Genomic DNA, 57,671 nt, shown 5'->3' on the forward strand with positions numbered 1-57,671 from the left:
GGGGGGGGGGGGGGGGGGGGGGGGGGGGGGGAGGGGGGGGTGGGGGGGGGGGGGGTGGGTTTTTTTTTTTTGTCCTTGTCCCCCCCCCGCCCCAGGGCCCTCCACGCGTTCCACAGAGAGGTGCAATGACAGCAGACGATTCGTACGGCCGTCTCGACGACGACAACTACCCCGCCTACACCATGGGACGGGCCGCCGAACTGCTCGGCACCACCCAGGGCTTCCTCCGCGCCATCGGCGACGCCCGCCTCATCACCCCGCTGCGCTCCACGGGCGGACACCGCCGCTACTCCCGCTACCAGCTACGCATCGCCGCCCGCGCCCGCGAACTCGTCGACCAGGGCACCCCCATCGAGGCCGCCTGCCGCATCATCATCCTCGAAGACCAGCTCGAAGAAGCCCAGCGCATCAACGCCGAATACCGCCGCACCGCATCACTACACACAGCCGACACCTGACCCGCGGTCCACGGCGATGGGCCGGGCCGTAATTCCCCCGCCGAACCCAGAACATCGCGCGGAGTGGGACAGCACCGCGTACGCGGATGGTGATCGAGGCGCACCACCACCGCCACCCGCGTGCGGGGCCGGGCGTACGACGTCGTCGCGCACCAGCAGGAGGCGATGCCCGAGCAGCTGCTCGCGCCGCGGCCGCCGCCCCCGAGGGCGACGACCAGAAGCCGGAGGCCGGACCCCCGGAGGCGATCGACCTGACGGCGCTGCGAGTCCCGCGGGATACCGCACGGACGTGGAAGCCCTCGATCTCACGGCCGATCGGCTGCGCCACCTCCAGGACGTGTTGGCGGCCGACGGCTCCCGCACCCGCGCGACCCACTACGCCGAACAGGACGATGCCGACGCAGTGCGCCCGGTGCGCCAAGACGATCAGCAGGCGCACCGCCCGCAGGAGCTCGGACCGCACCGCGGCCGGGAGACCGGCCACTGAGTGCACCCGATGTCGCGCACCCGATTGCCGTGGTGCGCACCGACGATGTCCGGACTCCACTCCACCGAGTGGAGTCCACCGGCCGGGGGTGGACGACACCGTGCTCAGCGTCCACTCCACCGAGTGGGGCCCACTGGTGAAGTGGACGACGTGAGGAAGTGGGCGACATCGACGGGGCGATGCGCCGCCTCCACCCGGCCCCCTCCGCCGCACGCAGGGCGCTGATCCGGTTCTCGACACCGGCCGCTCCGGTTCCGTCCAGGACGAACAGGAGGCGCGGGAAGAGCGGGTAGCGCCGCCGCCACTCCTCAACCGCCGGTTCCTGAAGGGTCGGCCGGCGCCCCAGTACCGCGGGCACGTAGCGGTGGAGGCACTCGTACGCGGGGAGCTTGGCGGCGAGGCGTTCAGGGCCCATGGTCGCCCGGTCGACTTCCACGAACGCCCGCAGCATCGCCCCGCCTTCGCCGCCTGTGGGGCTGCACCGGTAGTACAGGAGGGCATCGGCGATGACGGCCTCGCCGCTCCCGATCGGGTGGTGGACCTCGGGGATCCAGTCCAGCGGCTGGCACACATTGCCGCGGCGGCGGGCGTCCTCGAGGAAGGCGAGCGCGGTCTCGGTCACGGTCAGCGTGTGGCCGGCCTTCAGCCGCACCGCGGTCGGATCGGACACGGTCCTGGAGGGCCGACGCCCGCGCAGTTCGGGCCACTCGCAGGCGAGCTGCACGCCGTACAGGGTGGGGAACCACACCCGCGTCCGTCCGGCCTGCGGCAGGGTGATGCGGTCGACCAGTCCCTCGGTGCGCAGTCGGGCCAGTCGCCGCCGGGTCTGCTCGATGCGCACCTGTGGGGCGATCACCCGGTGTACTTGCTCGGTGGTGGCCATCCGGTACTGCGCCAGCACTGCCAGCGCCAGCCGGTCCCCGCCGCCCGCGTCCACGCCGATCATCACGGATCCGCTCGCTTCCCGTCCGGTGCGCTGCCGGCCTGCCCGGCACCGCGCGTACCGGTCACAGCAGCAGCCGGCCCCTACCAGAGGCCCCACCACGAAGGCCCGACCACGGTCACGAAGCGACAACACTGCCGTGGACCAGGCCCACATCCCCTCCGACAACCCGTCCCACAACCGTCCGCACCCGCTGCCGCGCCTGTCTGCGAACCCGCAGGTCACCACGCTGGTCCGGCCGTGGTCGGCAGGCCGACATCCCCTCTACGCCCCCGAGTCCACGCCCCACAGCAGGAAGAAGGAGAAGTGGGTGGGTGGGACAGGTCCCGAACGGCGGGCGAGGGGATCAGGTGCGCCGGTGTTCCTCGCGCGCGACGGCGGGGCCGCGCGCGCCGCCCGGTGTCAGTGGTGCGCCCTAAGCTCATAAGTTCATCAACTGAGCAAGGGTGCGGTCAGCCTCAGTACGGCCTGTCACCGTTTGGGTGACTTCTAGCTCCTGTGCTTCCCCAGCGGGTACGTCTCTACCTGTCCTCATCGCGCACTCGTGCATCAACAGGGAGAAGCAACCATGGCTCAGGGCACTGTGAAGTCGTTCGACGGAGAGAAGGGGTTCGGGTTCATCACGCCCGACGGTGGAGGCGCTGAGCTGTTCGTGCATTACAGCGCGATCCAGGGCACGGGATTCCGAAACCTGGAGGCGGACCAGCGGGTCGAATTCGAGCTCGTCCAAGGCCAGAGGGGCCCCCAGGCGGACAACGTCGTCGTCCTTCCTTAGTGGTCCGATCTGGAAGTCCTTCGAGGGTTGCTCATGTTGTCGGGGCGGCGGACTGTTCCTGGTGATCGGTGGTGTGCCGGTCGAGCCTGGCCAGCAGATCGTCGAGGTCGGAGGTGGTGAACTTCCACTGGAACGGCTGTGCTGTGGCGTTGTAGTGGTCTTCGAATGCTCGGAGTCGGTCCCCCAACTCGGTGAGGTCGGTGAAGTCGTTGGGCGAGACAACCTTGCGCTGCACGACGGAGAAGTAGATCTCCACCTGGTTGAGCCAGGAAGCGTGAATGGGCGTGTGGATCAGTATCGCGTTCGGGAAAGCGGCGGTGAGACGGTCGGCGGCTTTCTGGCCACGGTGCGAGGAGCCGTTGTCGACAATCCAGAACACGCGCTTGGCGCTGGCGTAGGGTTCCTGGCTCATGACCTGGGTGACCAGGGCCATGAAGGGGTTGATGCCGGTGCGCGCTTCGCACCGGCCGAACACCTTGGCCTGGTGGACGTCGTAGGCAGCGAGGTAGGCCAGGGCGCCTCCGCGGCCGTAGGTGTGGTTGACGCGCATCGCGCGGGCTTGTCCGGGGGCAAGCGTAGGGTGGCAGCGGCATCGGGCCTGGATGGAGGTCTTCTCGTCCGCGCTGATGACGTACTCGTCCGCGCCGAGCGTGTCACCTTCGAAGGTGCGGGCGTACAGGTCCAGGACGCGCTCGGCCCTGGTACGGAAGCCGGGGTCGGTGGTGAAGAGCCAAGAACGGTACTGCCAGGGCTTGAGTGCGTCCTCGGCCAGCCAGCGGCGCACGGTGGAGGCTGACACGAACGTGGCGATGCCACGCTGGATGGCCTCGCAGGCCAGCTCCGGGCACGACCACCGGGACAGCGGTATGCCGCTCTCGACGGGCGGTTGGCAGGCCAGGGCCTTGACCTGGGCGGTCTGCAGTGCGGTGAACACGCGCGGGCGGCCCGGGCGCTTGCGGTCGGCCAAACCCGGCAGGCCCTGCCCGGCGAACCGGCCCCGCCAGCGGCGCACGGTATCCACGTGCAGCCCCGTCTGGCGGGCGATCGCTGCGTTGGAGCGGCCTCTGGCCGCGTGCAGGACGACCTGCGCACGCAGGCGCGTCCGGTACTCGCTCTTGTGAGCGCAGGCCATCTTCTTCAGCTGCTTGCGCTCGGCGGCGGTCACTGTGATGGGACGGGCCGGGGTTACGGGCATGTCGTCGAGCGGGCCGATCGGGAGAAACGGATGCCGGTCTGCCGCGTCCGGTGGCAACTGCCTGGTCCGCGGCGGTGCTGCAGGCACTGCGGGCCAGCTGGACCCTTGCGGCGCGAGGCGCGAGCCGGCCCACGGCGGTCTCGGCCGCACCATGGAGACGGTGGCCGCGGCCGCGACGGGTCAGAGGCCGAGGTAGGGGGCGAGGGTCGCGGCTGTGGTCGCGGACTTCAGGTAATTCTCGGCGTGGTGGAAGCGGTAGTGGGGGCTGATGACGGTGGTGTGGTCCAGGGTGATCCCGTCGAAGCGACTGCCCAGTTGAGGTGGGACGGCCACCGGGTCGCCGGGGTCAGCGATGTTGACCCACCGCGTCTGTCCGGGCAGGCGCACCCCCTGGACGGCGGGTCCGGCCGAGCGTGGTGCGGGGATGAGCCGTTCGAAGACCACGCGGGGCAGCGCGAGCGGCGAGCCCAGGGTGAGGAACAGATCGGGCTGGAGTCCCGGGTGGGCGTGCAGGGCCTCATAGGCGACGACCGATCCCAGCGAGTGGGCGACGACGACCCGCGGCCGGTGCCGGGCGATCCGCGCGGCGACCTCCTCACGCGCCGCAACGCGTTCCTCAGCGTCCTCGGCACGCATGTACACAGCAACCTCGCGGAACAGCAACCGCAGGAACACCCGAAGCGGCCCCTCCGCCAGATCGAACCTACGCGCCACCCACGACGACAACGCCCGAAGCGGCACCGTGGCATGGCCCTGCGACACCTCGTCGGGAACACCGAGTTCGCGCGCCCATGCGTCGAGCATCTTCTGTGCCAGCGGGTCATCCAGGAAGTCGCCGTTCGGCTCGCCCTGGGCTGGCGGGCCGGTGTGGAGCTTGTTGGCATAGTAGGCGAAATCGAGGTCGATACGCTCCGGCGGGACGCCGAGGCCGATGCCCAACTGCCGTGCCCAGGCGGCAGACTTCAGAGCACGGAGCTCTTCCAGGCGGGTGCCGGAGAGACCGGCGCCGAAGTTGTTGTTGACGCCGTGGACAGCGACGACCCGCAGCGGCTGAATGTCAGGAATGCTCAACGAAGCCTGCCTTTCAGGGGCTCAAGACTCAAGGCGACCACCTCGTGTTCGAATCCGACCACCACGGTGGTGTTATCGGTGACAGCAAGAGCCTGTGCGGGCGCGGGAAGGTGAAATGTGGTCAGGCACATGCCAGTAGATAGGTCCGACAGCCGCAACCGACTCTCGTCGCCGTCTCCGGTGACGACGTAGGAACGGCCCTCCAGCATCACTACCGCCAGCGCGGGCGCCAGGGCGCTGGGGAGGGGGAGCTCACGGGTCTGGGTGCCGGTGGTCAGGTCCCATACCTGCAGCTTCCGCCAATGCGTGGTGATGGCGTGGGGGCGGCCCTCCACCAACGCGAGCGCCAGCCCTTTCACATCGTCCGTGTATGCGATTTTGTGGGTCTGGAAGCCGGTGAGCAGGTCCCACAGCCGCAACCGGCTCTCGTCTTGGGTGACGGCGTGGGGGCGGCCGTCCAGCATTGCCACCGCCACGTTCTTCACCACGCCCTTGTGCCTGGTGAGCTGGTGGATCTCGGTGCCGGCGGCAAGGTTCCACACCTTCACCGTCTTGCTCAACCCGCTGGCGGTGACGGCGTAGGGGAGGCCTTCCATCACCGCCACCGATGGCCTGCCCATGAGATAGGGTAACTCCGCCTCGGTGCCGGTGGTCAGGTCCCACAGTCGCCACTGGTTCTCGTCTTTGGTGATGGCGTGGGGGCGGCCCTTCCGCATCACCGTTGCCACCATTTCCACGTGGCTGTTGTAGTGGCCGGGGAACTCACGGGTCTTGGTGCCGGTGGTCAGGTCCCACACTCGCACCACCTCGTCGGAGTGGCCGGTAACTGCGTGGAGGCGGCCCTTCAGCGTCACCGCCGCCACCCTTTTGACCGGGCCGGAGTGGCCGGTTTGCTTGTGGGTCTGGGCGCTGGTGGTCAGGTCCCACACCCGCACCGTCCTGCGATCGCTGGTGATGGCGTGGGGGCGGCCCTCCACCACCGCCACCGCCGCCGTGTCTACCTCATGGGAGTGGCCGGTGAGTTCACGGGTCTTGGTGCCGGTGGTCAGGTCCCACACCCGCACCACACCGTCGGAGTGGCCGGTAACTGCGTGGAGGCGGTCCTCCAGCGTCACCGCCGCGACCGACTTCACGCCGCCTGTGAGTCCGGTGAGCCGGTGGGTCTGGGTGCCGGTGGTCAGGTCCCACGCCCGCAGCGTCCCGCTCTTCTCGGTCTTTTCCGAGCCGGCGATGATGGCGTGGGGGCGGTCCTCCAGCATCACCACGGCGGCCCCGACCGTTGCCCATCCGATGGCGGTCGTCCTTCGGGCCTCGGTGCCGGTGGTCAGGTCCCATACCCGCAGCATCTTCTTGCCAGATTTAGCGGTGATGGCGTGGGGGCGGCCCTCTAACGTCACCACCGCCACTGGATCGGCCCAATGGGAAAAGAAGGTCAGTCCCCCGCTGGTCATTCTCTGGGTCTGGGTGCCGGTGGTCAGGTCCCACACCCGCAGCGTCCCGCCATCGCTGGTGACTGCGTGGGGGCGGCCTTCCAGCATCACCACCGCCACCGTGTTTACCGCGTCCTTGTGTCCGGTGAGCCGGTGGGTCTGGGTGCCGGTGGTCAGATCCCACACCTGCACCACCCCGTCCGAGTTGCCGGTGACTGCGTGGGGGCGGCCCTCCACCACCGCCACCGCCGCTGATTGCACCCAGCCGGTGTTGAGCTGGTGGGTCTGGGTGCCGGTGGTCAGGTCCCACACCCGCACCGTCTTGTCATCGCTGGTGATGGCGTGGGGGCGGCCTTCCAGTATCACCGCCGCCACCTTGCACACCCAGTCGGCGTGGACGGTGACGCTTCGGACGAGTGCTGTCGATACCTGGTTTCCTGTTGCCCAGAGCACTTGACAGTTCCCATCGCCGGGCAACTCAGCTTGTAGTGGTGCGTTGCGGAAGCGAGCGGCGTCCACGGCCAGGAGCTGACGGCGGGCCGTAGGCGGCAGCGCGTGGTGAGTGCCGAAGGATGCCCGGTAGACCGCGGCGTTGAGCCGGGCCTGCTTGGAGTGGGTGTAGGGGAGGGAGGCGGCGAGGGCATGGGGTTCGGCGTGCTGGAGATAGCCGCTGTCGTTGAGGAGTTCGTCCAAGCGCCCGACATCGGTGGCGTGCTGGGCGATGTGCCGCAGCAGGTAGGGGACGGCCAGGCGCCAGTGTCTGCGGCCCGCGGCATTGCGGGGCACCATGCCGAGCAGTCGCTCGTGCAGGCGCTCAGCCGGATCGAACGCGGGTACTTTTTCGGAGGGTGCGTGCCGACTAGACGGCCGGCTGCTTGGCTCGCACAGCCAGTCAGCGAGTCCTTCGTGGAACAGGCGGTAGAGGGTGGTGCCGTCCTCGTCGATATCGCGACGCAGGTAGAAGCGTGCTTCGCCGTCCAACAGCGCGTACAGGTCTCGAAGCGGCACGGGGCGCGTGCCATCGTCGGGAATGGTGAAGGCGGTCGCGGCGTGAGCCAGGACGGATTCGGGCATGCCCCGACCCTGGGCGAAGGCGAGGGCGGTCAGTACCGGGCGCAGCAGGGGCTGGTCGGTGTGGCGTTGGAGGTCGAGTTCAAGGAGTTCGGGCAGGCTGCGGGGCACGGCCCGGCCCAGTCGGGCGGCCTCCCCGGGGGAAGCAGGGGGTTGTGCGGAGTTGAGGAGGTGGTGCGCGTAGAGTCCCGCGGTCAGGAACTCGCCCCACTCCAGGGTCCGGGTGTCGGTAGCCGGGCCGTCGGGTTGGTCTGGTGTGGTGAGTGTTGCGGCGATCGCGCCGGCCAGGGCCTCCCGAACCGGCTGCAGGTTCCCGGCGGCGTAGGGGCCGTCGGCTGTGAGGATGCGTATGACGTAGGCGGTGACGTCCCGGCGGATTTCGTGCAGGGGGATCGTGCTCAGGTTCATGCAGCCGTCGTTTTCCCGTGCCAGGGTCAGCAGGCTGTGAAACCGGTCGTCGTCACGGGTACCGACCAGCAGACGCAGCTGGCCGCCCGGCGCCTGTGCCTGCCGGGCGAGCGGGAGAAGGAGGGCTGTGGTGATGTCGGCGGGGCGCTGGGCCTCGTCGAGGGCGTCGATGACCACGGTGACCGGCCGCCTGTTATCGGGCAGCAGGCCCAGCAGGTAGTCGGTCGGATCCCCCACCGGCTGCTCACCCGCCTCGCCCGGGCCGGATACGGCGGCCGGGGTGTCGGCGTTGCGCAGTTGGCGGGCGAGGGAGGCGACGATCTCGCCCAGAGTCAGGCGGCGCGCGTGCACGACCACGATCCGCTCGTTTTGTCTCGGAGCCAGGTCGTCCAGCCTCGCCCACAACGACCTGGTTCTCTGGCGCAGTAGCGGATGTGCGGCGCAGACGAGGATGCCCAGCAGCGCCGACTTCCCCACACCTGGCTTACCGGTGACCACCCGCACCCCAGGTGCGGCCGTCTCATCGTCGAGCCAGGCGGCGAGAGTGGCCAGCTGCGCGCTCCGGCCGCTGAAGTAACCCTGTTCCCAAGCGCGGTGGACCGGTTCCGCACCGCCAGCGCGCCGAATGAAGTGTTCCGGGTCTGCGGCCCAGTCCGCCAGGCGGGTGATTTCCGCTGGTAGGCCCGAGTCCGCAGGGGTGGAACCCCCGCTGCCAGGAGCGTAGGAGGGATTGAGGAAGAACGGCAGGTGGGACAGATCGATGTGAGGGGATACCTGGCTGATCAGGATCTTCTGCGCCAGGCCGCCATCCTGTGCGGTCAGATCGTTGACAGCGCGCTCGACGTCCTGCCAGACCTTGACCGCTGGAATGTACTGCAGGGACGAATCGAAGCGGGGCTTCAGATCGCGGTATTCCTTCAGCACCTGCACCAGGGCCCGGCTCAGCCGGTAGCCGAACGCCTTGTCCCTTGGTCCCGTCGCCGCAAGCACCCAGGATCGCCGCCGGCCTGGATCCATCAGCGAATGCCAGGCGTTCGCCGCGGCCTCTCCTGCATGGCAGACGTCAAGCACGAACAGAGTCAACGGCCGATGCTGCTGGGGGTGGTCCTCGATCAAGTCGATCCACCCGCCCACCGGTCGACGCAGACGCCGGCCATCACCGCCCAGCACATACAGCTTCTCGCTGCTGCCTTCGGCCAGCTCACCGTGCCCGACGACGTGCACGATCAGCACATCGACGTCCTCATCCACTACCGCCGCCTCGACCAGCTCTCCGTACCCCGCCCGGTCATCCGTCAGCGTGGCCCGGTACGGCACGTACCGAAACTCCTGAAGGATCTTCGAAGCACTCTCGGCATGAACCGGAGCATCCTCCAGCACATCCAGACCATCCCGGGGAGAGTCACCGTCCTCGGTACGCGTCAGCGCGATCCCCAACGACAACACCGCGTACCGGCCCTCTCGGCCCGGCCCTCCCGCCAGCTGCCACCCCTGGCTCACGTAACGTCCTCCGCCCTGCCCAACACCCGTCCCGGACTGTGACCCAGAACAGGACGATAGACAGCTCAAGCCGTCGCGGTGGCCGAATCGGCAGAAGCAGCGCACGAACGACTACATCACCCCCGAAGGACTTCCGAACGGGACCACTTAGCCACTGCTCCGTTGTTCCCCGATGCCTGTATCTGATGCAATTAGGCCTGTTTTCGGGATCCCGGTACGACGGCAGCCCCACTAGTGGCTTCGTTGATGTCTTCGGACAGCACTTATTGATGGGTACGGGTGGCATTTAGTGATCTTGAAACGCGGAGATGTCGTTGAGTTTTGATGGCGCCTGGAGTCGGCAGAAAGTGGCTGTGTCGGCGGCGTGGCGGTCCAGTCGGGTTTTCTGCTGGTAGCTAACTGGTCATCGGGGAGCTGTTTCCCGGGCCTGTGCTCCGTCAGAGTGGTCGCCATGACTGTGGGGTTCAGTGGTGACGTTGCCGAGTACTATGCAGAGTTTCGGCGTGGATATCCGCCTCAGGCTCTAGATGCGCTGCAAAGGGCCTTCGTGCTGACTACGGATGACATTGTGCTCGATTTGGGGTGCGGGACCGGTCAGCTGGCCATCCCTCTCGCCTCTCGAGTCGGCTCGGTCATCGGCATGGATCCCGAGCCGGACATGCTGCGGCTCGCCAGGGACACAGCCGCGAGACATAACGTGCGCAATGCAACGTGGGTCCTCGGTGCCGACAGCGACGTCCCTGCGCTCGGCGAGCTGGTAGGGCAGCGGTCGCTGGCGATGGCGGTCATCGGACAGGCACTCCACTGGATGGACCATCAGGAGCTCTTCCGTGCGCTGTCACCGGTGGTCCGCCCTGGGGGAGGTATCGCCGTGGTCGCCAACGGGACGCCGCTGTGGTTGCAGGACAGTGATTGGTCCCGCTCCCTCCGAGCCTGCCTGGAAGACTATTTCGGCACGAAGCTGGAGGCTTCCTGCGGTACTGGTGCGTCAGACCGGTTTCGCTATGGGCAAGCACTGGAAGAGGCCGGCTTCGAAGATGTGCGGGAGAACGTGATCGAATACAGCGATGAGTTGAGCTTCGATCAGCTCATCGGCGGCGTCTACTCCGCCATCCCCGCCGATGAGCTTCCCGGACCGGACGCCCGGCCGGCCTTCGCGGAGCACATCCGCCAGTCACTTCCGCAGGACCAGTACTTCACCGAGGATGTCGCAGTCTCGGTGCTTGTGGGCCGGATGAGGTAGTCAGCCCACCGTAGCTTCGGCCCGTGCTCGCGTCGTGGCGAGGCGGTAGGAGTCGGTGCCGGTCTCGATGATGGTGCCGTTGAAGGTGAGACGATCCACGATGGCCGCGCAGAGGCGGGGGTCGGTGAAGGTCTTGGTCCAGCCGCCGAAGGACTCGTTCGAGGCGATGGCGACGCTGTTCTTCTCCTCGCGTTCCGTCAGAACCTGGAAGAGGAGCTCGGCGCCGCGACGGTCCAGTTCCATGTAGCCGAGCTCATCAATACAGAGGAGATCGACGCGGCCGTAGCGGGCGATGGTCTTGTTCAGCTGCTTCTCATCGGCAGCCTCGACCAGCTCGTTCACCAGCTTCGTGGCGAGCGTGTAGCGGACGCGGTAGCCCTTCATGGCGGCTTCGGTACCCAGGGCGATGAGCATGTGGGACTTGCCGGTGCCGGAGTCCCCGATCAGGCAGAGAGGCTGGCTCTTCTTGATCCACTCACAGCTGGCGAGGGTGTGGATGGTGGCGGCGTCGATGTTGGGGTTCGCGTGGAAGTCGAACGCCCGCAGGGACTTCTCCCGCGGGAATCCGGCCGCCTTGATCCGCCTCTCCGAACGGCGACGGGACCGGTCGTCGCACTCAGTCATCAGCAGCTCAGCGAGGAAGCCCCGGTAGGTCATCTGGTCCTTCATCGCCCGGTCGGCGATGTCGGAGAACTCGTTGCGGATCGACGGCAGTCGCAGGAGCCGGCAGGCGCTGTCGATGGCGGCGTCGGCGGCTTGCTCGGTCAAGCCTCGCTGGCGGGGCAGGGTCACTGTGCTTCTCCCTCACGGTGGTCGCCACCGCTGGTGCGACGGCGTCGGAGCAATTGGTCATAGGGGGCCACCGAGGGCAGCGGTCTGGTGTCCGTAGGAAGGTGCGCGAGCCGCCACTCATGCAGGGACGTCACCGTCGCCGACAGCTCGCCGGGAACCAGCCGGTCCGCTGCGGGGGCGGGCTCGGTCTCCGCCTGGGCGGCCTTGCGGGCTTCCAGAGCGACAGCGTCCGCGGTCATCGCCCCGGCCCGCAGGGCCGCAGCCAGGCCGGCGACGACATGCTCATGGAGCAGATGACGCCCCAGCAGGAGCACCTCGATCAGGGCCCGGGTGCCGTCCCGCTCACCATGCATCTTGCGGGCCTGGTCCCACCAGGCGTCGTGGACCGGGGTGAACCTGCCTGCCGAGCGGGCCTGTTCGAGTGCTGTGGAGCCAGGGAAGGCGCCGGGCTTGCGGACCAGGACTTCCAGATAGTGGTCCAGGTCCAGGCGGACGGCTCCCTTCGCGATCAGCCGTTCATGCCGGGCGACTTCCACGTTCTGGTCGTAAACCACCAGGTGAGAGGCGTGCAGTACGACGCGCACGCGTTTTCCGATCAGTCGGATGGGGACCGAGTAGCGGTTGGTGCGGACCGGGATCTGGCCGTAGCGGTCGACCCGCGGAGTGAACAGTCGGCCCGTCTCGAACGGCTCCTCGGGCAGCGGTATCAACAGCGGCTGTTCGAGTGCGAAGTACTCCGCGACCGTCTTGGGCCTGGCCCCGATGCGGCGTGCGTCGTCCTGCCGGTCCCACTGCTCGACCATCTCGTTCAGCTCGGCGAGCGAGGACACCTCGGGGACGGGAACGAAGTGGTTGCGGCGGAAGTAGCCGATCATCCCTTCGACTCCGCCCTTCTCGTGGGCGCCTTCGATGCCGGGCTTGCAGTAGAAGCTCTCGATGCCGAAGTGCGAGCGGAAGGCAATCCACCGGTCAGCCTCCACTCTTCCCCGGCTCTGCCCCAGCACCCGAGCGACGGCGGCCTTCAGGTTGTCGTAGCGGACCTTCGTCCTCGGCACCCCGCCCAGCGTCCGCAGTGCGTGGACGTGGCCTTCAAAAAACGCTTCCTGGCCGCAGGAGGCGAACACGCGGTGAATGGCCTTGCCCGAATACGACAACCGGAAGGAGAACAGATAGCAGGTGACCAGCTCGCCACCCAGGCGCACAGTCACGTCACCGAAGTCGACCTCCGCTTCATTACCTGGCAGATGGGTCTGCGGGACGAACGCCTCCAGCGGCGCTTTGCCGGACTCGACCAGGACCTCGGGCTTCCGGCCGGCGACGTAGTAGCGCACCACCCCGTAGGAGACATCCGCCCCGTGCTCCTCGACCAGCCGGTGAAAGATCCGGGTGACCGTGTGCCGCTGCTTGCGCGGCGCGTCCAGATCCGCCCGCAGGATCTCGTCGATCACCGGCTTGTACGGGTCCAGCGTGGTGGCTCGGGGAGGCAACTTCTTACGAGGCTCCGGCCAGGACGAGTCCAGCGCCTTCCGGACCGTCCGCCAGGTCACGCCGTGCTTGCGCTCAAGCTCCCGCATCGACATGCCGCCACGGTGATCACGCCGGATCGCCGCGTACAGCTCGACCTTCGACATTTGCGGCATGACCAGGACCTTTCACCAGGAGCATCCCGATGCTGCCCTGGCAAGAACCCCAGTGCCTCCCGAACTCATCAACATCACCCGACCGTGGTTCTGGGCGCCTCCCAAACCCGTCGACAAGTGACGTCGCTACTGCTCGATAAAGCCAGCGTCGTCCTCGCACGGTCAGTGAGCTGATCTGTGAACAAAGAACTCCCGCCGGATCAGGGTCAAATCCGTGGTGAATCCGGGCTCAGTGGGCCAGGGGTGCCTACCAGCAGGGGTTGTCGGGCGTGTGGAGGGGCTGGCGCAGGTCGAGGTAGCAGCGCAGCCGTACGCCCGCTTGCCCGGCCTCGCGTGTGGTGCGTTCCACGGACGTCGTTGCCCACCGGGCGGCCAGCGCGGTGTGGAAGGCGAAGGCGGTCTCGTCGTCGGCCGCGGCGACGTCGACCACGATCAGGCCGGGTTCGGACACGTGAATTTCGTTGATCGCTTCCATGACCGGCACGACGCCCTGGCCCTGGACGGCAGTTCTCGTTCCGCTTCGTATTCACCCCTGCGGGGCACCTGGTCGCTCACTCCCTGTCCCGCCTCGCCGGGGAGAACGTCCTGCCGCCCTAGTACACCAGGAAGACCGACGATCAGGACGGCATACGGTTACATCACCTGCCACGGTTGACCCGGCCACCCGCGTAAAGAGGCCGGCTGCCGGGCAGACGCCCGGCAGCCGGCCTCCGTTCCCGCCCCGCAGCGGGGGAGGTCGCTACGCGGCGGGTTCGTACGTCACGCTCTGTTCCGGGCAACCGTCCGCCAGCTCCCGCAGGGCCGCCACCTCCGTCTCGTCCGCCGTCAGGTCCCAGCGCAGCTTCGTGCCCACCCACTCGGCGATGTACCGGCAGTGGACCTCGGCGGCCGGTGGCAGCCACTGGGCCGGGTCCTGGTCCGCCTTGGACCGGTTCGACCGTGCCGTGACAGCTACCAACGACGCGGCCGCGCCCTGGTCGTTGGCGTACGCCTCACGCCGCTGCGCGGTCCATGTGGAGGCCCCGCTGTCCCAGCTCTCCGCGAGTGGCACCATGTGGTCGATGTCCAGGCCGGAGGCCGAGGTCACCCATGTCTGGTCGTAGTAGGACCACCAGCGCCCGTCCGACAGCCGGCACCGGGGCCCCACTGTCGGCGGCTCGACGGCCTCGGCGATGAGGACTTCATTGCGGGTGGAGCAGCCGTCGGACGGGTCGTCACCGCGGTTCCAGTGGCGGAAGGCGTCACGGTCGTAGCCGTCGCGGGACTCGGTGTCGACCGGCAGGCGGGTGACGGCTTCCGCGACAGGGAGCGTCTCGGCCGCGTGAGCGGGCGTCGAGGCGACGATGGGCAGGACGGTGAGGGAGGCGGCGGCCAGGCCGCGCAGCACAGAGGTGAGCATGAGCTGGTGATAGCGGCCGGGGAGGGGGCGCTGTCAGCCCTTCGCCGAGTGCGCCGCCCGTGTGAGTGCAATGGTCATACCGGCCCCGGCCGACGCGAAGTCGTCTGCCGGCGTGGCGAGGACGTGGAACGCCACGTCCGAGGCTGCGGTGGGCCTGGTGGCGGACGAGGCCGAGGTGGCGAGCGGGTGGTGACGTACGAGCCGCCCGCTATGCGGGCGGCCGGGGTGACCGCCGGCCGCCTTGGGGCCGTTGGACCAGGTGGTGCGGACGATGGGCCGCGGGGGATCAACGGCCGGTCCAGGGCCTGACGCCGGGGATGGGTGTGGCGAGGGCGCGGCGGGGGCTGGGAGTGCGCAGGGGCGGGACGAGGGCGCTGCTGAAGGCGGTCAGGAGTTCTTCGGCTCGGTTGGCGGGGGCAGGGGAGTGATCTTTGTCGGGTGTTGCCGGGGGCGGGGGAGGGGGTGGCGCGGGGGCGGTGGTCTCGGCTTGCCACAGGGGGAGGAAGAAGGAGGGTTCTCCGTCGAGGACCTGGACGAGTCGTTCGATGTCTTCCCAGGGGGCGGTGGCGGTGCCGGCGAGGACGGCCGCGATGTGGTCCTGGTCGAGGGTGTTGCCGCTGGTGATGGCGATGGCCCAGGGGGTGGGGCTGCCGGCGCGCTGGTGCAGGAACCGCAGGGCGGCGGCGAGCGAGGTGGGGCGGGGCGGGCTGTCGCGGCGCGCGGCCGAGGCTTCCCAGACCTGGCGCAGCACGTAGGGGTCGGCGCCGCAGGCGCGGGCTATGGCGGCGACGTTCTTCCATGAGGGGAAGCGTTCTCCGGTCATCAGGCGGGAGAGGAATCCGGCCGACAAGTTGCTGTGGATGGCCAGGGCCCGCAGGCTCAGTCCGGAGGCGCGCTGGAGACTGCTGAGTACCGTGGCCAGGTCCTGGCCGCGGGCTCCGGAGGGGAGTGATTGCCAGGTGGCGGGTGTGGTGCCTGGGGGTGTGGGGGAGTCCGGGCCGGTGTCCTTGCCGTCCGGTGCGCTGCGGGCGGTGGGGCCGTTGCCCGGTGGTCTGGCCACTGGTGGCCGAGGCGGTCGGGTCGGCTGGAGGGCCTGTGCGCGGCGGGGTGAGGCCCATTTCTTGCGGGCGGCGTCCTTGCTCATGCCCAGGGGCGCGGCGATCTGTTCCCAGGAGGCGCCCCGCAGCTTGGTCCGGGCCACCATGTCCGGGGCCAGCCGCTCGGAGGTGACCTGGAGGTGGACCATGGCCGCGAGTAACTCCTGTGCGGACGTGTCTGGTTGGTCGATGGCAGTCAGGATGGCCTGTGCGGTGCGGGTGATCTCCTGGAGCCGGGACCGTAAGGCTTGGTCGAAGTCCTCGGTGTCGGGCGGGGCCGCGGCCGTCTGCCGTTGACGGTGGGCGGTCTGACGGCATTTGGTGCTGCAGTAGTCGCCGGGGCGGCCGGTGGCTTGAAGACGTCGCGGCGTGCCGCACTGCTTGCAGGTAGGACGCGAGAAGGTGTTCCCCATCGCGGCGCTTTCTCCCTTTTCGGTAAATCTCCCGGGCGACGAAATGGGGATCGCCGCCCGGGAAACGTGACGTGGAGCGGTGTCCATGCGCCCGTTTCGTCGAAACGGACACGGCATGGTCACGAGAGGGGCCGACGGGCTGCCGGCCCCCGACCGTCAGGACATCCAGCGCTCGCTACGCCGTGTCCACCAGGCGATGGCCGCCCACATCATCAGCGTGACCAGCACGGTTGCCAGTTCCGCGATGTCGGGGGAGCCGGGGATGAACACCAGGGAGGGCATCGCGCCGGCGGCTTGGGCACGCTGCGTCTGCGGGGCGTTGTCGGGTGTTGCCTCGGTGTTGCCGGGCGTGTCGCCGCTGACACCCGCTTTGTTATGGTCATGCGCGGGCCGACGCCAGAGGCGTTTGATCCCACGCTCGACGGGGGACTCAGACAAGGGCTTCTCCTAGATCGAGTTGCTGTGGAGCGCGAACCCGGGTCGTGGAAAGCGCGGGTTCGCGCTCCGTGACAGTAGTGACACCCTCTGCCCAGCGCCATTCGGTCAAATGCCCCCATTCGCAGCACGATTGGGGACCGATCGGACACTTTCGTCGAAGGTGCACGGGCAAACAGCCTGGTTTTCAAACCTCTTTCCGAAAATTGACCTCACATGGTCAATGATCTTGGTATTTATGCATCCATGGCACGCCAGAATGCATAAATACTGGCCAGGGGGCGCCGAGAGACCGGAACGGCGCGCTGGTCGATGACGCTCCAGGCAGGTCCGACGTATGAGAGGCCGCCCGCTTCGGGTGTCTGAGGATCATGCTGTGACGAGTTCCTTCCAGCGGTCGGCGAGGGCGGGGATGGGCTGAGGCACCGGCCCCACGTCGCTGTCGTGAGGAATGCGCACATCATCGACGGCGTCCTTGGCAGCGCTCCTGCTGACTGCGGATTCGGGACGGGGCAGGTGGTAGCGGACGCCCGAAGAGGGCCGAAGGCCCGGGCAGGGGAGCCGGGCCCGGTGGTTGACGGGCATGTAGTCGTCCCAGTCCAGGATGTTGAGGCAGTGAATCTGGCCACCCCAGTGCCGGGCGTCACGCAGTTCCCCGCGGGAGACGTGGAGCAGGTAGACGCACAGGGCGGCGGTGACGCTGCCGGCGCCGGCAGCGTAGTGCCACCAGAACTGAGCACCCTGCTCCTGCTGTTCCTCCTGCGCGGCCAGGTAGAGAAGACAGGCGAAGGTGAGGGCACCGCCCGCATCCCGGGCGGTGTCGAACGCGGTGACGCGGGAGGCGGCACCGGGGTGCTGGAGGGTACCGCGGCACAGCAGCTGCAGGTCGTGCGCCGCCTGTTCGTGCAGGGACGACGGCCGTGGATGAGGTCGCATCCCGGTGCCAGGAACGGTGTGCAGGAGGTGCACCCAGCGCAGCTCGTGCAGCTGCCGGGCGAGACTCTGCTGGGCCGCGTCCAGGTCGGCGGCGGTGTATTCGCCTTTGAAGATGCGGGCGCGGCGCAGGGCCTCGTCGATGCTGCGCGGGGTGCGGGTCATGGCTGCCTCACTCCTGATCGTTGTCGCTGATGCCGGCGGTTGAGTAGCCCATGGCGGCGGCGAGCCGGTGCCGGGCCGTGCGGCGGACGGACCGGACGGTGGCTTCGCTGATGCCCACGATCAGAGCGGTGTCGCTGGTACTGAAATCGAGGGCGTCGCGCAGGACGATGATGTCGAACTGCCGCTCGCTCAGTCGCGTCATGGCCCGGTACAGCCCCAGACCTTCCTCAAGCTCGTCAATCTCCTGGCCGTGCTCCGCCTGGAAGGAGTCGCGGAAAGAACGCAGCAGCGGCTCGGCCGCAGCACGTATGGCGCGAGCGAACGCCATCGTCTCCCGCACGTCCGGACTGCGCCCCTGGGCGGCCAGCTCTCCGTGCACACGCTCCTTGAACATGGCCCACACCCGGGCCCCGGCGTCGGGCTGGTGCTCCAGGCGGGACCAGACGGCCGCCAGGAGCAGGAACGTCCCGTCGACGAGCCGGCGAGCGGCGGTGGCGCTGCCGAGATGGATGCGGCTGTATTCCAGGAACGCCCGGTCGTAGCGGGCGTGGAAAGTCCAGAACGACGACGGCATGATCGGGCGCAGACTGCGGAGCAGATCCGCGGCGTCGGGCGGCTGACTGCTCACCGGGCGCCCCCGGCGCGGCGGGCCATGGTCAGCGGCGCTGCAAGAGACTGATCGGACTGGCCGAGCGGGGTGAAGTCCTCGGTGAGCACTGGGGCACCGGGCAGGCCTCGCACTAGGAACCACACGTCGGGCGCGGAGTACCGCACCGCGGCGGCGAAGGCCGGCGCGAGGCCGGCTACGTCGGGGCAGTTCACAGTGTGTCTTCCTTCGTTCCGTCGGTGGCGTGCCGCGCCGTTCCCCGTTCGCGGGCCTATCACCTGAGCGTCGTTGCTCTGGGGAACAGATAAGCCGACCATCACCCCTGAACGTGCATCCCTCCGAACACATCTTTCTAACGGAAGGTAACTTTCCGCATACGCAACGACTGTGCCTGCTTTGCTCACGCATAACGCCAAGCTCCGCCACCCCGAGCCCTGCACCCGCCACCCCCGGCGAGCTGCGTCAACTCGACAACTGAAGGAAAACGAACAGCGTTTGCGCGAACCTGCAATTGCAGGATCAATTTCACGATGTGCTTCAGATCACGTTTGACTGGGAACCGTGCGCGCCCCCACTGCACCCAGCACGCTGAGGGCTACCCGGCGCGCCACCTTGACCGCATCCCCGACCACAACCTCACTTGGCAGGCTGCGAGCGCAGCTGAGGGCTGGCCAGCGACCACGACGGCCTGCGCCGCCTCACCACCGTCGCGACCGTCGCCACTGCACGCCAACCGGACACCCTGCGCGCCGCCCAGGCCGGACAGCGCCTGTCGGTGATCTGCCGGTGGATCCTCAACAAGCCCGACGCCGCCGACCACGTCGACCGCCTCGCCCAGGACCCCGACGCAGCATCCGAGGAGCAGCTCGACGTCGAGGGCGCCCTCGTCTTCGCCTGCCTCCTCCACCTCACCGACCACCACGAGAGCGCCCAGTTCTGGTGGCAGCTCGCCGCCGGCGCCTAACAGGCTCACCCCGGCCCGGTCCGTGAATCTTCAGTTCTAGCGGTCGCTGCCACGCTGTATCCCCTCCTGGTCACCGGGACGATCAGCCAACCAACCGGCGGCCCTGCCCCGCAGGATGGCCTTCGGCCAGCGGCCGGTCCAGGATGCTGTGGGTCCCGATCCGGTGCCACACGATGTGGGGGAGCCCGGCGACCACCGCCCGGCCGTAGGACCACGTGGCGCGTCCGTCCGGCGCCCAGGTGAGCTCGTAGACGCCCGGCGCGCAGCGCACCCCCTTGATTGGTGGAGTACGTACGGGTTCGTTCGTGGCCGTCTGGCGTGTCGACGTCGCATTTCAGCTGGTAGATCGGCGTGCTGGGCCCGTTCACTCGATGGTGTGAGATCTCCGCAATAACTCGCAGATTCTGCGAGTGATCGCCGTAATCTGCGGCTTTGTGTCGGATCTCGAAAGTCGCACCCTGTCGCTCGTACGCACCTTGCCGGAGCCAGGCGTGCCGGTGGACCCGGCCTCGGTGTCGGTCGAGGCCGGGCTCGCTGACGTTGTGACGCTTCAGCGGCGCCGGCAGGCAAGGATCTCGGCGCACGACGAGGAGAGCTTCTTCCTGGACACGCTGTCGGAGTATCAGTGGGCCCGGGACGCGGCGGGGCTGGCGCAGGAGACGCTGGATGGGCTGATCAAGCCGGTGATTGAGGTCTGTGAGTTCTACGGCACGGTGCCGTGGCAACTCTCTTCCCGTGAGGTCGACCGGTACTTCGCCGGGCCGGGGAAGCGGGCCCAGTCGACGATGCGGTACAAGATCGGCAAGATCGACCGGTACTTCGCGTTCCTGGAGCAGCGGTACGCGGGCGAGATCATGAGCCGCTTCGGGGCTGTGGTCGAGTCGCCGATCGATCCGTTCAACAGGCCCCGGCACCGAGGCGACTTCGGGCTGAGAATCCCGCCGTCGCAGGCGGCGATGAAGATGTTCTTCGGCCGCTGGCGCGAGGACCTGCCCCGGGCGCGGAAGTACCTGGTCGCCTGCCGCGACTACGTGATGACGAAGATCGCCTACCTGTCGGGCGTCCGTGCGGCGGAGTTGTGCGGCGTCTGCATGGGGGACGTGCACTGGGAGCACGGTCAGTGGGGCCGGTTCGTCGTCCTGGGCAAGGGCGCGAGCGGTTCGGGACCGCGGCCGCGCGAGGCGTACCTGTTCCAGGAGGGCCGGGCTCTGCTGTGGTGGTACATCGAGCAGATCCGGGGCGAGTTCGGCGACGATGCCGAGCATCCCCGGGCGCCACTGTGGCCGTCGGAACGCAAGCCGACTGCGGTCACGGCTCTGAACCTGCCGATCGCGCCGGTGATCGTGCCTTCGACGTTCCGTCGCGCCCTGCACAGCGCGGCGGCGAGCTACCTGAGCGGGCCGGTCACCGACCTGTTCCCGCACCTTCTCCGGCACGTTGTGTCCGCAGAGGCCGTGTGCGGGTGACCCCGTGTGGCGATTGAGCAGGCGTGTCGTCGCAGACCACTTTCGCGACGCAGGTAGCCGGAGGTGTTGCATTCCGGGCCGTCGATGTGATGCGGATCACCGTCCGGGTGCTTCGGGCCGGGCATGCGCGATCATGAGCGGATGAACGCTCGCTTCCTTGGCATCACTGATCTGGTCGAAGCCCCGTCCGTGGCGGTCGTAGTCGACGTCATGCGTGCTTTCACCGTGGCTGCCTGGGCCTTTGCCCAGGGGGCAGAAAAGATCGTTCTTGCTGAGTCGCTGGACGAAGCCCTGGCGCTCAAGGCTCGTCACCCGGATTGGGTGGCACTCAAAGACGGTCCGCCCGCACCCGGGTTCGACACCGTCAACTCGCCTGGCCTGCTGCGGTCTATCGACCTTGGCGGACGGACCGTTGTGCAGAAAACCACGGCAGGGACGGTCGGCGCCCTTGCGGTCAAGGAGGCGTCGCTCGTGCTGTGCGCCGGCTTCGTGGTGGCGGAGGCAACGGCTCGGCTCTTGCGGACACGCGAGTGCGACGGTGTCACGTTCGTGGTTACTGGCGAGGATGGGCAGGCCGATGAAGATCTGGCGTGCGCTCAATACATCGCTCGCAGGGCCACCGAGGCTGGGACGGATGCAGCTGAGTTCCTCCGCCGCGCTGGCGAGTCGCGCGCCGCCGCCGAGCTGGCGGAGGGTGTGCGTCAAGGAGTCCATCCTGATGACGTCGCGCTCTGTCTTGAGGTCGACCGGTTCCCCTTTGCCATGGTGGCGACCTTGGAAGACTCGCTCATGGTCCTCCGTCCGTGCGCCGTGCCTTCGCTGACCGACGAGGCTTCGATCTGATCGCTGGTGAGGTCCAACTCTCGCCATGCGAGAGCCGGCCTCCGGTCGAGTGTGCGGCATCAGCTGCACGTCCCGATGACGGTGGTTCGCGGTGCGGGGAGGCGGCTCACCCGGCTCGTTCCGGCGGCGGATTCTCGAAGATGAACGATCTCCTCGTGCTGGGCGGCGAGCCGGGACAGGGCCTGGCTGCGGAAGTCTGTGAGTTCGTCGATCGTCCGTTCCGACTGGGCCAGCCGCTCCTTGAGCTTGGCGTTGTCCGCCTTGAGCCTGTTGATCTGGGCTTCGCGGGGATCTGGGATCTCTCCGGCCTGCTGCAGGGCATGTAGGCGTCGCTCGAACTCGACGCGGAGGTGAGCGTAGGGGCGGGTTCCGTAGAACGCGGTGCGGTCGACTGCGGCCTCGCTGGCGAGGGTCTTGATGTCGCACTTTCCGCCGGGCGGGATCTCGCCGCGCAGGAGCCGGTCCATGGCGGCCCGGATGCGGTTCTCGTTCTCTGTCCGCTGAGCTGCGGTGATCCTCATGTGGACTCCTTGCTGACGGTGGTGCTGGCAGCGTCGATCTCCGCGACGACACGGAGGGCCCGCTCGTGGTCTGCCTGGAGCCGGGTGCGTTCGGTCTTGCGCGTGGTACCGAGCTGGCCGATGAACGTCTCGGTGCGATCAGCGTGCTCGGCCCAGACGGGGCGGTGGCAGGGGTGGTGAGTTGCCTGCGGGCAGCGGGCGGAGTCACACATCCCGATCAGTGGCCTGCTGGCGGTGGGGGTGCCAGCCAGTTTGAGGCAGAGGGCCCGAGAAGGGTCGGTGAACCAGCAGTAGTTCGCTGGGCCGAGGTGCAGGACGTTGGCACGTTTGGTCAGCAGGTTGAGCACGTCGCGGTCGTTGCGCTGGATCTTCGGTGCCGATGCTGCCGCGGGGTTGAGTTCCTCGTCGATGCTGGCGAAGAACTCGGTCAGGCTGCGGGCGCCTGGTCCGGCGGGCAGAATGCCCTGCTGGTAGTTGCGGAACTCCTCCAGGACCAGTTGGAGATTGCGTTCGCTCTCGTGCTTGTTGACCTCGGACAACAGCTCGGCCTGAGCCCCGCCAGGGCGCGAGGCATACCCCTCCGTTGTGGCCACGGCGATATGTTTTAGGTGGATCTTGGAGGCCAGCAGTCCGCCCGGCCGGTAGGCCATTTCCAGGGACAAAGTTCGCCGTAGCATCCGCAGGTTGACCGGCCCGTCGGCAATGCGGGCGAGCCCGAGCCGCTGTCCGGCGTCGGAGTTGACCCAGTTCTTGAACCACTGGTAGCGGACGTTGAAGGCGAACCGGCCCAGGAGCAGGGCATCGTCTGCGGGGTCTTCGTGCAGTTGCTCCAAGAGGCCGATCGCGCGGTGGACGGGTTCGATGACGACCCACTCGTCGTCGGTTCCGCCCAGCGGCTGACCTTTGACGACCTTGCTCGCAATGCGGTGGCGGACCAGGCCCGGAACGGGTTCTTCGGGCGGGCGACGGCAGCCGATCCGCAGTTCCATCAGTTCACTCGCCCGCATCCCGGAGATCGTGGCCGTGGTGACGATCGCGGCGGTGCGGACGATCCCGACCACGGCGCCGGCCTCGAGCCGGTGCAGCGGCAGAGTCCAGGGGAGTACGGACTCCCCATCGGCCGTGAGAATGTCGGACACGTCACGGCCGAAGGGCTTTTCCACTCCGACCTGGGCAAGGGCGTCCTCGAGCGGCCTGCGGAGAGTGGACAGCCATGGGGCGGCGAACTGGCTGAGGCCGGCTTGCCGAGCCAGGGTGCCCGTCGCGACGGTGAGGAGCGGATCGTGCGGGTCCCAGCCGTCAGCGAGTCGTCGGGTGACGTACCACTCTTCGAGCATGGGCAGGGGCGTGCACGTATCCCTGTACTCACCGAGCACCCGGCTCATCTCATGGGCTGGGACCCTGCTTTTCGCGCCCACTTTCCGCAGACCCCGGTGCCGTCGTGCCGAGTACTGGTCTGACTCCCGGATCGCGTGCGCCAGTTGGACCGCGTGCGGGCCGAGTGTGTCGACGAGGTAGAGAGCGGCCGCGAGCATGGGCTGCAGGACGGAGTCTTCGACGGGCTGGGTCTTGTTCTCCGTGCGGCCGGAGGGCATCTCAGCGATAGCTGAGGCGGTGGCGCCGCCCCAGGGCCGCAGAGCCGCCCCGACCCGGTCCGCGGTGAACAGGTCACGGTAGTTGACCAGGTCGACGACGGCCTGGGCGGCGGCGCGTCGGGTGCCGGGGCTCTGTTCGCCGACGATGGCGCCGTGTTCGTCGAGCACATAGCGGCGGTGGGCGAGGTATGCCTCGCAAAGGCGTGTTTCAAGCGCTTCCAGGCTTGCGACGGACCGCTTGTCGAGCCACTGGAAGAGGCGGGTGAGTTCGTCGAGACGGCCCACGCAACTGCGCAGGTGGAGAGCGGTGCGGTGGGCCCGGGGCAGCGGGGCGACGGCTGGGTGCCGCGGTGCAAGCATGGCCAGGAGGAGTTCCTTGGCAACCAGGCGCCAGCGCAGATCACGGATGCCGGTGAAGTCGAGATGCCGGTGGCAGATCGGCAGTTGGACCGGCAGGCCGATGACCTCGTTGAAGTCCCAGACATCGTCCTCGAACAACGAACCGCGACAGCCATCAGGAACGGGGAGCCCCGCTTCGCGGCAGACGTCGGCGCTGGCGAAGACAGCGGAGGAGCCGTCGAAGGGGATCGTGAGGGCGGTGGTCACGCGGTCATCTCCTCGGGCAGCAGCGGCAGTTCATCGTCCATGTCGTCGACCTGTCCGGTTGCCGCTGCGAGGACGCTCGGGTCGAAGCGGTCCAGGACCTGCTGGATGCGGGCGGCATAGGGGCCGAAGACGGCCATGAAATGGGCGGCCGGCATCTGCTGCCACTGCCGGGAGAAGAACGCCTTGAGCCGCAGCAGGTTGACCGCGTGCCGCGGAGCGAAAACCGCCAGAGGGCAGAGCAGGCAGACCCAGGGACGAGCCGGACAGGGCTTGCCCTTCGGGCCGTGCAGTCCGGACAGCTGATCCCCGCAGGCGGCGGTGAACACATCACGCTGTCCGCCGACGAGTTCGGTGATCGCCGCGTCGTCCAGGTCCAGGGCCGCCAGCAGCTGCGGATAGCCCTCGGCCAGCGCGGCCGCTTCCTCCTCGGTGATCACCGTGGGAGGGTGGGCCCGCCGGAGCATGTCGTGCTGAGCGTCTTCGACGACCGCCTCAACAGCCTGCTGCTGGAGGGGTGTCGTGGCGGTCAGATAGTGGTCGCCCTCGACCTCGGGAGTGTGGTTCGGATCGATCGTCGCCCGCCCCCGCCCCGCCCACGTGCTCTTGTCCCGCATCGCATGATGCGTGGTGCGGACCCGCGCGCGGTGGATCTTCATCGGCTGGCCGTCCTGGGTGAACACCCCGTGCCGCACCACCCACCGCTGGATGGCCGCCCGGGCGCCGGACCCCGTGACCACGGTGAACTGCCCGGGGCGGCTGAGCGACAACCACAAACGCCTTCGCTCTTCCGGGCCGGCCATGCTCCGCAGCAGAGCCGAATGGGACAGCCACTGCTCCAGCAACCGCACCGCTCGACGCGGCAGATTCGCGCTCTCTGCCGCGGTGCGACCCTTGATATAGGAGAGAAGGACGGTGGAGTCACCGGCCCAATCGACATCGCCGGTGACCAGGTCGTCGATGCCGTCGGGCACGATGCCGGAGTAGATCCCGAACAGGAGCCGGTAGGCAATCAGCGCGTTGTGTGTGGGGAACAACTCCGCGTTGGCCTGAAGGAATCCGCCCCGCTGGAACAAGGCGCCCTCCGTGATACCCAGCTCCGTGGCGACCCGCGGAGTCGAGACCGGTCCCAGACGGGCCAGCAGCCAGCGCAGATTCACGACCGTCCAGCCGCCGGTCTGTGGGTGCTGTCCTTTGGGGAGTTCGGCCAGGGCTCTTCGATGGGCGGCGTACGACTCGTCGGTCAAAGTGCGGCAGACCTCAGTCAGCCGCTGCCAGTCCGCTTCCGGATATGGAGCCAGGGGACGGCGGTTGGGCTGGATGTTGAAATGCCGTCCCGCCGCGAGTTCCAGCACGCCCTCGCCGAGCCTCCCGCCGCTGCGAGCGAAGCCCTCCAGCAGGCCCCGGGTCAGTGCCTCCTGCTTGCCGGTGCAGCCCATCCAGTACTCGGCCAGCAGGCCCCGCCGCAGCTGGGCGGCGTCGCCGGTGAAACCACGCTCGGCAAGAGTGCGGGCCATGTTCTTGACGGCCAGGATGTAGAAGGTGACGGTGCCCGCGCTGTCGGCGGTGCCGTGCGGATGGATCAGGTCGACCAGACCGACTGCCAAGTCCCGGACCAGGGCGGGATTCGGCAGGCCGTCCAGGGAGTACTCCGCGCGGCTGCCGTTGCTGAACACGCAGGTGATGCCGAGCGGTTCGTCGATGAGCATGGTCGGCATCAGAGGTCTCCGTCCTTAACGTCGTCGGTGAACTCGGCGTGCGCTTCGCGGTCGGCCGTCGCCTCGTCGGTCAGGCCGGCTGCGGCCCCGGCGCCTTCGTATGCCTCCCGGTAGATGCGGGTGGTGTCCAGGCGGCGAAGGTATTTTTCCGTCGTCAAAACTGTGGAGTGACCGAGCAAATCGCGCAGCACGAGCAGTGGGTCCGCCTTGGTGAGGTAGAAGACGAGCGCGGCGTCCGCGTCGGTGTCCCGCACGAGCTTCGCCGCCTGCCGGTAGTGCCCGGTGACCAGGTATTCGAGGGTCCTCATCGAAAAGCTGTGACGGAGCCGATGGGGCCAGACGTGCGGGAACCGGGGCTCGAACCGGGCCCGGATCCGGTCGGATGCGCGCTCGAAGACGGTGGCCCAGGCAGTGAACGGGCCGCCCCCGCTCTTCACCGCCAGCAGGCAGGAACCCCCGCTCGGGGCGACCAGCCGGCGTCGTTCGGCCAGAGTCAAAGACGCCCACGACCGCCGGATCCCATTGACCAGCCCTCCTCGGGCATCGGGTTCGCTCACCCTCAGCGGCTCGCCCCACCGCCGCGGCGGCCGCCACCGGGTGCCCTCGGCGGTGGCGACCCGGTCAAGCTCCAGATAGTCGTGGACACCGGCGAGGGCCTCGTAGGAGATCCATGTGGTGCGGAACTTCTTGCCCTTGGTGATGGAGCCCGGCACCGGAAACGGGATCGGGACCGCCGTGGGCTCCGGCGGCAGCGCGGGGATCTCCCAGGGCAGCAGGTAGGTGAACTCCTGCAGCCGCAACCCGGTGGCCAGCGCGAGGTCTCCGACAGCCCCGTTTCGGGTCAACTCCCGCCCGTGGAAGCCGGTGTCGTCCGAACCGTCCGGGGCCAGCCCGCGCAGTCCCTTGCGGAACAGCTCGGTGAAGTCCGGCTCCAGGTACTTGATCGTCACGTGTGGCTTCGGCGTGCGGCGGACCGCCAGGTTCACCCTCACCTCCCGTCCGGTCCCGGCGAACAGGGCCCGCGCGGAGCGGTAGGTGAACGGCTCGGCCGTCGCGTATCCCTCGTCGAGGGCCCACCGGTAGAACAGCGACAGAATGCTCATGTGCTGGCCCCACGTCGTCGCCGCGAACCGGGCCTTCAACGGACCCGCCGCCCGGTGCTCGGCGTACCGGCTCAGCCCCGCCTTCAACCGCTCCCGTGAGTCGAACAGCCCCACCCCATGTACGGCCAGGAACTCCATCCACTCCTTGAGGGCCCGCGCGTAGTTCTCCCAAGAACTCGGCGCCGGCGCCCCACTGGCCGGGAGCTCACGCAGCCACCGGTTCACGATTGCCGTCGGGCGCGGCGCCGCCAGGCCGTCCTCGAAACGCAGGTCATCGTCGACGAGCACCGGCATCCCCTCGGGGATCAACGGCCGATGCTCGATATCCCAGGACTGCCAGCCCCGGGACGAGAAGAAGCTCAGGATCATGAGCGCTGACAGTAGAAACACCACACAGCTCGACGCAAAGCCCAAACTGCCAACACAGCAGCCCAGTTAGAGCTAATCGCCACACGGAAACTAAGCAGAGACAACATGCCCGTGCGCGACCCACAACTACGAGCGCGGGATGACGTTGTGGGAGGTACAGAAGGTCCTCGGACATGCCTGGGCAACCACGACTCTTCGGTACATGGCTACCGCGCAGGCCGATCCTGAGCACGCGAACCTGGCGGCCAGCTCCCGGGCGGCCCAACGACTGCTGATGGACAAGGGGAACCTGAGGTGAAGTGGAATCTGCGGATGGTGGCCGCGCAACGGGATCTGTGGCGGCCGACCGAAGTACTGGCCGCGTTCCGGCAGGTCGGATTCAACCCGTCGCTGAGCAAGGTCGCCGCGCTGTGGGGCGGGACTCCGGTCACGGTGCGGCTGGAGGACCTGGACATGATGTGCGCCGCGCTGGGCTGCACCGTCGCGGACCTGCTGCAGGCCGAACCCCTCGCCGGGACCCAGGCAACGCCGGAGGAAGGGCAGCGGACGGCCGACGGCGCGGAGTTGCCGATGGGGCCGGTGCGGCCGGTGCCGGGAAGCCGCCGGGGGAGCGGGCCGCGCTCGCTCCCACCGAGCTGAGCGCCGGTGCCGGCGGACCGGGCAACGGCCCGGAGCTGTGCGGATTGTCTGGGCTGGGTCGTTCTGAACCAGAGAGCGGCCTGCGCCGGGTGCAGGCGCTGGCGACAGCACTACCGCGAGCGGGGTGCATGTCCGCGCTGCCGACACGAGAGGCTCCTGAACTCCGACGGTCTGTGCCGCTCGTGCCTGCAGGCGATCCGGCTGCTGGACGACGCCGAGTGGGCTCTAGGGACGGAGGGAGCGCCGCCGCGTGATCTTCAGCTGACTGTCGGCGTCTACCACGACCGCGCGGACTCAGCTCGCCAGTTGAGCCGGGCCGGCGGCACTGGCCCGAGGACCAGCGAGGTGTGGGTTCTCAGACTCAAGCAGCAGCGCGCGGACGCCGAGCCGCGGCCGCCTGCGGTGCTGGAGCCGGGCGTGTGGGGGCAGATCCCGCTGTTCACGCTCCCCAGAACTCTGACCGACGACACCGTCCGGGCGGTCGCGGACCGGCTGGTCCCTGGGTGGGAGAAGGCCCAGGCGGTGCTGGAGGAGATCGCGGCCGAACAGGGACTGAGCCGCGGGAACCGATACCGCAAGGCCGCGCTGCTGCGACTCGTGCTGGCGGTCCGCGCGGCCGAAGGTACCCGGCTGCTGCCTGAGGTGCTCCTGCGGGACCTGCCCGCCTGCCGTGACACTGTCCGCCTCGTTCTCCAGCGGGCCGGGCTGCTGGAACCGGCACCCGAGCCCCTGCGCCTGCTCCCAGCAGGCCGGCGCCCACCCCGGACCGTGGTCGGCCGGGTGCCTCAGTGCCGGTCGCCGCGATCGTGTGCGGACTGCCAGGCGTGGATGTCCTCCGGCCAGTACGGTTCCCGCTGCACTCCCTGCCAGCATTGGCGCCAGAAGCTGACGCGGGGCATCTGCGCACGCTGTCACCGGCAGGAACTCCCGCTGCGGAAGGGGCGCTGCCGCAGCTGTCGCCCGTACCGTCTCCTCGACGACGCCCAGCCCGCCACCACCCGGTACACACAGCTGATGGTCGACGTGCCCGTCGGAGGATCCGGACCGCCCCCGCCGATCCCGGTCGACGAACCGTTCCAGCCGGGGCTGCTACCCGCACCGGTGCACACCGCTGCCGGGCAGGAGCAGCTGTTTGCCATCCGGCGCGACTGGACGCGGCTGCTGTCGGGCCTCCAGGGCCGGAACACGGCCGACCTGGGGCTGACCGGGACGACTGCACGGCTGGTCGAGGACTTCAGCCGGGTTCTGCACGAGCGGCAGTCACCCGGCCGCGACAGCAACATCCGCACCCTGAGCATCCTCGTCTATTGGTGCGGCGCCGAAGGGGCCATCTCCGAACGGGACATCCACGAGCTTGCCCGGACCGGACCGGGCCTCAGAGCCAAGACCGTCTGCCAGTTCCTGCGCGACCGGGGCCTTCTTCTGGAGGACCCCGACCTCCACCGCGATGTCGATCTGGCGTGGATCGAAGACACCGTCGCCGCGATGCCTGAGGTCCTCGCTGGCGAGGTAGGGCAGTGGGTGAAGGTGCTGCGAAGCCGGGGCCGCCATGAAGGGGAGACCCGCGGCTACGACGCGATCCGCCCGTACCTCGCCTCTGTCCAGCCGGTGCTCACCGATTGGGCGGAGGCAGGCCTGCTCTCGCTTCGAGAGATCACCCGGCGCCACGTCGACGCGGCCGTGGACGGCCATGCCGGACGTGCCCGCCGGCAGCTCGCCCTCGCCCTGCGCAGCCTGTTCAGGACGCTGAAGCGCGAACGCGTGGTTTTCCGCGACCCTGCCCAGCACCTTCGCGTCGGGAACCCGACAGGGATCCCGAAGCCGCTCCGCAGCGACCTGCTGGCCAACGCGTTGCAGCAGACGAAAACCCCGCTCGGGCGCCTGGTCCTCGTCCTGGCCGCAGTCCACGCCGTGCCCGTCCATGAACTCCGCACGATCCTGACGTGCAACCTGGACCTAGCACGCGGCACCCTCGTCATCCTGCGCGGCCTTCGACGGCACACCCTTTACCTGGAGGAACTCACCCACCGGATCACCGCCGACTGGCTGGACTACCGCCACGGTCGCTGGCCCGCCTCGACCAACCCTCGCCTGCTCGTCAGCCAGCGATCGGCACTCGACCCCGACCATCCCGCCGTCGGCAAGACCCTGCTCCGCGACGACCTGCCCCAAGGGCTCACCCTGGTCGGCCTGCGCCAGGACCGCATCCTCAACGAAGCCGCCGAAACCGCCGACCCTCTCCGGCTGATGAGGCTCTTCGGGATCACGGAGAAGACCGCCATGCACTACGTCACCGTCGCCCACCCGGAGCGCACGGCCAAGCTGCCGAGGTGAAGCGGGCCGTCAGCCTTCCAGGTGATCTGCATGCCAGGGCGCGTCGGCTCGGGTGGGGCGGGCACCGGCGGCGATCCGCAGTACGTACACCGGCCGTTAGTCATAGGGCCTTATCTGCATCTGTCAAGTGCAACGGCTGGCCACAAACCCAAAGCTTGTGCAGGCACAGGCACGTTCCTCGCCGCCGACGCGAGAGGATCGGCACGATAGGGGCACGGACGAGGCACTCGAGCGGAGCGAAGACGAGGGGCCTCCTCAGCGACAACTGATGACGATCTCTGAAAACGGTCGTGCTGTCGGCGCGGCCTCCTACAGTTCCGTCATGTCCAACTATCAACGGCCCCAAATGAATCGAAAGTACATGCTGGTCGAGTTCCCCGTCGGCACCCACCTCGACCACTCCCGTGCCTCCTCCGGCGGTATGCGGGGTACCGCCCGCGATGACCGAGACAACTCGCTCGTTGCCCAGGCCGAACTTTTCGACGCCGACGACCGGTACGACGAGGGCTACGGGGACGGCCTAAGGAACCTCCTCGTCAACTGCGCCACCGACATTGCGATGGAAGTCGCTCAAACCGTGATGGTCGCCGCCGTGGAGGTTGCCACCCCGTACCTCAAGGACGGGGCACGCCGATTCAAGGAGAAGCTGCGACGCAGGCCCAAGGACACCCCGGCCGCCGAGGTGGTACAGGAGACTGCCCCCGAGCGGCCGACTGCGTCTGGTCTCCGACCGGTGACTGCTGCCGCCAACGGCCGCGACCAAGTGGACCTCGTCCTGCGTGCCGACCAGGGTGACGCCAATACGCAGGCCGCGCTGGAGCGAATCAACACGCGCGCGGCCGAGACATATGGCATCGCCGCGCGCTACTCCGCCAGCCTGCCCGCGGCAGACGTAGTCGGCGAGGCCATGCGCCAGGCGCTGGCAGCAGCCGCGCCCGGCTACGTCGCCGCCGCCCTTGAACGCCTCGCCTTCGACGACGAGCTCGGCCTGACCCCCGCGCAGCAGAAGCGTCTGCGGGGTCGTGCCGCGGAGCTCGACCCCGGCGTGGTCGAAGACCTCACCGGCGCCAATGCCCCGCTCGCGTAGCCCGGACGCTCCGGGGGCGAGAGCGGCCGCTGCGCATACGGCCCGGTCGGGCGGATCCCGGCCGGCGGCGCCGCCGGCCCGGAGCTACTGGTCACTTCGTGGCAGCTTCAGAAGGACAGGACACAGAGGGCTTCCCTAAGCTTGCGCCATGCCTTTCACGCCACTTCACCGCATACTCGGGCTCGCGCCTGGGCCACTGACCGGTGACATCCTGGACGCCGCCGTAACAGCTGGCGTGACGGAACACAGCGACCTGGACTGGAAGTCCGAGCTGCCGCCCGCCAAAGGCCTGCCGCAAACAGACTTCCCGAAGGATGTCGCGGCCATGGCGAACAGCGGCGGCGGTGTGATCGTTTACGGCGTACAAGAGACGCAGAAGGCGGCGACTAGCCGCGTCGATGTCGGCGAGTTCGATGAGGGCCACGAGCGGGCACTGCGAAGCGCCGCGATCACTGCGATCTCGCCGCCAGTGTTCGGGCTCGGTGTGCACCGTGTGGGCGAGGCAGGGAACAGGGCCGTGGTAGTGGAGATCCCGGCTAGCGTCGACGGTCCGCACCTGATCTATCGGCACGACTACTTTGGCGCTCCCGTCCGCAACGACGCCGACACGGTATGGATGAAGGAACGCCAGATCGAGGCCATGTACCGCGCTCGCTTCGACGAGCGCCGCCATGCGACCGAGGCCCTGGACTCGCTGTTCACCGAAGCCGCCGCCGGGCGCGACAGCCGCAAGCGGGCGTGGCTGATCGCGGTTGCCCACCCGCGGCTCCCTCTCGTTCGCGAGAGGCTGACACGCGACCAGGCGCAGAAGGTGACGTCCAAGGCAGAGAGCCTTGCCTTGATGTACGCGGGGCGGGGTGGTGTTCACCCCCTGGAGAGCGTGGACCGGCTCAACCCTCGCCCTGGCCTGCGCCGGTGGGTCCTGGTGAACACGGCAGCGGCCGCCTACTCCTGGTGGAAGGAGGCGTGGGCCACCATCCACCACGACGGATCGGTCACCCTGGCGGCCGCTGTGGGCGGACACCGGCGTGCTGCTTCGGGCGCTGAGGGCGGGGAGTTCTTCGAGGGCCGGCACGTCGAGTCCTCTGCCATCGAGTGCTCGATCACGGACATGATGGCGTTGGTCCGAGCGACTGCGGACCTGACCGGTGCCGGCGAGTACGACGTGCGTGTCGGAGTCGAGTGGGCTGGCGAAGGGCCGCTGACAATTCTGACCCGGGACACCATGGGCTTCGTTTACGACGAGGTGTCGACCCCTCTGCATCGGTATACGCCTGTCGAGACGACTGTGAATGCAGTTGCTTCTGACCCGGACTTTTTCTGGCAGGTGCACGACCTGGCGCAGGACTGCGTGAACCAGGGCGGTGTGTCGAACGTTCTGATGATCCGCCCTCCAGAGCGTGACGGGTCGGCGTAGCTGAGCTGCTCCCTGCGGGCCTGCTGTTACCGATTCGTTCGTCCCAGAAGCCGGTGCGAGCGATGGCGTCGGCGGTGACAGCTGGGGTGCGGTCGACAAGGAGAGGGTGGGGACGGGACCTGCGGTCTCCTTCTTGCGGGAGCCGGTTCGTGGCTACAGTCCAGGCCATGGCTTCTCCCGAGGCACTCGCAGCGCGCACACTTGCCCAGGCCGCGGTGAAGCTGGCGCAGAGAAGGACCGCCTGCCCCGGGCCGCTGCCGGGGCAGGTCCTGGCGCCCCGCATCTGAGGCGCCCATCGCGCCATGACCAGCACCGCTCGGCCCTCCGCCCAGCACTGCGAGCCTGACTCGACAGCCGTCCTGGACGCTGCAAACTGCTGATTGCCCGGCGGAGTTCTGGGATCATCGGCTGATGGTCAGCAGCAGGTACCGCTCGGGACTTCGGCAGCAGCTGGACGCTGTCGTCTCGCGCCACCTCAGCGGGAACACGCATGCCACCCTCAACGCAGCGTTCGCGGAGCTGGCCATGCCGGAGATCCCCAAGGAGGAGGGATCGCTGCGTGAACGAATCGAACGCAGCTACGCCCAGGTCTCCGACAACGACCTCACCCACGTCGCGCAACGCATCCTGGCTCGTGGGAGTCTCACCGCTGCGACTCGCAACGGGATACAAGATCTACTTTGGGCGGAGTCGTCACCCCCGGCGATATCCAAGAGGGTCCGCCGCGAACTGGCCCGAGCCCTGGACCTGGCGGACATGGCACGCCACGAAGCCCGATTCATGACGCTGCTGGAGCGCTTCTGGGTGCTCGACCGTGAAGAATCCCTCGCCGACCTGCTACTTCCCAGCACCAACCGCCCGCCTGGGCTGAGACAGCACATCCAGCAACACGTCTTCCGCAACCCGGAGGACTGGTCGACCGAGGACCTCTTCGAACACCTCGGGGCGTTCGAGGCCGGCGACGCGCGATTCGCCCGCTTCCTCGCATCGGCCGTCTCCGCCGACGTGCTCCTCGACGAGCCCGCCCAACGTCACCTCGTGGCACAGATCAACGAGCAGATCCGCAGCGCGGGAGTCGAGCTCCGTGAGACCGGGGCAGACGGCGGCTACCCGCGCTTCACCGTGGTCTCCACCCGGCTCGCCGACAACCGACGGCCGAAGAACGTCATCTTCGCCTCGCTCACCAAGCCGGACATCCGATTCCTCTCCGCAGTGGACAACGACATCGAAATCGTCGGTGACCCCGGCAACGTCCTTGTCTACGACCGCGAGATCACAGGCGACGGCATCCGCTGGCGAGACCTCCAAACCTGGTGGCAGGACACCCAAAAGATCGCAGACGAGGCCGAAGCCAAGAAGACCCTCTACCACCGGCTCCGCCGCAGCCTGCCCGGCAACTCACCCGGGCAGCGCAACGTCTTCGAGCTCTACCACCACATCCTCGGCTCTGCCGTCTATGACCTCCCGGCGCTCCTGCCCGAGGTGTGGCTCCACTGGGACCACAAAACAGTCCGTGAGCGTGGCCCTGAAGCGCTGCTGCGCTCCCGCATGGACTTCCTGCTCCTAATGCCCCACGGCCAGCGCGTCGTTCTTGAGGTCGACGGGTCCCAGCACTACACCCGCGACGACGGTCAGGTACCCGACAGCTGTAAGTACGCGGAGCTGGTGGCTGGGGACCGAGAACTCAAGCTCAGAGGTTACGAGGTCTTCCGGTTCGGCCACGACGAACTCAGGGACGCGGAACGTGCCAGACTCCTGCTCCAAGAGTTCCTGCTGGCCCTCTTCCAACGTTTCGAAGTGAACGGCCGCACCAGCTGACACCGGAGGCCGGAGCACGGGCCGGATGAATACGGGTACCCATCCGGCCCCAGCCGTGAAGGCTGAACTCGCACGACCACCGACGAAGACGGGGAAGTGGCGTCCCGGTTCGGCGTACTCCGGCTCCGGGATTTCGGGAACCCGCGCGCTTCCCGTAAGCCGGGGCGGAACTGGCGGCCGGTGCGCAGGTCGGGGACGAAGGCGTCCAGGACGACGCGGCGGAAGCGCCAGCGCTGGGCGGGGGTGAGGTGCTGGAGGTCGGCGGTGAAGCGGGGGAGGGTCTCGAAGGTGGGCACGGTGGTCTCCTCCGGGCAGCACGACGAAGCCCCCGGCGGTTGCCGGGGGCTGGGTAGGCGGTGCTCGTTGGCGGTGCGTCTTCCTTGGCGCGTGGTGATGCTCAGTGGTGCTGGATGGTGTTGTTCGGGTCGTGGTGTGAGGGCTGCCGGAGAGCGATGACATTCGCGTCCGGCCCGGGGCCTCTTCCCGCCCGGCGGGCCCCGGTGAAGAAAGTTCGGCCGCTGCTCCCGCCTGACGGGACGCCGGGCTGATCGGCCTTTTCTTGCAGGTCAGAGCCGTGTGGCGTGGTCTGCATGACAGTGGATATCAGGGTGATCCGGGCCGGTCAGATGTACCGCTACTACCTGCGCGAGACCGTCGTCGGCGACGGCCGCCGCCCGGCCCGCGCGCCGCTGCGCGCCGCCCAGGAGCAGGCCGGAGTCCCGGCCGGGCGATGGATGGGCCGCGGCCTGGCCGTGCTCGGACTGGCGCGGGTGAGGAGGTCACCGAGGCGCAGCTGCGGAACCTCTTCGGGGAGCGGGGCCGCCATCCGTACGCGGACCGGATCGAGGCCGAGCGGCTCGCCGCGGGTGACTCCCCGAAGAAGGCGTTCAAGGCCGGCGCTCTTGGACGCCGGGTGACGGTGACCGGTGTCGACTTCGTGTTCCGGCCGCAGCCGACGATCTACCTCCTGTGGGCGTTCGGGGATGAGGAGACCCGGCGGGTGATCGAGGCCGCGCACGAGCGGGCGATCGAGCGGGTGCTGGAGTGGATCGAGGACGAGGTCGCGGTGATCCGGTACGGCAAGGACGGCATCTACCGGGTCCGGCCGCCGGGCGGTCTGGTCGCCGCCCGCTTCCGCCACTACGAGGCGAGGTCGGGTCGGCCGTTGCTGTTCTTGGGGCGTTTCAGATCTGTCTCATTACCCATCCCTCGGGACAGTGAAGATCAGCTCTGCGGACAGCTGGCACCTGGTACATCTCGTCTCTCATCCCTTCTGCGGGGCCGGGCGTACGACGTCGTCGCACACCAGCAGGCGGCGATGCCCGAGCAGCTGCTCGCGCCCGAGCCGGCCGACCCCGAGCACGACGACCAGGGGCCGGAGGCCGGTCGCGGGGAGGAGCCGGACCTGACGGCGCTGCGTGCCTTGCGGAAGTCCCGTACGGACGTGGAAGCCCTCGATCTCACAGACGACCGGCTGCGCCGCCTCCAGGACGCGTTCGCCAAGATGGGCGACGACTCCCGCGATCGCGCGGACCGCTGCGCCAGCCAGGGCGACGCCACTGGCGCGGTGCGCCTGGTGCGCCCGGACGGCCAGCAGGTGCACCGCCCGCAGGAGCCCGGACCGCACCGCGGCAGGGCAGTCGGCCACTGAGTGGACCCCATGGCGCGCACCCAGTGCGGCGGCGCGCACCGATGGGCGCGTGACGGCAGTCGGACGGCTGGGCATCCCTGACGGATGTGGCTGGAACGCGTGGAATACGTCTAACCTTCCCCCATGTCAGCTCTGTCGCCACTGAACCGCGCCTTCAACCAGATACCGAAACGTGCTGAGAAGCAGGAGGGTCCGCAGCTTCACGAGACCTTCGTCGACTCGGGCGTGCTCGACGTGATCAACATCGTCGACCATCAGGTGATCTACGGCCGTCGTGGCACAGGAAAGACACACGCCCTTAGTTACTTGGGATCCGAGGCGTCCGCGAACGGTGACCTCGCCCTCTTCATCGACCTGCGCACGATCGGGTCGGCAAACGGCCTGCTTGATCCGCAGTCCGCTGTGATCACCGAGCGAGCCGCTCGTCTTCTCGTTGACCTCCTTGGGCAGTTGCACGAATCGCTGATCAACGCGGTGATCGAGGACAGTGAGCTGATCGATGACGGCAACTTCGTGGAGAAGGCCGACCAGCTGCTCACGGCCATCACCTCCGTCCGTGTTCTGGGCGATGTGGAGCGCACTGACGAGGCCGAGAGCAAGGACGGCGGCAAGGACGGCGTCGCTGCCGAGGTAACGCTGGTGGGAGGCGGCCCCAAGTTCACCGGTAAGTGGAATTCGGAGACATCGTCAGAAGAACGTGGTCTTCAGCGAGAGACCCGTAAGGGTACCGAGCAGATCAGCCTCAACTTCAGCGACGTGACGAAGGCCTTGCGTGACCTAGGTAAGACACTGAGCAGCAGGCGGGTGTGGCTGCTGCTCGACGAGTGGAGCAGCGTTCCCCGAGATCTCCAGCCATATCTGGCGCACTTCCTCACCCGCTGCGTACTGCCAGTTCAGAAGTTCACGGTCAAGATCGCCGCTATCGAGCAGCAGTCCAACTTCCGTGCCCAGGTTGATGGCCAAACCATCGGCATCGAACTCGGCGCAGACATGGGCGCCCACGTCAACCTGGATGACTTCCTGGTCTACGAGGGCAACGAGGAACGTGCACGCTCGTTCTTCCAGGGCCTGTTCGCCAAGCATCTCAAGAGCGTGGCGGCGGAGAAGCCTAACTCGCCCTTGACACGCATCGCAGGGAACATCGTCTCTGCCGCGTTCACCGACAAGCGCGCGTTCGACGAGCTGGTCCGTGCCTCCGAAGGGGTCCCTAGGGACGCCCTGTACATCGCCGCCAAGGCCGCGATGAAGGCGGGCCCGGCAGAGATCTCCGTACCGCTCATCCGTGATGCTGCACGCGACTGGTACCACGGCGACAAGATGAACAGCATCGCGAGCCTGACTCAGGCGCGCCGACTGCTCGAATGGATCATCACTGAGGTCATCCGAAGGAAACGCGCCCGGGCATTCCTCGTGAACCACGCCGATGCCCGTGATGCCCTCCTACTTGCGCTGTTCGATGCCCGCGTACTCCACATCATCCGGCACGGCTACTCCGCGCAGGATCAACCTGGCGAGCGGTTCGACATCTGGGGCATCGACTACGGAGCCTACGTCGACCTGATTCACACCCAGAGCGCGCCGCTCGGTGCCCTGCCGATCAGTGACGAAGGCGATGACAGGTACGTCGACGTCGACGTACCTATGCAGGACCACAGGGCGATTCGACGGGCAGTTCTCGACCTCCAGCAGTTCTACGCGTGAGACCTGACCCCCTGGCGGCCGTGCGGCCACCGGCACGGTGGATCGACACCGACCCCGGCGCCGTGCTCCAACCCTGCTCGTACCCGCCCTCACCACACCCTGTGGTGCGCATCGTGACGAAGGCAGACCAGGAACAGCGACCACGAGCCCTCCGGCCATGATCCCTTGTCCAGGTCTGCTACCGCCCCGACCGCGACCACGTTTCTCCTTGACCGCGCCCGCTACCGGCCCCGGTCAGACCGCGGACAAGGGGGCCGGCTGCACGCTGCTCCCTCGAGTCCCCGCCCACCAGGGCGGCCCGAAGCGAAGGAGCCACCGCGATGACCACGCACCGACCCCCGGCAGGTGCCCGGCGCACCCGCCCAGACCACGGGCCCGACCAGCACCGGGCAAGCCGCCCCGGCCTCCTGCGGCGCGCACTCGGGACGCTCCTGTGGGACCCACTTTGGTGCCCGTCACCGAGCAGGACCGAGAAAGCCCAGGTCACCGCGCAGATACGGCCGCGCGCCGCCTTGTCACGCCCCTCTTCCCTCCTCCTAGACTTCTCTGTGATGTCCGTGGAGGAGGAGATCATCGGGTCCGGGGGCCGGATGCCCTCTGCGGCCGGGCGCGGCCGGCGCCCGGCAGGTGGCCGCGCGCACCAGACGACGGGGAGGGCGCGCAGCTGATGGCGGTCAAGCGTGAGGAGAACCCGGCGGGGTCGTCGAACAACCTGCGCGGTGACGTGCTGCGCGTGCTCGGAGTGCTGAAGGTCGCAACCGTCGAACAGATCCAGCAAATCTCAGCCCCGCACCTGAGCTACCGCCACACCGACAAGCCGACGCCCTCGAAGCGGAAGCAGGCCCGAACCGCCTCGCACACCGGGGCGCTGTCCGATCTGCGCAAGCACGGCCTGGCGGAGAACGGCGGGCAGCTCCCGGGCGGAGACAGGCTGCGCAACCTGACGCCCATGGGCCTGAAGGCCGCCGCCCGCGAGCTGGGGCGGCCGGTGGGGGAGATGGGCAACCCGGCCCGCGGCGCGGGCCGCACAGGCGCCTCCCACCCGATGACGGTCAACGAAGCCGTGCTCGCCCTGCTGCGCCCGAAGCCGGACCTCGCCCAGCTCACCAGCGAGCCGGCCGACGTCCGCGCCGCCGCGCAGGCCGCCTTCGACGCGCCCGCCGGACTGGGCACCATCGCCTCCTACGCGACCGAGGTGGCGCTGCCCGCGGCGGGCACCTGGTCCAACCCCGGCAAGGGCGGCGCCCAGGCGGACATCGTCATCACCGCGCCCGAGGACGGGGTGCCGCTGCTGTTCATGGAGATCGACAACTGCTTCGAGTCCGCGCAGGTCCTCGCCGCGAAGATCGACAAGTACATGCGGTTCTGCCAGCGGAAGGTGAAGGACGTCGACGGCACCGAGTGCCCGATGTGGCGCACCCGATGGTGGGTGCCCGATGGCCGCCACGGCGACCAGCCGCACCCGCCGCTGCTGCTCGCCTTCAACCGGATCGGCCCGCGCAACCCCAACACCGTCATCGCGCAGCTGGCCGAGCTGACCCAGCGGCACTGGAAGGGCACCTGGTATGAGGACGGCTTCCACATGTACGACGGCAAGCTGCCCATCGTGGTCACCGGCATGAAGCAGCTCCAGGAGCACGACCCGGCCGGAGCGGTCTTCCGGCGCTTCGGCCGACCGCACCACCAGACCCTCCTCGAGGCGATCAGCAACCCGCGCCGCGAAGCCCACGACATCCGCAAACAGGCCGAGTACGAAGCCCGCCAGCGGGAGCACCAGGAGGAGCTGCGCCGCATCGCCGCCCAGCACAAGGCCGAGCGGGAGGCCAGCCGTCCGGTGTGCGCCGGCTGCGGCATCCGGTTCACCGACGAACGGTGGAAGGCCATCGAGCCCGCCGGGTGGGGCGCCCCACGCGAGACCCACCCGCACCTGTGCGACGACTGCAAGCAGCGCGCCATCACCGCCCAGCGGCAAGCCGAGCACGAGCACCAGGAGCACGACCCGGCCGTGCCCGAGCAGAGGGCCGAGGGCGGCTGGCTCTCACGCTTCCGGCCAGGGGCCGGGTGACAACCACCGGGGGCCGTTCGTTCACCACGCATGTCTGATGAACTGCCGTCGCCCGAAGAGATCGAAGCCGCACGCCCGCCGGCGGTTGGAAGCGCGACCAACTCGCCGCCTGGGGGCCGTGGCCCCCGCCCGAGGGCTGGAAGGACGAACTGAACAGGCGCTGGAAGGTCACTCAGCAGGGCGGCTGATCGACGCCAGCGAGGCCGGACTGGAAACGCCCTGCCCGGCCCCGCTGCTCACCGGCTGAGGCGGATGCGCGGCACCCACACAGCAGAATCGTCCAGTCGATCGCGTACGGGTGTCGGCACCGCGTCTCGGTGGACGGGAGGCTGGCATGATGTGCTCTGCTTGATGTACCAAGCCCGGACTGTCGAACAGGTGACTACCCTGAGCAAGAAGGCTATGGACTGGGTCTGGACTCAGTCGGCTTCAAAAGGCACCGCCCGGGTGGTACTGCTTGCCCTGGCACGTGAGGCCACGGGGCCTCACCTGGCCGTGTGCGCGGGCAGTACCTGGTTGATGGAGCAGGCGAACGCGTCACGCAACTCGGTGCTGACCGCACTGCGTACCTTGGAGGCGAGCGGTGAGATCGCCGAAGTCGAGGGAGTCCTGGGGCACCTGTCCCACCCGGTGTGGATCCTGCCCAAGGCGATCACTCACACGCTCAGCATCCCTGGTGCCCGGGATGATGGACGCAACTCGATACGACTGACCCTTGCAGAGCTCTCGGAATGTGATGACCCCGAGTCCGATCTCTACTGGATGGCCGAAGACAAGGTCCAGACCCTCGTGACGCAGCGGATCGCCGAATGCGTGGCCAAGAACACCCAGCCCGGCGTGCCCTCGTCCTGAGCGGGCGAGCCGGGTGTCCCCCGGCACGGCGGTCCACCCCGGCCACCCAAGTCGCCCCGCACTCGGGACACTCGGCCCGGCCAGGCGTCACCAGGCTGTTCGCCGTACTCGAGGTTGCCACGGGGAAGGTGATCGGTTCCCTGCACCGCCGGCACCGGGCCGAGGAGTTCAAGAAGTTCCTGATCAAGCTGGACCAGGAGATCCCGGCGGGCCTGGACGTGCACCTGGTGCTGGACAACTACGCCACCCACAAGATCCCGGCGATCAAGACGTGGCTGGTCGCCCACCCCCGCTTTCACCTGCACTTCACACCCACCGGATCGTCCTGGCTCAACCTGGTGGAACACTGGTTCGCCCAGCTGCCCGCAGCCCTCGCAGTAACTGGAGTGAAATCCCTCTTGGTAGGGGTGTGCTCGCTAATTCCCGCGAAAAGATGCTGAAATTCGGCTCAGAACCCCTACGTGTAAGGGTTCTGGGTGTCCAGGCGCTCTGATTCCCTACGTGTAGGGATTAAGGCCGCCCGTCCCGGGATACCTTGTCATTGCTGAGACACGGCTTACGGAATTGGGCTGTCAGCGTTGCCGGGCTCTCCCGGGGGTGGTGCCCCGGGGGTCCCGGCCTTGATCTTTTGGTGACCAAGTGCCCTGCTGTGCCGTTCCCGGGGGGCGACCAGGCAAGGTGTACTCCCTCGTCCGCTAGTGACGTCGGGTCAGGAGCGTCGCTTCCATAACTACTGTCCGTGGTCCGCTGGTTATTAGAACCGCAATTCCATGGCGTACGATTCAACGCTAAGCCGATAGGGAGATCTTCGGGTCGCTCTGTCGTCGAACTGTCCCAATTCCGTGTATGCGGCAAGGGGTTTGGTCTCACCAGCCGAACCCCCACCGCGTTTGGATCTGCGTGCTTGCCGGCGTAGTTGTGTCTAAGCGAATGGAAGGGTTCCGCATGGATGCGAACCTCACGATCCTGCTGATCTTTGTCGTGGTGCTGTCTGCAGCGTGTTACGCGGTCCGTCACCTGTCCAACACGCCAGCGAAGGTTGCCGCCGTGCTCGTGGCGCTGGCCGCGCTGGTCGGCGCCCTCAACCCCGTGGTGTCGCTGATCAGCGAACCGCAGGGTACGGGCGAGACCCTGGCGCCCGCAGGCCCGCCGATGGCGGCGCCCTCCCCGTCGGTCACGTCGACCGCTTCGGCGCCGGTCGCCCGATGAACTCGCCGGTATCCAAGCAGGACGAGCGTCTCGATGAGCCCGGAAAGGTCCGCCTGGCGGTGAGGCCATCGCACCTCGTGGCCGCTCACCAGGTCTTCGCGGACCACGGTCTGGACCCCCAGGCGCTTCGACAGATCGCGCGGATCGCCTCTCTCCGTAAGCTGTCGAAGTACGACACCCTCCAGGAGACGAGATGGTCAAACGCCGGGGTGGCCGTCCTGATCGCCAAGGGGACGGTGCGTGAGGACTCTCCCCACGGCAGGTGCCGCATCTGGAAGCGGGGTGCGCTGATCGGCGACTGGACCGGCGCGGAGGCGGCGATGCCCACGACGCTGACGGCGCTGACCGACGGGTGCAAACTCATGGAGATTTCGTCGGCGAAGATAGACCGTACCGGGAGCACCGAGGTGTTCCGGGCCTTGGCACAGGCAAGCATGATGCGCGTCAACGCCGCCGAGAACGTGTACGGGACGGACAGGAGGTCCCCTGTCGCACGTGTTGCTGCACTCCTGCATTACCTCGGTAACTCGCCAGACGTCGCGGTCGAGCGGATCAGTCCCACGGCGACCAGCATCAGATTCCTCAGGGACGGCGTGGTCGATGGCCCCGCACAGGTTGACATTGCCGATGCTCTGGGGATCAGTAGGGCGTCAGTGGAGAAGGCCCTCGCCCTCCTGCGTGACCGGGGAGTGCTGTACAAGGTCGGGCGGGGGGAGGCCCGCACCAATCGACGCTATCTAATCAAGGAGGATCGCGTCTTGGCGTCCATCGCATACGGCGGACTGCGCTGACCAGGAGGTCCGCACCGCGAAGGCGCGGGCCTCCTTCATGGCTCACCTACCGTGGCCGCGGCCCCGAGCAGGGCCGCGGCCGGGGCGGGGTCGATGGCCAGCGAAACCCCAGCTCGGCATCGGGCACAGCTGCTGAAAGGTATGTGCGAGGTTGTCAGTCCCTGCTGCTAGCTTGAGTTGGCTCTGCTCAACTCTGATGAAGGGGGGCCTGCATGGGACTTGCTGACGACATCCGCTCAGCCGTCACGACGGTGGCTGGCGCGGATTGGAACATCCGCAAGGGCACCGTGGTGCCCACCACCGACTCGATCACGCTCAAGAATGGCGCGGTCGAGCTGGACGCCGTGTACCTGTACGCGGACATGGCGGACTCCACCGGCCTGGCCAGGGACTTCACCAAGACGACCGCCGCCAAGGTCATCCGCTGCTACCTGGACGCAACCTGCCGGGTCATCAAGGCGAAGGGCGGCAAGATCAGGAGCTTCGACGGCGACCGTGTCATGGCCATCTTCATGGGCAGCAACAAGAACACCGCAGCCGCCGAGTGCGGCTTGATGATCAATCACGTAGTCAGCAAGATTGTGCGCCCCGTGGTGGAGGCCAAGCTGTCGTCCCTGGTTACCAAGGGATGGGAGCTAAAACACTGCGTGGGGGTGGCGAGCGGCACCGCCCTGGTCGTGCGCGGCGGGGTGCGGGGCGACGACGACAGCGACCTCGTTTCGGTTGGCCGCGCTCCTAATGTCGCGGCGAAGCTCAGCGACGTCCGGGAGGGGTCGTACCGCACCTACATCACTGCCGAGGTCTTCGACAGCCTCAACGAGAAGGTGAAGTACAGCAAAGGCGATGAGCCGAAGCTGATGTGGAACGGCCCGGTCAAGCACGAGGTCGGCGGGGAGATGCTCTCGGTGTACCGGTCGACGTGGCGGCGGCAGCCGTGAGTTCGCAGGAGGCACGGGAGACGGCCTGGAAGGTCCACGACTCCATATTGGACTGGACAGGGAAGGTTGACGCAAAGGCGGCGTTCGCGCTGACCCTGGAGTCGGCCGTCCTAGCCGGAGTGGCCGCGGTGGCAGCGTCGGACCACCAGTTCGCCCGCCAGGGCGGCGCGGTTGGCGCGCTGCTGTGGCTGGGCGTCGCGCTGCTGGTTGCCGGCACCGCGCTGGCGGTACTCGTGGTGACGCCCCGGACGCGGTCCAAGCACGTGGTGGCCGAAGCCTCGACCAACTTCATCTTCTTCGGTCACCTGCAGTACTGGACGCCGCAGGACCTGGAGCAATCGCTGGAGTCGCAGGACCCGCTGCCCATGCTGAGCCGCCAGCTCGTGGTCACCAGCAAGATCGCGTGGCGCAAGCACGTGTACGTGAAGTGGTCTTTCCGGCTGGCCGCCGTCGGCGGGCTACTGGTGTTGTTGGCGTTCATGGTCTCTTGACCTCTCCCGCCTCACCCGGACCGAAGCGCGAGGCGGGACCACCGCTCTCCTGTTCGCCCCTCCCGAGTGAAGGCGAACGGTCTTGGTCCCCCAAGACCGACTGCAACCGTGGCCCTCCGTGCTTTGTCTCCGTCTTCATGACAGTCAACCGGCGACCGCACCTGACATCAGATGACCGGGAGTTGCGGCTGTGGAGGGTCGGCCGGGTCCTGGCCCTCGCCTTCGTCGCCGCGGTCCTGGTGTCCGGCGGCGTTTTCTACGGCCTGGTGTACCTGCTGGACTTCCAGGAGATCGACACCACCAAGAAACTCGACGCCAAAACTCTCTTCGACCTGGTGAAGCTCTCCTTCGGAGTGGTCGCCGGGGCCGGTGCCCTCGTCGCCTTGGTCGTTGCCTACCGCCGCCAGCGCGTCGACGAAGCCGGCGCCCACCGCGAAGCCACCCGGCTCCACACCGAACGCTTCTCCCAGGCCGTCGAGCAACTCGGCTCGGAGTCCCCGGCCGTCCAGCTCGGCGGCGTCCACGCCCTGGCCGGACTCGCCGACGACGCCCCCGACGACAGCCTGCGCCAGACCTGCATCGACGTCCTGTGCGCCTACCTCCAGCTCCCCTTCACCCCCGACCCCGGCTACGACCCCGCCCACCAGGAGGAACACCACCGCTACCTGGCCCTCCGCAAGGTCCGGCACACGATCCTGCGCCTCATCGGCGACCACTACCGCCGCCCTCAGGGAACCCACCGCTCCTGGCAGGGCTGCGACCTCGACCTCACCGGCGTCATCATCGACGGCCCTATGAACTTCAAAGGCGCGACGTTCTCCGGCGGCAGGGTGTCCTTCGGCGGCGCGACGTTCTCCGGCGCGGTGAACTTCGGCGGCGCGACGTTCTCCGGCGGCGACGTGTCCTTCGGCTACGCGACGTTCTCCGGCGCGGTGAACTTCGGCGGCGCGACGTTCTCCGGCGGCGACGTGTCCTTCGGCGGCGCGACGTTCTCCGGCGGCGAGGTGTACTTCGGCGGTGCGATGTTCTCCGGCGGCGCGGTGACCTTCGGCTACGCGACGTTCTCCGGCGGCGACGTGTCCTTCGACTACGCAATGTTCTCCGGCGGCGCGGTGAACTTTGATCGTGCAACGGGTTCGGCGCCCTCTGGCCTTCTTGCTGCCGTCGGTACTCCTGTTCCTTCGAGGGTCACCCTTCCTCCCGATTGGCTGTCCCCGATTCCATAGCGTCAGAGGGCGGAACCGGTCGGTTGCGCCGTCCTGGTCGGCATCGCTCTGCAACGGGTCACCGAAGGGCCGACTACGCCGCCGCCCATTCCAGTCCGAGGGCGGCCAGGGCGGCGAGCTGGCCGGCGTCCAGCTTGGCGCGCCTGCTCTTGGTGCGATCTCTCGGTTTTGGAACAGTGGGGTGGGAGACAGTGGGGTCTGGGTGTGTTGTTGCTGGTCGGTGGCGGTTTCGAGGCGTGGGGTCACTGTCCTGGGCGTGAGAGAACCGCGGGGCATGGCTGTCTTGGGGCGTTATTGCATGTGGGGTGATGCTGTCTCAGTTTCGTGAGTTCTGATCCGCTGGTCGATGGGTGTTGGTGTGCTCGGGGGTGTGGATCAGGGAGTGCATGCGGGATGCTCGCGCCAGGCAACGTCTTGAGTAGGGGGGATGTGGTGGTGTTGCGGCTGAATTGCCCGGACCGGCAGTGCGTTCTGCCTGGTGACTCGTCGTGGCTGGGCGGGGTGCGGTACATCGAGGACGGCGTGCTCCGTGTCATCGCCGGGGCTGCGGGCGTCGCCGCCGAACGGTTCGACGAGGACCGCTTCGTCCTGGCGGCCGCTGTTTTTGAGGGCGCGGCCGCAGTCGTCGGCCGCCTGGCCGGCGAGATGGGGGACCCGGCCGGTGGTGAGGAGGAGACCATCATGGTGTGGGCCCTGCCCGCGTGGGAGCTGGACTACCTCTGGCAGGTCCTGACCGTGTTCCGCCGTGCGCTGGCCGGGGAACCGGGTACCGCTGATCTGCGCGAGCTGCTGGACGATCTCGCAGACGGGTTCGACGGTACGCCCGGGCAGATCACCGAGGACCTGCAGCGCGTGGCGGCCATGCTGACGCTGGACACGCCGGCTGTTCGCACGCTGGCCGCAGCGGCCGTCCGTTCCCTTGGTCTGCGGTCTGGCCATACCGGGCCTTTGCCGGACACCGTTGCTGTCCGCGAGGCGTTGGAGCAGGTACGGGCCGGGTGGGCTGCGGCCGGGGTCCGATGACCGAACACCCCTCGGCGTCGCGAGCGCGTACCGGGCGCGCCAATCGTGCCCGGTGATGCCCTGGCCGGCGGCGGACCTACCTCTGCCGCCTGGCCTTCGCTGCGTGTCCGGCCGACAGGTCAAGACTGTCCACGGCTGTGGTGAGCACCGGCTCGGGTGGGGCCCACGCTGGCACGGTGGAGGCATTCCCTGCGGCTGGGCCGGTGTCCGCCACCGCGGTGCCCGCCGGTGCACCGTCGCTGACGGCGTTGTCCTGGTTGTCGTCGGGGTGGAGGTCGAGGAAGAGCCGTAGCCGTACGCCGGGTTCGCCGGGCTCGTGCTCCGTGCGTTCTGCCGCGGCGATCGTGCACTGGGCGGCGAGCAGTTCCTGGACGGTGAAAGCGGTCGCGTCGTCCAGGGCGGCGACTTCCACCACGGCCAGACCCGGCCGCGCCACGTGTGCCTCGTTGATCGATCTCATGCCCGCTGCCACGCGCCACGGTGTGCCGGCAGTTCGCCGGATACCGGTCTGTCACCCGATCGGGGCGCCGGTGCGCTGGGGCGCTGGTGAAGGCGCGCACGGGACATGGCCCGGCCCCCCAGGGGTTGACATCTGGGGGTGGGTGTCTGCCGCCGTTGCTGTGGGCACGAGGATGTTGGGCGGCTACCGGGCCAGCTCGACGGTGACTACGTCGTCTGGGCAGTCGGCCAGTTCGCCGGCCAGTGCGGTCTTCTCCGCGGGGTCCACGGACAGACGGAACCGGGTCTTCACCACCACCCACAGCGTGTTGTACTCGCACCGGTTTCCGGCGGCCGGGGGCTGCCACTGGGCGGGGTCCTTCTCGCCCTTGGAGCGGTTGCTGCGCGCGGAGACCATGACCAGGGAGCGGGGGTCGCCGAGGTCGTTGGCGAAGTCCTGCCGCTCTGCGGGGGTCCAGCCGGCGGCGCCGCTGTCCCAGGCCTCCTTGAGCGGCACGCGGTGGTCGGCGTCCGTGCCGCTGGGGCCGTCGATGTAGGTGTCGTCGTAGGCGCTGTACCAGCGGCCCCCGGTCAGCTTGCAGCGGGCGCCCTGCTCGGGCGCTTCGACGGCTTCTTCCAGCAGAACCTCCTGGCGAGTGTTGCATCCGTCGCGGTCGGCGTCGATCCAGTGCCGGAAGTAGCTGCGCTTGTACCCGGTGGTGTTCTCGGGCGCGACGTCGAGTGCGTCGAGGGCCTCGCTCACGGTCAGGGTCACGGTGTCCCCGGGGCCGCGGCCCGGTCCGGAGCAGTGTGGGCGGGGGCGGCGTAGGCGGTGGCGGGAAGGAGCAGAGCGGTCACGGCGGCGGCGAGCACGGCGGTACGGCGCACGGAAGTCCCTTCGAAGAACCGGCTGGTCACGCCTTGCTACCAACGGCTGGCACCGACATGCCCGGGAGCGGCGCCACGGCCACCGGAACGAGGGAGAAACTGAGGGGGAGGGCATCGCCCTTGCACCATCCCCAGACCGCCGAGGCAGGCCTGGGCGACGTTCCGGCTTCGGGGCATCAGCGGTAGGGGCTCCAGTCACCGAAGCGGGCCATCAGCTTGCGTGCCGCGTCTTCGTTGAGGCCGAGGGCGTGGGCGGCCTGTTCTTGGGTCGTGTCCTGGCGGGCTTGGTGGGCGGGCCAGTACGCGGTTCGTGCGGCGGTCACCTCGAGCTGGCGTGCTGCCCGCAGGGCTGCCAGCGGTGAGGTCTTGGCCAGCGTTTCGATCTCTGTCACCAGTTGGGCCAGCAGGTTGGTGAAGGTCTCCGGCAGCGGGATGGCGGACCGGTCTACTTCGGCGGTGTGCGTGTCCCAGTCCTGTGTACAGGTGTCCGCCGTTCCTCCGGCCGCCTCGGCCAGCGCCTGATCACCGATCTGGTCCCAGTCCAACTCGTGTGCCGGGCCGGTCCAGCCGCAGGAGCACACCGCCCGCAGTGCGGCCGCTCGCGGCACCCGCGGGTAGCGGCCGTCATAGGTGCTCCACTGCAACACCGCTTGCCCGCCGCCTCCGGAACTCATGTCGAAGAACACGGGCGCCGGCACGGAGCCATCGGCGAGCAGCACACCGACCGCGCCCTCATGGGACGTACCGAACTCCTCCGTCGTCCACGTCTCCCGCTCACCCATGCCGCCCCTCCAGCGTGTCCTCGTGCCCCGGCGCGCCCCGGGGAGGGGGCGCTGGCCACGACGATGCCGTAGTCACGGCGAGCCGCTCGACCGGAATCACGAAAGAGGGACCGCTCACCTTGGTGCGCTCGTGAAACCGGCCCGAGGCGCCGCCAGTTCTGGTACGTCAGGGGGAGGGCGAGCTCTACGCGGATGGCTGCTCGGTGGCGGCCTGCCACAGGGGGCGGAAGTAGTCGGGAGAGCCACCGAGGATGCCCAGCAGCAAGACGAGGGTGGGCCAGTCGCAGGGTTCGTCGCGTTCCAGCATGGCGGTGACCTGAGGGGCATGTAGTCGCCAGCGTGAGTGGACGCAGATCTGCTGCGGGGTCGGCTGGCTGGCCCGCACGTGCAGGGTCCGCAGGGCAGTGGCCAGTTTGCGGACGGCCTGCGCGCGGTCGCTCACGCTGGCCAGGGAGTCGATGTCTCTTCGGTCTCGTCAAACGTGTCATGACTAGGCGTGATGCCGTGCAGCGACTGCCAAGTCGAGCCCAACTGGGCGCCAACACCTGCTGGCGAAGCGCAGGCGGACTGCATCCGGAGACACACATCAATTGAACGTGCGTACAGCCCCATCGTCTGGTTGTCAGATTTTGTGTTGGCTGATCCGGCTCCTGCCGCATTGTCAGTGCCTGGTCGTACCGTCGATGCAACGACCATCAACGGTGAGGCGGTGTGAGTTGGCAAACGTCGTCTGGCACAAGCAGCTCCGGATTCTTCTCGATCTGACCCGGGATGACCTGGACCATCCGGAGCTCCCCGATCTGTGGGACACGGTCTACAAGACAGACCGCTTCTACGGCCGTCTCGGTGTGCCGGTCAGCGAGCGGGACCTGCAGTGCGGGGGAGTGTGCCGCGACATGGGCGTCGAGGCCCCCATGCACTTGCGGATGCGCGGCGGCCGGCGCGAGGCCGTCCACGAGCGCCGCGAAGACGAAGAACGCCACAGCGTCCCGATGAGCGACGAGCACAAGGCCTACCAGGAACGCATCCTGCGCGCCGCGCACGAGGGCGGCTTCGGCGGCGACAGCGAGGTCCGCACCCGGGTCGGCCGCACCTGGATCCAGACCGACACCCTCGTCGAAGGAGCCGACGGCCGCCGCATCGGCTGGGAAGTCCAGCTGTCCACCATCGACGAACGCGGCCTGCGCGGCGTCCGCGCCCGCTCCGGCAAAGCCGCCAAGAACGGCATCACCCCGGCCTGGCACACCGACCGAGCCGCCTACGCCCAGCGCAACGACACCCACTGGACCCGCAGCGACCGCCTCCCCGCCCACCTCATCGCCCGCAACGGCGACCTGCGCATCGTCTCCGGCTTCCGCGCCCTCGACTTCTGGCACTGCGACACCAGCGCCCTCTACCCCTGTCCCCACGGCATCCGGCGCTGCGGAAAAGCCCACGCCACGGCCAAGCCCCGCGACGTCTTCTTCGACGACATGGTCCGCCAGACCGCCGCCGGCACCATCGTGCCCATCCAGTTCCGCGCCGGGACCACGGTGCACCGCTACTGGGTGACCAGCGCAGACCGCGACCGCCTGGAGGACCTGGACAGCGATGACACCCGCCTGCCACCCGAACGCGAGACCACGCCCGCGACCGGCGCCAGCCGCAACCGTCCCACCTGCCTGCCAGCCACCGTCCCGCCCACCGAGCAGGATCCGCCCGCCCCGGACGTCCCTCTGATGGCCCGTCCCCTTCTAACCGCGCTGCCGCTGCAGCCTGTCGCGCCGGCCGCCGAGACCGTGCCCTCAGACCTCGAGGCGGTGCCTCCAGCCCTCGAACAGCGCGAAACATCCACCCCGCAGGCGACCAACACCACGACGGGACTGCCCACCGACCTGATCATGCTGCAGCAGGCGGCCGACGCCGCCCACCACAAGCTCCAACAGCTCGACGACCACCACGAGCGGGACCTCCAACGCCGAGCATGGCGCCAAGCTGCGGAAGCCGTGCAGGATGCGGTGACGCACTACGCTCGCACCAAGCGCCTCAACCGGTACGAGGTCGAAGCACGCCTGCGCCAGCTCGTACGCCACTCCGAGCGTTAGCACAGCAGGTACGTCGCCGAGTGGGTGGGCACGAAGTTCCGCTGGGCGTTGTCGGCGCATGAGGCCGAGGCGGCGCTGTGAGGTTGCGGGCGGTTGCCCGGAGCAGGCCGTGACGTACGGACCGGCCTCAGCTTGTCATTTATGGCCCGGCGTCGAACGCGGATCGAACTTGGTCAGCGTTTTGGCAGTTCAGCGGACAGGAAGGCGGCCTCCGTCTGATCCTGTGCTCCGTCACAGAGTGGATCAGCGCGAAGGCCGTGACCGTGAGCTTGGTGCACCAGAGCATCCTGCGGGATGCGTTCGCGGAAGTGTCACACTTCCGCTCGGAGCTGTACGCGTGTCTGACCGCACGGGGCGACGCGTTGTTCGAGCTGTGCGACGCGTTGCTGTGTACGGACGGGCCGGTGCGGACGCTGGTCGATCTCGCGCTCGCGCCCGAGCACCGCCGTGGGCATGGAGCTCTGTACGGCGGACTCAACCAGGGCCGGATCGATGTCGCCCGGCTGCGTCGGGCCCTGGCCGGGGTGCCTCTGCCCAGGGCGGCGGACGGCCGGCTCGTGCTGGCGGTGGATGTCTCGCCGTGGCTCCGGCCGGACGCCAACACCAGCGCCGACCGGGCCTTTTGCCACACGTTCGGCCGGGGTGAGGGCAAGCATCAGATGGTGCCCGGTTGGCCTTACTCGGTGGTGGCCGCGCTGGAGACCGGCCGCACGTCTTGGACGGCGGTGCTGGACGCGGTGCGCCTGGACCCTGGCGCCGACGTCGCCGCGGTGACCACGGTCCAGCTCCGCGAGGTCGTCGAACGGCTCGTCGCCGCCGGCCAGTGGAAGCAGGGCGACCCCAACGTCCTGGTCGTGCTGGACGCCGGATACGACGCGCCCCGCATCGCTCACCTGCTGGGCGACCTGCCCGTCGAGATCCTGGGCCGACTGCGGTCGGACCGGGTGATGCGCCGGCCGACGCCCTCGCTCAAGGACTACGCCCTGTCCTATCCCCAAGGCGGGCGACCGCCGAAGCACGGCGGCGAGTTCGTCTTCGGCGACCCGGCCACCTGGGGCACCGAGCAGGCCGTGACGGTCACCGACACTCGCCGCTACGGGAAGGCGACCGCGCAGGCATGGGACCGGCTGCATCCGAGGCTGACACGTCGGGCGGCCTGGCTCGACCACGACGGCCCGCTGCCTCTCATCGAGGGCACCGTCATCCGTCTGGTCGTGGAGAAGCTGCCCAGCGGCGGGGTCAACAAGCCGGTCTGGCTGTGGTGGTCGGGTACCGACGCCACCACCGGCGACGTGGACCGCTGCTGGCAGTCCTTCCTCCGCCGCTTCGACATCGAGCACACATTCCGCCTGTTCAAGCAGACGCTCGGATGGACCAAGCCCCGGCTTCGCAGCTCGGAAGCGGCCGACCGGTGGACCTGGCTGGTGATCGCCGCCTATGCCCAGCTCCGGCTCGCCCGCCCGCTGGCCGCTGACCTCCGGCGCCCCTGGGAGAAGCCAGCCGAGCCGAACAGACTCACTCCCGCCCGCGTCCGACGGGGGTTCAGGAACCTGCGCACGAAGACCGGAACTCCTACTGGTGCACCGAAACCGTCCCGCCCTGGACCCGGCCGTCCGCCGGGTTCAAAGAACCGTCATCCCGCCACCCGTCATGACGTGGGCAGAGTCCTCGCGACCGGCGAGGCGTATACCCGTCCCGCCCGTCACAAGGTGGGCACCAAGCCTCGCCGCAGAGCGTGAACGCGCCACGGTGAAACCCGGTGCGGACGGGTTCGGCCCTCGGCCCCTTCTACCAGGCAATCACGGCGTGGCCGGGGGCTCCCTGCCTAACTCCCGCCTCAGCTCCGGGGGCGCCGTTGGTGCCGGAGGTCCCGTTCGGGGCGTCGCCCCAGAGGGGAACGCCGCCTTTGCCGGGGTACCCGCCCCCGCCTGCGGCTCCGCCGCCGCGGCCGTTGAAGCCGGCTCCGCCGTCGCCTCCCCGGCCGCCGTCACCGCCCCGGCCCGGGCCGCCTGCGATTCCGATGAATCCGTTGCTGCCGTTGCTGCCGTCGGTGCCGTCGGCGCCCGCTGTGCCGCTTCCCCCGTTATGCGAGGTGACGGTGTAGGCGCCGATGCCGGCCCTGGGCGTGCAGATCGCGCCGGGCCCGCGATACCCACCGTCCTTCCCCTTGCCCCCGTTGCCGTGCCGCTGGCCGACGCTCGGCGTGCCACTGGCGGCGGGACCGGCGGCGCCGTGACCGCCCTTGGCCAAAACGATGGTGCGACCATCGACGGTGACCAACGTATCTCCGCCGGCGGTGGGAACGCGGTCGCCGAACGGGTCGCCTTCGCCCAAGTAAGTGCTGGATTCGCCGCTTTTACCGACGGTAACCTTGAACTGGGTGCCCGGCTTGACTCCCGTCAGCTGGCACTCGACGTAGTAGCCGCCGCCCCCGCCGCCCCCGCCGGCGCCACCACCGCCGCCACCTGACCAGGTAGTGGTGCCACCGGAACCGCCGAAGCCCCCTTCGGCCCCGCCGCCGCCCGCCCCCCACAGCGTCACGGTGAAGGCGGTGACCTGGTAGTCGGGCGCGACGAAGGCGCCATCCGTCTCGAACTCCTCGGACAGTCCGGCAGGAGCGGCAGGGGTGGCCGGTGCATCCAGTGCCGAGGTGCCCGGAGCGCTGGTCAGCAGGGCCAGGGCGGCCAGGGTGGTGACCCCCGCCCCCCATGTCTTCTTCACGTACACGATGCATCCTCCGTCGTCGTCGGGCGGGGCCCGGCGGGCCCCGCCCCAGGACACAACGACACTCCGCCCCCCACGGATGCGACTCTCACCCCGATAAAGGTCCCGAGGTTAAAGAGCAAGCTCATGGGAGGCCGGTCCGGTTCTGCGTGGTCAGCTGGTGCGCTGGTCGATTTCGTTCTGCACGGCTGAGATGGCTGCCAGGGCGCTGGCGATGGAGGCTCCTTGCTGGCGGGACAGGTCCAGCAGGTCGTCCAGGAGAACCCTTTTGCTGGTGACCTTGCGGTGGAAGTCGTCTGGCAGGGGGGTCTTCCTGTAGGCGTCGATGTGGGCGACGACGGTACCGAGGGGGAGCTCGGGGAAGCGGCGTTCGGCCTGTTTGATGCGGCTCAGGAGCTCACCGAGACTGGTGAGATCCGCCTTCTGCGCTGGGGTGCCGGCGAGTTTGTCGAGGAGGACGACGGTTTCGTCGAGCAGTTCGTAGTCCGACTGGAAGCGCTTGGCCTGCTTGGCGCGCTGGCTCTTGCGGACCTGGTCGATGGAGAAGTAGGTACTGACGATCAGGGCGGCGAGGCCGACGACGGCCGTCCACGTCCAGGTGCTGGGGAAGGCGTCCTGGGAGGCACCGCTTCCCAGTATCAGGCGAGCGCATGAAGATGATGAGGCGTACTCCGCCAGCTGGGATGCTGAGCAGTGGTTCATCGGGCTTGTCCTTGTTGTGCTGGAAGGGCTCTGAGATGGCTGCGCCGTGGCGCGTGCGGTGATCTGATGACTGTCCATGGCCAAGGCGTCAGCCCACTCGGTGCGCTGCTGGAGGGCTTCGCCTGGTGGTCCCGGACCTTGCTTCAGGCGCCGCTGTTGCTGGTCGGCTTCCAGGAGCCCGGAGAGCCCGGAGAGCCCGGAGAGCCCGCGGCGGTGCGGGCGGCGCCCGACGCCGTGGCAGCCTCTCGCCCAAACGTTGACTGGTTCCTCGCGGAGCTCTTCACATGGCCCTGCTGCTCCTGCGCGGCAGGAGTCGTGTCCGGGGGACTGTCCACGAGGCCGGCGGCCTTGGCGAGCCGGCGGTGCCGGTGCCCGTTTCGGGGTGCGGCCATGGTGTCGTAGTCGTGGACGAGCAGGACATCCAGAATGAACGACCGTTGGATGTGACGCCGCAGAGCGTCTTCCAAGGCCGGATGCCATGTACCGGACTGCAGGATGCGCAGAGTGGTGCGATCAGCCACGAACACGGGCACGTCGAGGTGATCGCGCTGCAGCCGGGCCGGCAGTACCGTCGCAGCCCGCAGCGCGCGTACGACCTGGCGGCTGAGCAGACCGGACGGGTTCGTCAGGAGTTCCGCCCAGGCCTCCCGCACGTGTTCGGTGAGCTTCGGGCAGTCCGGACACGTGGCCCGCACCAGAACAACATCGGACAGCCGGATGCGGAACGTGGCGGCACACTGCATGCACTCAACCGTCCACGGTGCATCGAAATGCCGGTAGCGCTCCCGGGCGTTGAAACCCGCCTTCCGCAGCATCCTGACGGCCGTCTCCTGAGACACCTGGCCGCGGCTGGTGTCCGCGACCACCGACTCGATCTGCCGCACCTCCTCACGCCCGTCAGCATCCTGGTGGGCCCGGACGGCTTGCCGCTGTGCCCGGAGCCAGGCGTCGAACCACACCGTCCGCTCCCGCGGCGGCACCTCGCAAGCGACGAGGAAGGCCTCCAGACAGTCGGTGGACGTGGGCGTCGCACCGCGCGAGATGCGGTACGCGGTGCTGCGGGACAGCTCCTTGCCGGCGTTCCGCGCCCGGTACTGCATCATCCGGAACGACGGGGCCCCCTTGGCCTGCCGCAACTTTTCCAACGCGGCACACAGGCCAGGCAGGTCCTTGACGAGATCAGGGCGCGGCTCCGGCGCGTTGGTCCGGCTCGCAGCGCGTCCGCCCAGGCTCCCCTGATACGCCGCATGCCACAGCCGGGTCACCTCAGCGACATCCATGCCGCAGGCACGCGCGAAAGCCTGCGCTACCTCCAGCTTGGGCAGGGCAGCCCCCGAGGCCGCGCGCTGCAAGGTTCCCGGGCTGACGGACCGGGTCCGCTCCGACAGCTGAACGTAGGAAAGCCCCGCACCCCGGCGCCCATTGCGCAAGGAAACCGCAAGTCTGCCCAGTGGACTCACTGGATCCGGAATGGGCTTCTCTGGTCGACCCACCGCGTCATCCCTTCAATCAAGAGCCAGTGCATTCAGGCTCTGCTCACGTGCGGACCCGCATCAGCGGTCCGCGTCCTCTTGGCTCCAACCAAACGACGCCTCAGGGCAGTTGGCGCTACCGAGAAGCCGCACAGCATCCTGCCACCCGATTGGCGTACCGCGCACGGAGATGATAGATGAATCAGAACCGTCCCAATGTAGAAATCTCCCGCAATCCGATTGAGACATTCTCGATCAACCTCTGACCAGGCGTATCGCTGTCGATCTGTTCCGACGGAGGTAAGCTGAAACCGCTTTGAACTGCTTCGTCTCGCGATTGATGGAATAGCTGCCGTTCGGACCGCCATGCTTCCCATACCACCGCCGCCAGTACGACGGTGCCCTGCTTCCTTGGCTCCAACCAACTGAACAGGGAAAACAAGCCTGACGCGTTGGCGCGCGAAACGGCACGCGAAAGGGTCGACCCTACAATGGGCCGACCCTTTCGCTTCCAGGTGCATATTTGATCAGAACAACGACTCTTTAGTTACGGATCCTCATCGTTCTTGGGCGCAAACCAACCGCGCCCGCTGCACCCGCCCTGTGCTCGCCGAATCTCAGCCGTACGACCACCGCATCCCGATCGCGGACAGCAGCTCCATCCGCTCCGGCGTCAGCGTCGCCGCCCGGGAGCGCTGGTTTCCGATCCACGCACCAAGCCGGAGCTCCCGGACCTCCTGGTCCTTGCCCCTGCCGCCGACGATCCGCTCGACGTGCTTCCTGGGGACCTGGAGGTGCCCTTCGCGCTCGTAGAACTGCTTGGCGGCTTCGTAGTTCATCGCCCACTTGTCGGCCTGCGTACGGCGCGGCTTCGGCTTCTCGTTCTCGGCTGCGGGCTCGATTCCGAGGACCTGCTCGCACAGCCACTGCTGCACGGTTGTGAGCTGGTCCCACCCGAGCCGCACCGACTGCACCCACCGCCCGAGATCCTCGCCCTGGCGCACGACGTCGCCCGCCTCGGTGGGCAGCGCCTCACCGGCGTCCAGGTGCATCCGTACGAGGTGGAAGCACCGCTGCCACGTCACCGGCCACGACGGGCACCAGGACGCGTCGATCTCCTCCAGCTGCTCGCGCCGCGCCTCCGACAGCGCCCCGGTCGACGACTGAACCGGCAGCCCCTCGGCGCGCCGCTGCTCGATCTCCTGCGCCTTCCTGGCGGCGGCCCGCGCGTTCTTCAGGAAGATGCCCACCCGGTACCCCTGGTAGGTGGCGTCCAGCGGGGCCAGGAGGTGCCCGTGTTCGGCCGCCCACCCGCGCGCGGCGGACAGGCCCTCCTCCCACGCGACGTCGAAATGGCTCCAGACCATGCCGAGCTTCTCCAACTGCGCGACGCGGTCCTCGTCCATGTCGCCGCGGGCGTAGAACCGGCGAGCGTCGGCGGTCCACTGCCCGAGCGGGAACCCGGCGAGCGAGGCCGGCCACCCCTCGCCTTCCGCCTCCTGGTCCTCGACGGCGGGCACGCGGAACGTGAACGGCACCTTCAAGTCGCCGTGCAGCCGGTTGTAGATGACGGCGGCCTCCACGCCGCGCCGCCAGTGCTCGTGCTCGGGGTTGAGGACGCGCAGGTTGATGAACGCGGCGAGGGCGGCCGGGTCGCGGGGCGTGGAGAACTTCAGCAGGGCCTTGGCGGGCGCGCTGACGCCTCCGGAGCCCTCGCCGCTCCCGCCCGTGCTCGTCCCGCTCTCATCCTTGCTGACGGGCCTGTAGCGGCTCGGGGCCTGCTGCTCCGCGAGAGTCTCCACGATCCGCGCGTCGTGTGCCCGCAGCGCCTCCAAGAGCTTCGCCAGCCCGCCGAACGCCCGGCTCGTCAGCATGTTGTCCGCCGTCTCGCCCGGCCCGAGCAGCACCGGCACCACGAGCGAGGCCACCTTGCCCTCGCCCGGCTGCATCCGCAGCGCCCGCCCTACGGCCTGGACCAGGTCCGGCATGGAGCCGCGCACATTCGCCCAGTACACGGAGTCGCATTTTTTGGTGTCGACCCCCTCGCCCAAGACCTTCACCGAGCACAGGAAGCACTTCTCCACGACGGTGCCGT

The 57,671-nt window shown here is 68.4% G+C and carries 48 protein-coding genes and 3 pseudogenes (1 of these 51 running past the window's edge); 26 read left to right on the plus strand and 25 right to left on the minus strand.

From position 1 onward, the window contains the following. Window positions 1-125: 125 nt before the first annotated feature. Together ACZ4V1_RS32905 and ACZ4V1_RS32910 are read left to right on the plus strand one after the other, a co-directional pair. Entirely contained in the window at window positions 126-458 is a 333-nt protein-coding gene (locus tag ACZ4V1_RS32905; protein WP_468343806.1) for a MerR family transcriptional regulator, read from the plus strand. A gap of 289 nt (window positions 459-747) precedes the next feature. Then, a complete protein-coding gene (locus ACZ4V1_RS32910; RefSeq protein WP_468343926.1) occupies window positions 748-945 on the plus strand; it encodes a hypothetical protein in 198 nt (65 codons plus the stop codon). 376 nt (window positions 946-1,321) lie between these two features. On the opposite strand, the pseudogene ACZ4V1_RS32915 reads toward ACZ4V1_RS32910, so the two are convergent. Continuing rightward, window positions 1,322-2,044 (minus strand): annotated as a pseudogene (locus tag ACZ4V1_RS32915) (replication-relaxation family protein); the annotation flags it as partial. Window positions 2,045-2,456: 412 nt separating this feature from the next. On the opposite strand from ACZ4V1_RS32915, the gene ACZ4V1_RS32920 reads away from it, so the two are divergent. After that, window positions 2,457-2,663: a cold-shock protein gene (locus ACZ4V1_RS32920; RefSeq protein WP_468343809.1), complete on the plus strand. Its 207-nt coding sequence runs from the start codon at window positions 2,457-2,459 to the stop codon at window positions 2,661-2,663. 31 nt (window positions 2,664-2,694) lie between these two features. Here ACZ4V1_RS32920 and ACZ4V1_RS32925 read toward each other — a convergent pair whose 3' ends face one another. From ACZ4V1_RS32925 to ACZ4V1_RS32935, 3 genes are all read right to left on the minus strand, one after another. Next, a complete protein-coding gene (locus tag ACZ4V1_RS32925; protein WP_468343812.1) occupies window positions 2,695-3,828 on the minus strand; it encodes an IS630 family transposase in 1,134 nt (377 codons plus the stop codon). A gap of 210 nt (window positions 3,829-4,038) precedes the next feature. After that, the gene (locus ACZ4V1_RS32930) at window positions 4,039-4,929 is read right to left on the minus strand and encodes a hypothetical protein (protein ID WP_468343815.1); all 891 of its coding nucleotides are present in this window, start codon (window positions 4,927-4,929) and stop codon (window positions 4,039-4,041) included. After that, window positions 4,926-9,275: an NACHT and WD repeat domain-containing protein gene (locus ACZ4V1_RS32935; RefSeq protein ID WP_468343818.1), complete on the minus strand. Its 4,350-nt coding sequence runs from the start codon at window positions 9,273-9,275 to the stop codon at window positions 4,926-4,928. The genes ACZ4V1_RS32930 and ACZ4V1_RS32935 overlap by 4 nt, the downstream gene beginning before the upstream one ends. Window positions 9,276-9,789: 514 nt before the next feature. Between ACZ4V1_RS32935 and ACZ4V1_RS32940 the strand changes: the two genes are divergently transcribed. Further along, a complete protein-coding gene (locus tag ACZ4V1_RS32940) occupies window positions 9,790-10,581 on the plus strand; it encodes a class I SAM-dependent methyltransferase (protein WP_468343821.1) in 792 nt (263 codons plus the stop codon). Here the strand turns inward: ACZ4V1_RS32940 and istB are convergent, their stop codons facing one another. From istB to ACZ4V1_RS32985, 9 genes are all read right to left on the minus strand, one after another. Beyond that, the gene (istB, locus tag ACZ4V1_RS32945) at window positions 10,582-11,373 is read right to left on the minus strand and encodes an IS21-like element helper ATPase IstB (protein ID WP_468343824.1); all 792 of its coding nucleotides are present in this window, start codon (window positions 11,371-11,373) and stop codon (window positions 10,582-10,584) included. Then, window positions 11,370-13,004, minus strand: a complete 1,635-nt coding sequence (gene istA / locus ACZ4V1_RS32950; RefSeq protein ID WP_468343920.1) for an IS21 family transposase — start codon at window positions 13,002-13,004, stop codon at window positions 11,370-11,372. Before istA ends, istB begins: the two co-directional genes overlap by 4 nt. Window positions 13,005-13,260: 256 nt before the next feature. Next, entirely contained in the window at window positions 13,261-13,488 is a 228-nt protein-coding gene (locus ACZ4V1_RS32955) for a DUF6207 family protein (protein ID WP_468343827.1), read from the minus strand. Window positions 13,489-13,752: 264 nt separating this feature from the next. Next, window positions 13,753-14,412, minus strand: coding sequence for an HNH endonuclease family protein (locus tag ACZ4V1_RS32960; protein WP_468343830.1), 660 nt, complete (start codon window positions 14,410-14,412; stop codon window positions 13,753-13,755). 286 nt (window positions 14,413-14,698) lie between these two features. Continuing rightward, the gene (locus ACZ4V1_RS32965; RefSeq protein WP_468343833.1) at window positions 14,699-15,922 is read right to left on the minus strand and encodes a helix-turn-helix domain-containing protein; all 1,224 of its coding nucleotides are present in this window, start codon (window positions 15,920-15,922) and stop codon (window positions 14,699-14,701) included. Between the two features lie 156 nt (window positions 15,923-16,078). Then, complete coding sequence (locus tag ACZ4V1_RS32970; RefSeq protein ID WP_468343836.1) at window positions 16,079-16,360, minus strand: hypothetical protein; 282 nt, start codon at window positions 16,358-16,360, stop codon at window positions 16,079-16,081. 366 nt (window positions 16,361-16,726) lie between these two features. Further along, window positions 16,727-17,455 carry a hypothetical protein gene (locus ACZ4V1_RS32975; protein ID WP_468343839.1) on the minus strand — a complete coding sequence of 243 codons (729 nt, stop codon included), beginning with the start codon at window positions 17,453-17,455 and terminating at the stop codon, window positions 16,727-16,729. Window positions 17,456-17,462: 7 nt separating this feature from the next. Then, window positions 17,463-18,083 (minus strand): RNA polymerase sigma factor, encoded by a 621-nt coding sequence (locus ACZ4V1_RS32980; RefSeq protein WP_468343842.1) that lies wholly within the window; start codon window positions 18,081-18,083, stop codon window positions 17,463-17,465. Beyond that, the gene (locus ACZ4V1_RS32985) at window positions 18,080-18,277 is read right to left on the minus strand and encodes a hypothetical protein (RefSeq protein WP_468343845.1); all 198 of its coding nucleotides are present in this window, start codon (window positions 18,275-18,277) and stop codon (window positions 18,080-18,082) included. Before ACZ4V1_RS32985 ends, ACZ4V1_RS32980 begins: the two co-directional genes overlap by 4 nt. A 560-nt stretch (window positions 18,278-18,837) precedes the next feature. Here ACZ4V1_RS32985 and ACZ4V1_RS32990 point away from each other — a divergent pair. The 3 genes from ACZ4V1_RS32990 to ACZ4V1_RS33000 all read left to right on the plus strand — a co-directional run bounded on the left by ACZ4V1_RS32990 (window position 18,838) and on the right by ACZ4V1_RS33000 (window position 21,335). Next, window positions 18,838-19,026 (plus strand): hypothetical protein, encoded by a 189-nt coding sequence (locus tag ACZ4V1_RS32990; RefSeq protein ID WP_468343847.1) that lies wholly within the window; start codon window positions 18,838-18,840, stop codon window positions 19,024-19,026. 497 nt (window positions 19,027-19,523) lie between these two features. Continuing rightward, a complete protein-coding gene (locus tag ACZ4V1_RS32995) occupies window positions 19,524-20,492 on the plus strand; it encodes a site-specific integrase (RefSeq protein ID WP_468343923.1) in 969 nt (322 codons plus the stop codon). A gap of 141 nt (window positions 20,493-20,633) precedes the next feature. Further along, complete coding sequence (locus ACZ4V1_RS33000; protein WP_468343850.1) at window positions 20,634-21,335, plus strand: 2-phosphosulfolactate phosphatase; 702 nt, start codon at window positions 20,634-20,636, stop codon at window positions 21,333-21,335. Between the two features lie 59 nt (window positions 21,336-21,394). Here the strand turns inward: ACZ4V1_RS33000 and ACZ4V1_RS33005 are convergent, their stop codons facing one another. Genes ACZ4V1_RS33005 through ACZ4V1_RS33020 form a run of 4 tightly spaced genes read right to left on the minus strand, consistent with a single transcriptional unit; the run spans window position 21,395 to window position 27,244 of the window. Beyond that, entirely contained in the window at window positions 21,395-21,856 is a 462-nt protein-coding gene (locus tag ACZ4V1_RS33005; RefSeq protein WP_468343853.1) for a hypothetical protein, read from the minus strand. After that, window positions 21,853-24,057: a site-specific integrase gene (locus tag ACZ4V1_RS33010; protein WP_468343856.1), complete on the minus strand. Its 2,205-nt coding sequence runs from the start codon at window positions 24,055-24,057 to the stop codon at window positions 21,853-21,855. Before ACZ4V1_RS33010 ends, ACZ4V1_RS33005 begins: the two co-directional genes overlap by 4 nt. Further along, window positions 24,054-25,772, minus strand: coding sequence for a hypothetical protein (locus ACZ4V1_RS33015; RefSeq protein ID WP_468343859.1), 1,719 nt, complete (start codon window positions 25,770-25,772; stop codon window positions 24,054-24,056). The genes ACZ4V1_RS33010 and ACZ4V1_RS33015 overlap by 4 nt, the downstream gene beginning before the upstream one ends. Further along, a complete protein-coding gene (locus ACZ4V1_RS33020; protein ID WP_468343862.1) occupies window positions 25,772-27,244 on the minus strand; it encodes a site-specific integrase in 1,473 nt (490 codons plus the stop codon). Before ACZ4V1_RS33020 ends, ACZ4V1_RS33015 begins: the two co-directional genes overlap by 1 nt. 112 nt (window positions 27,245-27,356) lie before the next feature. On the opposite strand from ACZ4V1_RS33020, the pseudogene ACZ4V1_RS33025 reads away from it, so the two are divergent. The 17 genes and pseudogenes from ACZ4V1_RS33025 to ACZ4V1_RS33105 form a co-directional block, all read left to right on the plus strand. Continuing rightward, window positions 27,357-27,542, plus strand: a pseudogene (locus ACZ4V1_RS33025) (site-specific integrase); the annotation flags it as partial. Further along, the gene (locus ACZ4V1_RS33030; protein WP_468343865.1) at window positions 27,539-27,883 is read left to right on the plus strand and encodes a helix-turn-helix domain-containing protein; all 345 of its coding nucleotides are present in this window, start codon (window positions 27,539-27,541) and stop codon (window positions 27,881-27,883) included. The pseudogene ACZ4V1_RS33025 and the gene ACZ4V1_RS33030, both read left to right, overlap by 4 nt. A 345-nt stretch (window positions 27,884-28,228) precedes the next feature. Then, window positions 28,229-30,217, plus strand: coding sequence for a hypothetical protein (locus ACZ4V1_RS33035; RefSeq protein ID WP_468343868.1), 1,989 nt, complete (start codon window positions 28,229-28,231; stop codon window positions 30,215-30,217). A 322-nt stretch (window positions 30,218-30,539) separates the two neighbouring features. After that, complete coding sequence (locus ACZ4V1_RS33040; RefSeq protein WP_468343870.1) at window positions 30,540-31,304, plus strand: hypothetical protein; 765 nt, start codon at window positions 30,540-30,542, stop codon at window positions 31,302-31,304. A 148-nt stretch (window positions 31,305-31,452) separates the two neighbouring features. Next, entirely contained in the window at window positions 31,453-32,721 is a 1,269-nt protein-coding gene (locus ACZ4V1_RS33045; RefSeq protein WP_468343871.1) for an AlbA family DNA-binding domain-containing protein, read from the plus strand. A 411-nt stretch (window positions 32,722-33,132) separates the two neighbouring features. Continuing rightward, window positions 33,133-34,539: an AbiJ-related protein gene (locus ACZ4V1_RS33050; protein WP_468343872.1), complete on the plus strand. Its 1,407-nt coding sequence runs from the start codon at window positions 33,133-33,135 to the stop codon at window positions 34,537-34,539. A 730-nt stretch (window positions 34,540-35,269) separates the two neighbouring features. Continuing rightward, window positions 35,270-36,190 carry a relaxase domain-containing protein gene (locus ACZ4V1_RS33055; RefSeq protein WP_468343873.1) on the plus strand — a complete coding sequence of 307 codons (921 nt, stop codon included), beginning with the start codon at window positions 35,270-35,272 and terminating at the stop codon, window positions 36,188-36,190. A gap of 123 nt (window positions 36,191-36,313) precedes the next feature. Further along, window positions 36,314-37,891 (plus strand): hypothetical protein, encoded by a 1,578-nt coding sequence (locus tag ACZ4V1_RS33060; RefSeq protein ID WP_468343874.1) that lies wholly within the window; start codon window positions 36,314-36,316, stop codon window positions 37,889-37,891. 667 nt (window positions 37,892-38,558) lie between these two features. After that, entirely contained in the window at window positions 38,559-39,956 is a 1,398-nt protein-coding gene (locus ACZ4V1_RS33065; RefSeq protein ID WP_468343875.1) for a replication-relaxation family protein, read from the plus strand. A 378-nt stretch (window positions 39,957-40,334) separates the two neighbouring features. Further along, window positions 40,335-40,808: a hypothetical protein gene (locus ACZ4V1_RS33070; protein WP_468343876.1), complete on the plus strand. Its 474-nt coding sequence runs from the start codon at window positions 40,335-40,337 to the stop codon at window positions 40,806-40,808. 77 nt (window positions 40,809-40,885) lie between these two features. Next, a pseudogene (locus ACZ4V1_RS33075) lies at window positions 40,886-41,170 on the plus strand (transposase); the annotation flags it as partial. 583 nt (window positions 41,171-41,753) lie between these two features. Next, window positions 41,754-42,017, plus strand: coding sequence for a hypothetical protein (locus ACZ4V1_RS33080; RefSeq protein ID WP_468343877.1), 264 nt, complete (start codon window positions 41,754-41,756; stop codon window positions 42,015-42,017). Continuing rightward, complete coding sequence (locus ACZ4V1_RS33085; protein WP_468343879.1) at window positions 42,014-42,808, plus strand: Crp/Fnr family transcriptional regulator; 795 nt, start codon at window positions 42,014-42,016, stop codon at window positions 42,806-42,808. The genes ACZ4V1_RS33080 and ACZ4V1_RS33085 overlap by 4 nt, the downstream gene beginning before the upstream one ends. Window positions 42,809-43,020: 212 nt before the next feature. Next, window positions 43,021-43,746: an adenylate/guanylate cyclase domain-containing protein gene (locus ACZ4V1_RS33090; RefSeq protein ID WP_468343881.1), complete on the plus strand. Its 726-nt coding sequence runs from the start codon at window positions 43,021-43,023 to the stop codon at window positions 43,744-43,746. Next, window positions 43,743-44,237 (plus strand): Pycsar system effector family protein, encoded by a 495-nt coding sequence (locus ACZ4V1_RS33095; RefSeq protein ID WP_468343883.1) that lies wholly within the window; start codon window positions 43,743-43,745, stop codon window positions 44,235-44,237. Before ACZ4V1_RS33090 ends, ACZ4V1_RS33095 begins: the two co-directional genes overlap by 4 nt. A gap of 137 nt (window positions 44,238-44,374) precedes the next feature. Further along, on the plus strand, window positions 44,375-45,463 hold the full coding sequence (locus ACZ4V1_RS33100) for a pentapeptide repeat-containing protein (protein ID WP_468343885.1): 1,089 nt from the start codon (window positions 44,375-44,377) through the stop codon (window positions 45,461-45,463). A gap of 393 nt (window positions 45,464-45,856) precedes the next feature. Further along, entirely contained in the window at window positions 45,857-46,486 is a 630-nt protein-coding gene (locus tag ACZ4V1_RS33105; protein ID WP_468343888.1) for a hypothetical protein, read from the plus strand. 76 nt (window positions 46,487-46,562) lie between these two features. Here the strand turns inward: ACZ4V1_RS33105 and ACZ4V1_RS33110 are convergent, their stop codons facing one another. The 4 genes from ACZ4V1_RS33110 to ACZ4V1_RS33125 all read right to left on the minus strand — a co-directional run bounded on the left by ACZ4V1_RS33110 (window position 46,563) and on the right by ACZ4V1_RS33125 (window position 49,036). Beyond that, window positions 46,563-46,946 carry a DUF6207 family protein gene (locus ACZ4V1_RS33110; RefSeq protein ID WP_468343891.1) on the minus strand — a complete coding sequence of 128 codons (384 nt, stop codon included), beginning with the start codon at window positions 46,944-46,946 and terminating at the stop codon, window positions 46,563-46,565. Between the two features lie 183 nt (window positions 46,947-47,129). Beyond that, a complete protein-coding gene (locus ACZ4V1_RS33115) occupies window positions 47,130-47,699 on the minus strand; it encodes an HNH endonuclease family protein (RefSeq protein WP_468343893.1) in 570 nt (189 codons plus the stop codon). A 289-nt stretch (window positions 47,700-47,988) separates the two neighbouring features. After that, window positions 47,989-48,594: a hypothetical protein gene (locus tag ACZ4V1_RS33120; protein WP_468343896.1), complete on the minus strand. Its 606-nt coding sequence runs from the start codon at window positions 48,592-48,594 to the stop codon at window positions 47,989-47,991. A gap of 184 nt (window positions 48,595-48,778) precedes the next feature. Further along, a complete protein-coding gene (locus tag ACZ4V1_RS33125; protein ID WP_468343899.1) occupies window positions 48,779-49,036 on the minus strand; it encodes a hypothetical protein in 258 nt (85 codons plus the stop codon). 274 nt (window positions 49,037-49,310) lie between these two features. On the opposite strand from ACZ4V1_RS33125, the gene ACZ4V1_RS33130 reads away from it, so the two are divergent. Both ACZ4V1_RS33130 and ACZ4V1_RS33135 read left to right on the plus strand, forming a co-directional pair. Then, entirely contained in the window at window positions 49,311-50,678 is a 1,368-nt protein-coding gene (locus ACZ4V1_RS33130; protein WP_468343902.1) for a hypothetical protein, read from the plus strand. Window positions 50,679-50,941: 263 nt separating this feature from the next. Then, window positions 50,942-52,417 carry an NF041680 family putative transposase gene (locus ACZ4V1_RS33135; RefSeq protein ID WP_468343905.1) on the plus strand — a complete coding sequence of 492 codons (1,476 nt, stop codon included), beginning with the start codon at window positions 50,942-50,944 and terminating at the stop codon, window positions 52,415-52,417. 49 nt (window positions 52,418-52,466) lie between these two features. Here the strand turns inward: ACZ4V1_RS33135 and ACZ4V1_RS33140 are convergent, their stop codons facing one another. From ACZ4V1_RS33140 to ACZ4V1_RS33155, 4 genes are all read right to left on the minus strand, one after another. After that, a complete protein-coding gene (locus tag ACZ4V1_RS33140) occupies window positions 52,467-53,405 on the minus strand; it encodes a hypothetical protein (RefSeq protein ID WP_468343908.1) in 939 nt (312 codons plus the stop codon). 150 nt (window positions 53,406-53,555) lie between these two features. Then, window positions 53,556-54,104, minus strand: a complete 549-nt coding sequence (locus ACZ4V1_RS33145) for a hypothetical protein (protein ID WP_468343911.1) — start codon at window positions 54,102-54,104, stop codon at window positions 53,556-53,558. A 143-nt stretch (window positions 54,105-54,247) separates the two neighbouring features. After that, window positions 54,248-55,597 (minus strand): helix-turn-helix domain-containing protein, encoded by a 1,350-nt coding sequence (locus ACZ4V1_RS33150; protein WP_468343914.1) that lies wholly within the window; start codon window positions 55,595-55,597, stop codon window positions 54,248-54,250. Window positions 55,598-56,193: 596 nt separating this feature from the next. Continuing rightward, window positions 56,194-57,671: the 3' portion of a helicase associated domain-containing protein gene (locus tag ACZ4V1_RS33155; RefSeq protein ID WP_468343917.1), read on the minus strand. 1,042 nt of this gene lie beyond the right edge of the window; the window shows 1,478 of its 2,520 coding nt (coding positions 1,043-2,520); its start codon lies off the right edge, out of view; its stop codon occupies window positions 56,194-56,196.

It is taken from the genome of Streptomyces sp. NPDC028991, assembly GCF_055564775.1.

Excerpts from the sequence above, each read along its gene's own strand:
- ACZ4V1_RS33000 (WP_468343850.1), top strand. The coding sequence starts at position 20,634 with ATGAACGCTCGCTTCCTTGGCATCACTGATCTGGTCGAAGCCCCGTCC.
- ACZ4V1_RS32975 (WP_468343839.1), bottom strand. The coding sequence starts at position 17,455 with ATGACCCGCACCCCGCGCAGCATCGACGAGGCCCTGCGCCGCGCCCGC.
- ACZ4V1_RS32905 (WP_468343806.1), top strand. The coding sequence starts at position 126 with ATGACAGCAGACGATTCGTACGGCCGTCTCGACGACGACAACTACCCC.
- ACZ4V1_RS33040 (WP_468343870.1), top strand. The coding sequence starts at position 30,540 with ATGTCCAACTATCAACGGCCCCAAATGAATCGAAAGTACATGCTGGTC.
- ACZ4V1_RS33060 (WP_468343874.1), top strand. The coding sequence starts at position 36,314 with ATGTCAGCTCTGTCGCCACTGAACCGCGCCTTCAACCAGATACCGAAA.
- ACZ4V1_RS33145 (WP_468343911.1), bottom strand. The coding sequence starts at position 54,104 with ATGAACCACTGCTCAGCATCCCAGCTGGCGGAGTACGCCTCATCATCT.
- ACZ4V1_RS33080 (WP_468343877.1), top strand. The coding sequence starts at position 41,754 with ATGGATGCGAACCTCACGATCCTGCTGATCTTTGTCGTGGTGCTGTCT.
- ACZ4V1_RS33050 (WP_468343872.1), top strand. The coding sequence starts at position 33,133 with ATGGTCAGCAGCAGGTACCGCTCGGGACTTCGGCAGCAGCTGGACGCT.
- ACZ4V1_RS33065 (WP_468343875.1), top strand. The coding sequence starts at position 38,559 with ATGGCGGTCAAGCGTGAGGAGAACCCGGCGGGGTCGTCGAACAACCTG.
- ACZ4V1_RS33015 (WP_468343859.1), bottom strand. The coding sequence starts at position 25,772 with ATGCCGACCATGCTCATCGACGAACCGCTCGGCATCACCTGCGTGTTC.
- ACZ4V1_RS33090 (WP_468343881.1), top strand. The coding sequence starts at position 43,021 with ATGGGACTTGCTGACGACATCCGCTCAGCCGTCACGACGGTGGCTGGC.
- ACZ4V1_RS33100 (WP_468343885.1), top strand. The coding sequence starts at position 44,375 with ATGACAGTCAACCGGCGACCGCACCTGACATCAGATGACCGGGAGTTG.
- ACZ4V1_RS33005 (WP_468343853.1), bottom strand. The coding sequence starts at position 21,856 with ATGAGGATCACCGCAGCTCAGCGGACAGAGAACGAGAACCGCATCCGG.
- ACZ4V1_RS32940 (WP_468343821.1), top strand. The coding sequence starts at position 9,790 with ATGACTGTGGGGTTCAGTGGTGACGTTGCCGAGTACTATGCAGAGTTT.
- ACZ4V1_RS32920 (WP_468343809.1), top strand. The coding sequence starts at position 2,457 with ATGGCTCAGGGCACTGTGAAGTCGTTCGACGGAGAGAAGGGGTTCGGG.
- ACZ4V1_RS33085 (WP_468343879.1), top strand. The coding sequence starts at position 42,014 with ATGAACTCGCCGGTATCCAAGCAGGACGAGCGTCTCGATGAGCCCGGA.
- istA (WP_468343920.1), bottom strand. The coding sequence starts at position 13,004 with ATGTCGAAGGTCGAGCTGTACGCGGCGATCCGGCGTGATCACCGTGGC.
- ACZ4V1_RS32960 (WP_468343830.1), bottom strand. The coding sequence starts at position 14,412 with ATGCTCACCTCTGTGCTGCGCGGCCTGGCCGCCGCCTCCCTCACCGTC.
- ACZ4V1_RS33110 (WP_468343891.1), bottom strand. The coding sequence starts at position 46,946 with ATGAGATCGATCAACGAGGCACACGTGGCGCGGCCGGGTCTGGCCGTG.
- ACZ4V1_RS33120 (WP_468343896.1), bottom strand. The coding sequence starts at position 48,594 with ATGGGTGAGCGGGAGACGTGGACGACGGAGGAGTTCGGTACGTCCCAT.
- ACZ4V1_RS32965 (WP_468343833.1), bottom strand. The coding sequence starts at position 15,922 with ATGGGGAACACCTTCTCGCGTCCTACCTGCAAGCAGTGCGGCACGCCG.
- ACZ4V1_RS33055 (WP_468343873.1), top strand. The coding sequence starts at position 35,270 with ATGGATGGGCCGCGGCCTGGCCGTGCTCGGACTGGCGCGGGTGAGGAG.
- ACZ4V1_RS33045 (WP_468343871.1), top strand. The coding sequence starts at position 31,453 with ATGCCTTTCACGCCACTTCACCGCATACTCGGGCTCGCGCCTGGGCCA.
- ACZ4V1_RS32955 (WP_468343827.1), bottom strand. The coding sequence starts at position 13,488 with ATGGAAGCGATCAACGAAATTCACGTGTCCGAACCCGGCCTGATCGTG.
- ACZ4V1_RS33020 (WP_468343862.1), bottom strand. The coding sequence starts at position 27,244 with ATGATCCTGAGCTTCTTCTCGTCCCGGGGCTGGCAGTCCTGGGATATC.
- ACZ4V1_RS33105 (WP_468343888.1), top strand. The coding sequence starts at position 45,857 with ATGCTCGCGCCAGGCAACGTCTTGAGTAGGGGGGATGTGGTGGTGTTG.